Annotated in this window: 59 protein-coding genes (2 of these 59 running past the window's edge); 26 read left to right on the forward strand and 33 right to left on the reverse strand. The window is 59.7% G+C overall.

The genetic code is table 11. From position 1 onward, the window contains the following. Window positions 1–155: the beginning of a porin gene (locus tag AC2FJ6_RS16765; RefSeq protein WP_170774811.1), read on the reverse strand. The gene continues 880 nt to the left of window position 1, outside the view; only the first 155 of its 1,035 coding nucleotides appear in the window; its start codon is at window positions 153–155; its stop codon lies off the left edge, out of view. A 282-nt stretch (window positions 156–437) separates the two neighbouring features. Here AC2FJ6_RS16765 and AC2FJ6_RS16770 point away from each other — a divergent pair, with 282 nt between their 5' ends. The 4 genes from AC2FJ6_RS16770 (at window position 438) to holA (ending at window position 5,039) form a co-directional block, all read left to right on the forward strand. Continuing rightward, complete coding sequence (locus tag AC2FJ6_RS16770) at window positions 438–929, forward strand: DUF3576 domain-containing protein (RefSeq protein WP_170783667.1); 492 nt, start codon at window positions 438–440, stop codon at window positions 927–929. A gap of 72 nt (window positions 930–1,001) precedes the next feature. Continuing rightward, a complete protein-coding gene (leuS, locus tag AC2FJ6_RS16775; protein WP_496669561.1) occupies window positions 1,002–3,536 on the forward strand; it encodes a leucine--tRNA ligase in 2,535 nt (844 codons plus the stop codon). Further along, window positions 3,523–4,014: an LPS assembly lipoprotein LptE gene (locus AC2FJ6_RS16780; RefSeq protein ID WP_170774815.1), complete on the forward strand. Its 492-nt coding sequence runs from the start codon at window positions 3,523–3,525 to the stop codon at window positions 4,012–4,014. Before leuS ends, AC2FJ6_RS16780 begins: the two co-directional genes overlap by 14 nt. After that, a complete protein-coding gene (gene holA, locus AC2FJ6_RS16785; RefSeq protein WP_170774817.1) occupies window positions 4,011–5,039 on the forward strand; it encodes a DNA polymerase III subunit delta in 1,029 nt (342 codons plus the stop codon). The genes AC2FJ6_RS16780 and holA overlap by 4 nt, the downstream gene beginning before the upstream one ends. On the opposite strand, the gene AC2FJ6_RS16790 is transcribed toward holA, so the two are convergent. Further along, entirely contained in the window at window positions 5,036–6,214 is a 1,179-nt protein-coding gene (locus tag AC2FJ6_RS16790; protein ID WP_170774819.1) for a TIGR03862 family flavoprotein, read from the reverse strand. The two genes, holA and AC2FJ6_RS16790, sit on opposite strands and share 4 nt — an antisense overlap. Window positions 6,215–6,259: 45 nt before the next feature. Between AC2FJ6_RS16790 and AC2FJ6_RS16795 the strand changes: the two genes are divergently transcribed. After that, window positions 6,260–6,556, forward strand: coding sequence for an HNH endonuclease (locus tag AC2FJ6_RS16795; protein ID WP_170774821.1), 297 nt, complete (start codon window positions 6,260–6,262; stop codon window positions 6,554–6,556). Here the strand turns inward: AC2FJ6_RS16795 and AC2FJ6_RS16800 are convergent, their stop codons facing one another. The 3 genes from AC2FJ6_RS16800 to AC2FJ6_RS16810 are packed head-to-tail and all read right to left on the reverse strand — an operon-like array spanning window position 6,557 to window position 8,639. Then, entirely contained in the window at window positions 6,557–7,294 is a 738-nt protein-coding gene (locus AC2FJ6_RS16800; protein WP_170774822.1) for a VOC family protein, read from the reverse strand. Then, window positions 7,291–7,899 (reverse strand): enoyl-CoA hydratase/isomerase family protein, encoded by a 609-nt coding sequence (locus AC2FJ6_RS16805; protein WP_170774824.1) that lies wholly within the window; start codon window positions 7,897–7,899, stop codon window positions 7,291–7,293. The genes AC2FJ6_RS16800 and AC2FJ6_RS16805 overlap by 4 nt, the downstream gene beginning before the upstream one ends. Beyond that, window positions 7,896–8,639, reverse strand: a complete 744-nt coding sequence (locus tag AC2FJ6_RS16810) for an SDR family oxidoreductase (RefSeq protein WP_170774826.1) — start codon at window positions 8,637–8,639, stop codon at window positions 7,896–7,898. Before AC2FJ6_RS16810 ends, AC2FJ6_RS16805 begins: the two co-directional genes overlap by 4 nt. A gap of 140 nt (window positions 8,640–8,779) precedes the next feature. On the opposite strand from AC2FJ6_RS16810, the gene AC2FJ6_RS16815 reads away from it, so the two are divergent. The 5 genes from AC2FJ6_RS16815 (at window position 8,780) to lpxK (ending at window position 14,842) form a co-directional block, all read left to right on the forward strand. Continuing rightward, a complete protein-coding gene (locus AC2FJ6_RS16815; protein WP_170774828.1) occupies window positions 8,780–10,303 on the forward strand; it encodes a DUF2125 domain-containing protein in 1,524 nt (507 codons plus the stop codon). 188 nt (window positions 10,304–10,491) lie between these two features. After that, complete coding sequence (locus AC2FJ6_RS16820) at window positions 10,492–11,838, forward strand: TldD/PmbA family protein (protein ID WP_170774830.1); 1,347 nt, start codon at window positions 10,492–10,494, stop codon at window positions 11,836–11,838. Further along, window positions 11,825–12,625: an inositol monophosphatase family protein gene (locus AC2FJ6_RS16825; protein WP_170774832.1), complete on the forward strand. Its 801-nt coding sequence runs from the start codon at window positions 11,825–11,827 to the stop codon at window positions 12,623–12,625. The genes AC2FJ6_RS16820 and AC2FJ6_RS16825 overlap by 14 nt, the downstream gene beginning before the upstream one ends. Further along, entirely contained in the window at window positions 12,622–13,857 is a 1,236-nt protein-coding gene (locus AC2FJ6_RS16830) for a 3-deoxy-D-manno-octulosonic acid transferase (RefSeq protein WP_170774834.1), read from the forward strand. Before AC2FJ6_RS16825 ends, AC2FJ6_RS16830 begins: the two co-directional genes overlap by 4 nt. Next, window positions 13,844–14,842, forward strand: a complete 999-nt coding sequence (gene lpxK / locus AC2FJ6_RS16835) for a tetraacyldisaccharide 4'-kinase (RefSeq protein ID WP_170774836.1) — start codon at window positions 13,844–13,846, stop codon at window positions 14,840–14,842. The genes AC2FJ6_RS16830 and lpxK overlap by 14 nt, the downstream gene beginning before the upstream one ends. 38 nt (window positions 14,843–14,880) lie before the next feature. Here the strand turns inward: lpxK and AC2FJ6_RS16840 are convergent, their stop codons facing one another. Both AC2FJ6_RS16840 and AC2FJ6_RS16845 read right to left on the reverse strand, forming a co-directional pair. Next, on the reverse strand, window positions 14,881–15,537 hold the full coding sequence (locus AC2FJ6_RS16840) for a DsbA family protein (RefSeq protein ID WP_170774838.1): 657 nt from the start codon (window positions 15,535–15,537) through the stop codon (window positions 14,881–14,883). A 14-nt stretch (window positions 15,538–15,551) separates the two neighbouring features. Continuing rightward, window positions 15,552–16,058, reverse strand: coding sequence for a DUF721 domain-containing protein (locus AC2FJ6_RS16845; protein ID WP_170774840.1), 507 nt, complete (start codon window positions 16,056–16,058; stop codon window positions 15,552–15,554). 81 nt (window positions 16,059–16,139) lie between these two features. Here AC2FJ6_RS16845 and mutY point away from each other — a divergent pair, with 81 nt between their 5' ends. Both mutY and AC2FJ6_RS16855 read left to right on the forward strand, forming a co-directional pair. After that, window positions 16,140–17,195 (forward strand): A/G-specific adenine glycosylase, encoded by a 1,056-nt coding sequence (gene mutY, locus AC2FJ6_RS16850; protein WP_170774842.1) that lies wholly within the window; start codon window positions 16,140–16,142, stop codon window positions 17,193–17,195. 57 nt (window positions 17,196–17,252) lie between these two features. Beyond that, on the forward strand, window positions 17,253–18,389 hold the full coding sequence (locus AC2FJ6_RS16855) for an alkane 1-monooxygenase (RefSeq protein ID WP_170774843.1): 1,137 nt from the start codon (window positions 17,253–17,255) through the stop codon (window positions 18,387–18,389). 60 nt (window positions 18,390–18,449) lie between these two features. Here the strand turns inward: AC2FJ6_RS16855 and AC2FJ6_RS16860 are convergent, their stop codons facing one another. The 4 genes from AC2FJ6_RS16860 to AC2FJ6_RS16875 all read right to left on the reverse strand — a co-directional run bounded on the left by AC2FJ6_RS16860 (window position 18,450) and on the right by AC2FJ6_RS16875 (window position 22,376). After that, window positions 18,450–19,850 carry an adenylate/guanylate cyclase domain-containing protein gene (locus AC2FJ6_RS16860; RefSeq protein ID WP_170774845.1) on the reverse strand — a complete coding sequence of 467 codons (1,401 nt, stop codon included), beginning with the start codon at window positions 19,848–19,850 and terminating at the stop codon, window positions 18,450–18,452. A 138-nt stretch (window positions 19,851–19,988) separates the two neighbouring features. Further along, window positions 19,989–21,092: a site-specific DNA-methyltransferase gene (locus tag AC2FJ6_RS16865; RefSeq protein ID WP_170774847.1), complete on the reverse strand. Its 1,104-nt coding sequence runs from the start codon at window positions 21,090–21,092 to the stop codon at window positions 19,989–19,991. Window positions 21,093–21,199: 107 nt separating this feature from the next. Continuing rightward, window positions 21,200–21,817, reverse strand: coding sequence for a ribonuclease HII (gene rnhB, locus AC2FJ6_RS16870; RefSeq protein ID WP_170774849.1), 618 nt, complete (start codon window positions 21,815–21,817; stop codon window positions 21,200–21,202). Window positions 21,818–21,926: 109 nt separating this feature from the next. Then, complete coding sequence (locus tag AC2FJ6_RS16875; RefSeq protein ID WP_170774851.1) at window positions 21,927–22,376, reverse strand: hypothetical protein; 450 nt, start codon at window positions 22,374–22,376, stop codon at window positions 21,927–21,929. A 178-nt stretch (window positions 22,377–22,554) separates the two neighbouring features. Between AC2FJ6_RS16875 and AC2FJ6_RS16880 the strand changes: the two genes are divergently transcribed. From AC2FJ6_RS16880 to AC2FJ6_RS16890, 3 genes are all read left to right on the forward strand, one after another. Continuing rightward, window positions 22,555–22,842: a hypothetical protein gene (locus tag AC2FJ6_RS16880; protein WP_170774853.1), complete on the forward strand. Its 288-nt coding sequence runs from the start codon at window positions 22,555–22,557 to the stop codon at window positions 22,840–22,842. Beyond that, window positions 22,814–23,515 carry a winged helix-turn-helix domain-containing protein gene (locus AC2FJ6_RS16885; RefSeq protein ID WP_170774855.1) on the forward strand — a complete coding sequence of 234 codons (702 nt, stop codon included), beginning with the start codon at window positions 22,814–22,816 and terminating at the stop codon, window positions 23,513–23,515. Before AC2FJ6_RS16880 ends, AC2FJ6_RS16885 begins: the two co-directional genes overlap by 29 nt. A gap of 106 nt (window positions 23,516–23,621) precedes the next feature. After that, a complete protein-coding gene (locus AC2FJ6_RS16890; RefSeq protein ID WP_496669563.1) occupies window positions 23,622–25,208 on the forward strand; it encodes a DUF427 domain-containing protein in 1,587 nt (528 codons plus the stop codon). Here AC2FJ6_RS16890 and AC2FJ6_RS16895 read toward each other — a convergent pair. The 6 genes from AC2FJ6_RS16895 to AC2FJ6_RS16920 all read right to left on the reverse strand — a co-directional run bounded on the left by AC2FJ6_RS16895 (window position 25,205) and on the right by AC2FJ6_RS16920 (window position 28,927). Next, window positions 25,205–25,996, reverse strand: coding sequence for a DUF1217 domain-containing protein (locus tag AC2FJ6_RS16895; RefSeq protein WP_170774859.1), 792 nt, complete (start codon window positions 25,994–25,996; stop codon window positions 25,205–25,207). The genes AC2FJ6_RS16890 and AC2FJ6_RS16895 overlap by 4 nt on opposite strands. Then, window positions 25,993–26,394: a flagellar biosynthesis repressor FlbT gene (flbT, locus tag AC2FJ6_RS16900; RefSeq protein WP_170774861.1), complete on the reverse strand. Its 402-nt coding sequence runs from the start codon at window positions 26,392–26,394 to the stop codon at window positions 25,993–25,995. Before flbT ends, AC2FJ6_RS16895 begins: the two co-directional genes overlap by 4 nt. Further along, the gene (gene flaF, locus AC2FJ6_RS16905) at window positions 26,394–26,768 is read right to left on the reverse strand and encodes a flagellar biosynthesis regulator FlaF (RefSeq protein ID WP_170774863.1); all 375 of its coding nucleotides are present in this window, start codon (window positions 26,766–26,768) and stop codon (window positions 26,394–26,396) included. Before flaF ends, flbT begins: the two co-directional genes overlap by 1 nt. A gap of 77 nt (window positions 26,769–26,845) precedes the next feature. Then, on the reverse strand, window positions 26,846–28,093 hold the full coding sequence (locus tag AC2FJ6_RS16910) for a flagellin N-terminal helical domain-containing protein (protein WP_170774865.1): 1,248 nt from the start codon (window positions 28,091–28,093) through the stop codon (window positions 26,846–26,848). Window positions 28,094–28,302: 209 nt separating this feature from the next. Further along, window positions 28,303–28,662, reverse strand: a complete 360-nt coding sequence (locus tag AC2FJ6_RS16915; RefSeq protein ID WP_237218066.1) for a flagellar protein FlgN — start codon at window positions 28,660–28,662, stop codon at window positions 28,303–28,305. Next, complete coding sequence (locus tag AC2FJ6_RS16920; RefSeq protein WP_496669564.1) at window positions 28,646–28,927, reverse strand: rod-binding protein; 282 nt, start codon at window positions 28,925–28,927, stop codon at window positions 28,646–28,648. Before AC2FJ6_RS16920 ends, AC2FJ6_RS16915 begins: the two co-directional genes overlap by 17 nt. Window positions 28,928–29,038: 111 nt before the next feature. Here AC2FJ6_RS16920 and AC2FJ6_RS16925 point away from each other — a divergent pair, with 111 nt between their 5' ends. Genes AC2FJ6_RS16925 through AC2FJ6_RS16935 form a run of 3 tightly spaced genes read left to right on the forward strand, consistent with a single transcriptional unit; the run spans window position 29,039 to window position 31,817 of the window. After that, entirely contained in the window at window positions 29,039–30,229 is a 1,191-nt protein-coding gene (locus tag AC2FJ6_RS16925; RefSeq protein ID WP_496669566.1) for a flagellar hook-length control protein FliK, read from the forward strand. Between the two features lie 3 nt (window positions 30,230–30,232). Continuing rightward, complete coding sequence (locus AC2FJ6_RS16930) at window positions 30,233–30,895, forward strand: flagellar hook capping FlgD N-terminal domain-containing protein (RefSeq protein WP_170774871.1); 663 nt, start codon at window positions 30,233–30,235, stop codon at window positions 30,893–30,895. Between the two features lie 55 nt (window positions 30,896–30,950). Beyond that, entirely contained in the window at window positions 30,951–31,817 is an 867-nt protein-coding gene (locus AC2FJ6_RS16935) for a phosphotransferase (RefSeq protein WP_331252136.1), read from the forward strand. Between the two features lie 5 nt (window positions 31,818–31,822). Here the strand turns inward: AC2FJ6_RS16935 and AC2FJ6_RS16940 are convergent, their stop codons facing one another. From AC2FJ6_RS16940 to AC2FJ6_RS16960, 5 genes are all read right to left on the reverse strand, one after another. Next, window positions 31,823–33,124, reverse strand: a complete 1,302-nt coding sequence (locus AC2FJ6_RS16940) for an NAD(P)/FAD-dependent oxidoreductase (RefSeq protein ID WP_170774873.1) — start codon at window positions 33,122–33,124, stop codon at window positions 31,823–31,825. Then, window positions 33,121–33,939, reverse strand: a complete 819-nt coding sequence (locus tag AC2FJ6_RS16945) for an ABC transporter permease (protein ID WP_170774875.1) — start codon at window positions 33,937–33,939, stop codon at window positions 33,121–33,123. Before AC2FJ6_RS16945 ends, AC2FJ6_RS16940 begins: the two co-directional genes overlap by 4 nt. Further along, window positions 33,936–34,826, reverse strand: a complete 891-nt coding sequence (locus AC2FJ6_RS16950; protein WP_170774877.1) for an ABC transporter permease subunit — start codon at window positions 34,824–34,826, stop codon at window positions 33,936–33,938. Before AC2FJ6_RS16950 ends, AC2FJ6_RS16945 begins: the two co-directional genes overlap by 4 nt. Then, the gene (locus AC2FJ6_RS16955; protein WP_170774879.1) at window positions 34,826–35,953 is read right to left on the reverse strand and encodes an ABC transporter ATP-binding protein; all 1,128 of its coding nucleotides are present in this window, start codon (window positions 35,951–35,953) and stop codon (window positions 34,826–34,828) included. The genes AC2FJ6_RS16950 and AC2FJ6_RS16955 overlap by 1 nt, the downstream gene beginning before the upstream one ends. A 70-nt stretch (window positions 35,954–36,023) precedes the next feature. Next, window positions 36,024–37,109 (reverse strand): polyamine ABC transporter substrate-binding protein, encoded by a 1,086-nt coding sequence (locus tag AC2FJ6_RS16960; RefSeq protein ID WP_170774881.1) that lies wholly within the window; start codon window positions 37,107–37,109, stop codon window positions 36,024–36,026. 140 nt (window positions 37,110–37,249) lie between these two features. On the opposite strand from AC2FJ6_RS16960, the gene AC2FJ6_RS16965 reads away from it, so the two are divergent. After that, the gene (locus AC2FJ6_RS16965; RefSeq protein ID WP_170774884.1) at window positions 37,250–37,933 is read left to right on the forward strand and encodes a GntR family transcriptional regulator; all 684 of its coding nucleotides are present in this window, start codon (window positions 37,250–37,252) and stop codon (window positions 37,931–37,933) included. A gap of 75 nt (window positions 37,934–38,008) precedes the next feature. Next, complete coding sequence (locus tag AC2FJ6_RS16970; protein ID WP_170774886.1) at window positions 38,009–39,406, forward strand: aspartate aminotransferase family protein; 1,398 nt, start codon at window positions 38,009–38,011, stop codon at window positions 39,404–39,406. A gap of 72 nt (window positions 39,407–39,478) precedes the next feature. Here AC2FJ6_RS16970 and AC2FJ6_RS16975 read toward each other — a convergent pair whose 3' ends face one another. The 4 genes from AC2FJ6_RS16975 to dapE form a co-directional block, all read right to left on the reverse strand. Next, complete coding sequence (locus tag AC2FJ6_RS16975) at window positions 39,479–40,777, reverse strand: lytic murein transglycosylase (RefSeq protein WP_170774887.1); 1,299 nt, start codon at window positions 40,775–40,777, stop codon at window positions 39,479–39,481. 145 nt (window positions 40,778–40,922) lie between these two features. Next, window positions 40,923–43,181: a ribonuclease R gene (gene rnr, locus AC2FJ6_RS16980; RefSeq protein ID WP_170774889.1), complete on the reverse strand. Its 2,259-nt coding sequence runs from the start codon at window positions 43,179–43,181 to the stop codon at window positions 40,923–40,925. Window positions 43,182–43,229: 48 nt separating this feature from the next. Then, entirely contained in the window at window positions 43,230–43,805 is a 576-nt protein-coding gene (locus AC2FJ6_RS16985) for a TIGR04282 family arsenosugar biosynthesis glycosyltransferase (RefSeq protein WP_170774891.1), read from the reverse strand. Between the two features lies 1 nt (window position 43,806). Next, window positions 43,807–44,946, reverse strand: coding sequence for a succinyl-diaminopimelate desuccinylase (dapE, locus tag AC2FJ6_RS16990; protein WP_170774893.1), 1,140 nt, complete (start codon window positions 44,944–44,946; stop codon window positions 43,807–43,809). Window positions 44,947–45,153: 207 nt separating this feature from the next. On the opposite strand from dapE, the gene AC2FJ6_RS16995 reads away from it, so the two are divergent. Continuing rightward, entirely contained in the window at window positions 45,154–46,212 is a 1,059-nt protein-coding gene (locus AC2FJ6_RS16995; RefSeq protein ID WP_170774895.1) for a transporter substrate-binding domain-containing protein, read from the forward strand. Here the strand turns inward: AC2FJ6_RS16995 and AC2FJ6_RS17000 are convergent. Beyond that, complete coding sequence (locus tag AC2FJ6_RS17000) at window positions 46,209–46,553, reverse strand: DUF8846 family protein (protein ID WP_170775019.1); 345 nt, start codon at window positions 46,551–46,553, stop codon at window positions 46,209–46,211. The genes AC2FJ6_RS16995 and AC2FJ6_RS17000 overlap by 4 nt on opposite strands. 95 nt (window positions 46,554–46,648) lie before the next feature. Here AC2FJ6_RS17000 and AC2FJ6_RS17005 point away from each other — a divergent pair, with 95 nt between their 5' ends. Continuing rightward, complete coding sequence (locus AC2FJ6_RS17005; RefSeq protein WP_170774897.1) at window positions 46,649–46,984, forward strand: cupin domain-containing protein; 336 nt, start codon at window positions 46,649–46,651, stop codon at window positions 46,982–46,984. 51 nt (window positions 46,985–47,035) lie between these two features. On the opposite strand, the gene dapD is transcribed toward AC2FJ6_RS17005, so the two are convergent. From dapD to AC2FJ6_RS17020, 3 genes are all read right to left on the reverse strand, one after another. Next, on the reverse strand, window positions 47,036–47,863 hold the full coding sequence (gene dapD, locus AC2FJ6_RS17010) for a 2,3,4,5-tetrahydropyridine-2,6-dicarboxylate N-succinyltransferase (protein ID WP_170774899.1): 828 nt from the start codon (window positions 47,861–47,863) through the stop codon (window positions 47,036–47,038). Window positions 47,864–47,990: 127 nt separating this feature from the next. Continuing rightward, on the reverse strand, window positions 47,991–48,590 hold the full coding sequence (locus tag AC2FJ6_RS17015) for a GntR family transcriptional regulator (protein ID WP_170774901.1): 600 nt from the start codon (window positions 48,588–48,590) through the stop codon (window positions 47,991–47,993). Window positions 48,591–48,634: 44 nt separating this feature from the next. Further along, a complete protein-coding gene (locus AC2FJ6_RS17020; RefSeq protein WP_170774903.1) occupies window positions 48,635–49,546 on the reverse strand; it encodes a threonine/serine dehydratase in 912 nt (303 codons plus the stop codon). A gap of 79 nt (window positions 49,547–49,625) precedes the next feature. Between AC2FJ6_RS17020 and AC2FJ6_RS17025 the strand changes: the two genes are divergently transcribed. Both AC2FJ6_RS17025 and AC2FJ6_RS17030 read left to right on the forward strand, forming a co-directional pair. Next, entirely contained in the window at window positions 49,626–50,468 is an 843-nt protein-coding gene (locus AC2FJ6_RS17025; RefSeq protein ID WP_480877302.1) for an LOG family protein, read from the forward strand. A gap of 3 nt (window positions 50,469–50,471) precedes the next feature. Further along, the gene (locus AC2FJ6_RS17030; RefSeq protein ID WP_170774907.1) at window positions 50,472–51,569 is read left to right on the forward strand and encodes a cystathionine gamma-lyase; all 1,098 of its coding nucleotides are present in this window, start codon (window positions 50,472–50,474) and stop codon (window positions 51,567–51,569) included. Here the strand turns inward: AC2FJ6_RS17030 and AC2FJ6_RS17035 are convergent, their stop codons facing one another. Next, window positions 51,570–51,953 (reverse strand): hypothetical protein, encoded by a 384-nt coding sequence (locus AC2FJ6_RS17035; RefSeq protein WP_170774909.1) that lies wholly within the window; start codon window positions 51,951–51,953, stop codon window positions 51,570–51,572. It abuts the gene before it with no gap. Between the two features lie 154 nt (window positions 51,954–52,107). Between AC2FJ6_RS17035 and AC2FJ6_RS17040 the strand changes: the two genes are divergently transcribed. After that, on the forward strand, window positions 52,108–53,025 hold the full coding sequence (locus AC2FJ6_RS17040; protein WP_170774911.1) for a DnaJ C-terminal domain-containing protein: 918 nt from the start codon (window positions 52,108–52,110) through the stop codon (window positions 53,023–53,025). Next, window positions 53,022–53,363 carry a hypothetical protein gene (locus AC2FJ6_RS17045; RefSeq protein ID WP_170774914.1) on the forward strand — a complete coding sequence of 114 codons (342 nt, stop codon included), beginning with the start codon at window positions 53,022–53,024 and terminating at the stop codon, window positions 53,361–53,363. Before AC2FJ6_RS17040 ends, AC2FJ6_RS17045 begins: the two co-directional genes overlap by 4 nt. Window positions 53,364–53,369: 6 nt before the next feature. Here the strand turns inward: AC2FJ6_RS17045 and AC2FJ6_RS17050 are convergent, their stop codons facing one another. Both AC2FJ6_RS17050 and rlmN read right to left on the reverse strand, forming a co-directional pair. Next, window positions 53,370–53,996, reverse strand: coding sequence for a cytochrome P460 family protein (locus tag AC2FJ6_RS17050; protein ID WP_170774916.1), 627 nt, complete (start codon window positions 53,994–53,996; stop codon window positions 53,370–53,372). 236 nt (window positions 53,997–54,232) lie between these two features. Next, a protein-coding gene (rlmN, locus tag AC2FJ6_RS17055) for a dual-specificity RNA methyltransferase RlmN (protein ID WP_170774918.1) crosses the window boundary here: on the reverse strand, window positions 54,233–54,392 show its 3' portion. The gene runs 1,028 nt beyond the window's last position; only the last 160 of its 1,188 coding nucleotides appear in the window; its start codon lies beyond the right edge, outside the window — the gene reads right to left on this strand; it ends in the stop codon at window positions 54,233–54,235.

Consider the following 54,392-nt stretch of genomic DNA (forward strand, 5'->3'; position numbering starts at 1 on the left):
GATGCGGTGGTGGTGACGGTGATGTTGGTCACGGCACCGGAACGATCTTCCAGGTAACCAATACCGAAGCGACCGTAGCCGCTGAATTTGATTTCGGCCGACGCCATGCTTGCGGTTGCCAGCAGAGCGGTCGATGCGAAGAGAACTTTTTTCATCTTGTTTCCCTCGGTTTCAAAGTTTTTCTACTCGACACATGTCGTTGCACGTGTCTCAGCACGGGAACCGTTTCGCTCTTTTTGCCCCCTTCGCGCAAGCTTGGCATAAAGCCTCGCGCCGCATTGGCCACGGATTGGTGCAAGGATGCCACAGTCGGTTACCCGCCCTGTCACACCGCCAATCCCACTCTAAAGTGACAAGAATAGACTTGTTGCGGCACCTGTCCTTGTCTAGGAGTATCTCTGAACGAGTGAGACCCAATGATACAGGACCCTTCGACGATGCGCCCGCAGACGATTTTCGGTTTGATCCTTGTGACCGCCCTGGTCTCATCTTGCGGGTTGGGCAACTCTGAACCACCGAATCCAAACCTGCAGCTGACGTCGGATGGCACCAGCTCTTCCGAGCGCGAATTGAACGACCCGAATCGCTCGACGATCTGGGATGTGTTCGATACCGCTGATGCCGAGCAGGTCACCAATGTGAATCGCTACCTGTGGTCGGCGTCTCTGGACATTCTGAACTTCTTACCTGTCGAAGAGGTGGACCCCTTTACCGGTGTAATCGTAACGGGTTACGGCACACCTCCGGGTGGCGGTCGTCAATATCGCGCCACAGTGCATATCAGTGATCCGGCCCTCGCGGCGCGTTCGCTTTCGGTATCGCTTCAAACCAGCGGAGGCGCTCCTGTCAGCGCTGCAACCACGCGCGCGGTTGAAGATGCAATCCTGTCGCGCGCCCGCCAGTTGCGGATTGCGGACAACAAGCTCTAGCCACCCGCTGCAAATCACAATATTACCACGCCGGGCTCTGTCCCGGCGTTTTCATTCACGAAGGACCGCACGATGTCGCGCTACTCGGCCAACGAAATCGAAGCAAAATGGCAAGAGGCCTGGGACAAGGCCGGAATCTTTGTCGCTAATCACAAGGCGGACAAGCCGAAATACTACGTGCTTGAGATGTTCCCCTACCCGTCTGGCCGAATCCATATGGGACACGTACGCAACTACACGATGGGCGACGTGATCGCGCGGCACAAACTGGCGACTGGGCACAACGTGCTGCATCCAATGGGCTGGGACGCATTCGGGATGCCTGCAGAGAACGCTGCGATGGCTATCGGCGGCCATCCCAAAGACTGGACCTACGGCAACATCGCCGACATGCGAGGGCAAATGAAACCGCTTGGCCTGTCGATCGACTGGTCGCGCGAATTCGCCACTTGCGACCCGGAATATTACGGCCAGCAACAGGCGTTGTTTCTGGATATGCTTGAGGCCGGGCTCGTCTACCGCAAGAACGCCGTGGTGAACTGGGACCCGGTGGACATGACTGTTCTGGCCAATGAACAGGTGGAAAACGGGCGCGGCTGGCGCTCGGGCGCTCTGGTCGAGCGGCGCGAACTGACGCAGTGGTTCTTTAAAATCAGCGACTATTCCGAAGAATTGCTCGGCGCGCTGGACACACTGGAAAACTGGCCCGCCAAGGTGCGGTTGATGCAGGAAAACTGGATCGGCAAATCGCGCGGCCTGCAGTTCAGCTTTGAACGCACCGATAGTGCCGAGCCGATCACCGTCTACACGACTCGCCCCGATACGCTGATGGGCGCGTCTTTCGTCGGCATCTCGCCCGATCACCCGATTGCCAAGCAGCTGGAGGCTGAAAACGCCGAAGTCGCTGAATTCGTGGCCGAATGCCGCAAGGGCGGCACCACCGAAGAAGCGATCGAGACCGCCGAAAAGCTGGGCTATGACACCGGCATCACCGTCAAACACCCGCTGGACCCGAATTGGGAACTGCCAGTCTGGATCGCGAACTTCATCCTGATGGATTACGGCACCGGCGCAATCTTTGCCTGCCCAGCCCATGACCAGCGTGATTTGGACTTCTGCCGCAAATACGGTCTGCCGGTGGTCGATACGTTCTTTGCACTGGACGATGACACCCCGGTGGACAAGATCGCTTTCGTTCCGCCGAAAACCGAGAAAGTCCGCTGGGTGAATCACTTCGCCGGCCTCACTGAGGCGACGGGTGACGAGGCCATCAACACCACCGTCGATTTCGCCGAAAAGGCGGGCTGGGGCGAAGGTGTCACCAAATATCGCCTGCGCGACTGGGGTCTGAGCCGCCAGCGCTACTGGGGCTGCCCGATTCCCGTGGTGCATTGTGATTCCTGTGGTGTGGTGCCCGAAAAGAAAGAGAACCTGCCAGTTCGCCTGCCCGACGATGTGACATTCGACAAGCCCGGCAACCCGCTGGATCGTCACCCGACCTGGCGCGACTGCGAATGCCCGTCCTGCGGGGCCCCGGCCAAACGCGAGACCGACACGATGGACACGTTCGTCGATTCGTCGTGGTATTTCGCTCGTTTCACCGCGCCCCGCGCCGAAACCCCGACCGATCTGGCCGAGGCCGAATACTGGATGAACGTGGATCAGTATATCGGCGGCATCGAACATGCGATTCTGCACTTGCTCTATTCGCGCTTCTTTGCGCGGGCCATGCAGATTACCGGCCACCTGCCCAAAAAGGCCATCGAGCCGTTCAACGCGCTGTTCACTCAAGGCATGGTCACGCACGAAATCTACCAGACCCGCGACACCAATGGCCGACCGGTCTATCACCTGCCCGAGGACGTGACCGACGGCAAACTGGCCGACGGTACCGAGGTCGAGATCATCCCTTCGGCAAAGATGTCGAAATCCAAGAAAAACGTGGTGGATCCGGTCAGCATTATCTCGGCCTTTGGTGCAGATACCGCGCGCTGGTTTGTGCTGTCCGATTCGCCGCCCGAACGCGACGTGGAATGGACCGCATCCGGGGCCGAGGCCGCCTTTAAGCACCTCAGCCGCGTGCATCGTATCGCCTCCGAGATTAACGAGACGGCTGTCCCAGCCAATGGCGAAGACGAAGCCCTTCTGCGTGAGATGCATAAAGCGATCCATGATGTATCGGGTGGCGTCGAATCCTTTGGCTTTAACGCGTCGATCGCCAAGCTTTATGCATTCACCAATACGCTTGCCAAATCCAAGGCGGGCAGCGAGGCCAAGAAAGAGGCAGCAAAGACACTGGCGCAACTGATGTCGCCGATGACCCCGCACCTATCCGAAGAACTCTGGAGCCTGCTGGGCGGCGAAGGTCTGGTAGCCACCGCCGCGTGGCCCGTCGCAGATGAGGAGATGCTGGTCGACGATACCGTCACCCTGCCCATTCAGATCAATGGCAAGCGCCGCGCGGAAATCAGCGTTCCATTGGAAATGGACAAGGCCGAGGTTGAAAAAATCGCGCTCAGCACCGAAGCTGTGCAAAAGGCGCTGGATGGCAATGCGCCGAAAAAGGTGATCGTTGTACCGGGCCGGATCGTGAATGTCGTTGTTTGACCGCAGAACCCTGTTGATGCTGCCGCTGGCACTCGCTGCCTGCGGCTTTGAACCGGTCTATGCCCCCGGTGGCGCTGGCGCGGCTCTGGACGGGCGTGTCACAGTATCGGCGCCGAATTCAACCAACAGTTTTCTGCTGGTCCAGAATCTGGAACAACGGCTGGGCCGCAGTGCAAATTCGGGTAACGCCTATAATCTTGATGTCGATGTCTCGACTGTAGTTCGTTCTGCCGCGATCACCCAGACCAACGAGACCAACCGTCTGAATATCGAAGGCACCGCGACCTACGCGCTGCGGTCGAATGAGACCGGGCAGATTTTGGCCTCGGGCCGGGTGAACAATTTCGTCGGCTATTCCGCAGCCGGTTCGACCGTGTCGACTCTGGCGGACGAGCGGGATGCGATGCAGCGGCTGATGGTGATTCTGTCGGACCAGATCGTAACCGAGCTTTACACCGTCCCGGGACTTGGCACATGAAGCTCAGCCCACGCGAGGCTGAGGGGTATTTTGCGCGGCCTGACGCCGACAAGCTTGGGTTGCTGATATACGGCTCGGATGCGATGCGTGTGGCGTTGAAGCGCCAGCAGGTTCTGGCGGCCCTTCTGGGCGCAAATGCCGAAGAAGAGATGCGCTTGACGCGGATGCCCGGCAGCGATCTGCGCGGCGACCCGGCCCTGTTGCTGGATGCAGTAAAAGCCGTCGGGTTCTTCCCCGGCCCGCGCGCCGTGTTTGTCGAGGACACCACCGACGTTGCCGCCCCTGCGATCCTTGCTGCATTCGAGGATTGGGCACCCGGTGACGCCCAGATCATCGTCACCGCCGGGCAGTTGAAACCCAGCTCGAAAATCCGCAAGGCCTTTGAAGCACACCCTTCTGCCTATGCGGTCGGCATCTACGACGATCCCCCATCACGGGCCGAGGTCGAACGGGTTTTGTCCCAGGCCGGGTTGAAGAACATCCCGACCGATTCGATGTCGGCGATAACCGAACTCGCAGCCGGAATCAGCCCCGGTGACTTTGCGCAAACCATTGAAAAGCTGTCCCTATACAAGCGCCACGACAGTTCTGACCTGACCATCGAAGATATCGAAGCCTGCGCCCCCCGCTCGACCGAGGCCGCGTTGGACGATGTTCTGAACGTGGTGGCCGAGGGCCGCGCGGGCGAAATTGGTCCTCTGATCCGCCGCTTGCAATCGCAGGGCACCAATGCGGTGACTTTGTGCATTGGGGCCACCCGGCATTTTCGTACGCTCTACGCCTGCGCCTCGGACCCTGGTGGGGCGGCGCAGGGTATCGGCAAGCTGCGTCCGCCGGTCTATGGCAAACGGCGCGACCGGATTCTGCGGCAGGCACAGGGATGGGGCGCGCCAAAGCTGCAAACCGCGCTGACCGTTCTGACCGATACGGACCTGTCCTTACGTTCCGCCGGTCAAACCGCACCCGCCATGGCATTGGTGGAGCGCGCCATGATCCGCCTAGCAATGCTGGCCCGGTCGCGTTAGCGCGCCAGCCACTGCACGGCCCCACGCCCGGCCCAGCGCCCGGTGGCAAGGCACGCTGTCAAAAGATAGCCCCCCGTCGGAGCCTCCCAATCCAGCATCTCACCGGCACAGAACACGCCAGGTTTGGTCGTTAGCATCAGGTGGTTATCCATAGCGTCTCGCCGGATCCCACCTGCGGTTGAGATCGCCTCGTCCATCGGGCGCAACTGCGCGCCAAGGATGGGTAAGTGTTTGAGCGACGCCGCTTCGCGCCCTTGCGGCGCACCTGCGTGCTTGGACATCTCATGAAACAGAGCAATTTTCTGTGGCGGTAGTTTCAGAGCCTTTTTCAGCCATTGAGACAACGTTGTTTTCGCGCTTTTTGCCTCAAACCTCGCCTGCAAAGCTTTCGCACCCAGATCGGGCACCAGATCGACATTAAGATCCGCTCCCCGACGCAGCGCCGGTGTAAGCGAATACAGCCCGCCGCCTTCCAGCCCGGTGGCAGAGATCGTGGCCTCACCCCTGCTGTGCAACCCTCCGGCCATCCAGCGCACCGATTTCAGCGCCTTGCCGAAATGCGGCTGCATATGCGGGCTCCACGCCACCGACAGCGCCGAATTCGCCGGTTCGAACGGGGCCAGCGACACGCCTTTCTCTGCAAGCATCTGCGCCCATTGACCATCTGACCCTAGCCGCGCCCAACTGGCCCCGCCCAGCGCCAGCACGGTCGCGTCGGGTTTGATAACCTGCGGCACCTCAGACGTGTCAAAACGCAGCGCGTCGCCATCCCAACCCAGCCAGCGCCAGCGGGTTCGGATCTGCACACCCGCCTCGTCCAACCGCCGCAGCCAGGCCCGCAACAGCGGCGAGGCTTTCATCACAGTGGGAAACACCCGTCCTGTCGAGCCGGTGAACAGCTCTTGTCCCAGCCCACGCGCCCAATCCTGCACGGCGTCGGCATCAAATTCGGCCACCATCGGGCGCAGCCAATCCGCTGCGCCGCCATAGTTGGGCATCAGCGCTGCGAACGGTTCATCCTTGGTCAGATTCAAGCCGGATTTGCCTGCCATCAGAAACTTGCGCGCGACCGAAGGCTTGGCCTCGGCCACCAGCACGTCGTGACCCGCTGCTGCAAGCTGCTCTGCCGCCATCAGACCCGCAGGTCCGGCACCGATTACAACTGCATGTGCCATTGCTGTCCTCTTGCCTTTCGCACGCCCTGAGCCACAGTCTGCCCCATGCCCGACCGCGACCCCATCTGCCCGCTATGTGACCGCCCCATTCCTGACGGGGGCGGAAGCCTGCACCATCTGATCCCAAAACTCAAAGGGGGCAAGGGCGGGCCTACGGTTTTACTGCACGTGATCTGCCACAAAGAGGTCCACGCCACCTTGTCCGAAGCCGAACTGGCCCGCGATTTCAACACGGTCGAGGCCCTGCGTACACACCCCCGAATTGAGAGGTTTCTGAACTGGGTGCGCAAACGCCCGCCCGACTTTCGCTCAAAAGTTCCGGGCAAGCGGCGGGGGCGTTGATCAACCCGGCCAGACGCGATCCCCGAAAGCATCGTGGATAGGGGCTTGCAGCCCTTCGATCTCGATCCCGCGACAATCCGGCGAGGGTGCGAATTGCGCACCTGCCACGTTCTGAAATTCCAAGGTCGTGTAGGGACGTTTCCACAGCCATTCCCGGTTCGCCACGGCCCACGGATCGGCATCCGGGGGCGTATCGTCGGTGAAGGCATAGAAATGCAGATCGAACCCATACTGGGCAACATCCTGCATCGACAAAAGGCGCATGCCCTGCGCGCGGCAGAACCTGTCCTCGGCCCCGATATCGCCTGTGCGCAGGGTGATCTGACCGATCCGGGCCTGCGCAAAAGGATCACTGGGGTCCGCCGCGTTGTCCGAGCGGTTGCCCTCAAAATCATGTTGCAGCAGTTCGATGACAAACCCCTCGGGGTCGGTCAGGTGGCACATATAGCCGATGTCCAGAAACTGCCGAGGGGTCGAGACCTCAACCCCCTGTCGCCGCAGAAAGGCCGCTGCCAGATCGACGTCGGGAAGGGTAATGCCAATCTTCCAATAGCGCTGGCCTTGGTCGTGGCTATAGCCCCCACCCCCGGGCATCAGCAGCAGATCAGCATCTTCGCCCGCATATCCCAGACGCAGGCTCGCCCCCTGTTCTTGCGCGCGCATGCCCAGAAGCCCAGTGTAGAACGCGGACAGGCGTTCAGGGTCCGCGACCCGAAGATGGATGGCAGATAATCTCATGGGCAAAGCTCGGCAATTCCAGCCGCGATTTTCGGATCGGCGCTCAGGCTGTCTAACACCAGATCCTGTGCCGTCTGAATCAATGCGCCAGGTTCAACCACACGATCGACCAGACCGAAGGCAAAGGCTTCATCCGCTGCGATCTTTTGCCCGGCCATCAGGATCATCTTGGTCCGGGATGGCCCGATCAGCGCTGCCATACGACCCGGATCAGACGGTTGAGGCAAAAACCCCAGCTTCATGACCGGGTAGAAAAACTTGGCCGTGGGCACGGCAATACGGATGTCACAGGCCAGAACCATCCCGTTGGCCCCGCCCGCCAGCGTCCCGTTCAGGGCCGCCACGGTCAGGCATGGCAGCGCTGCAATGGCTCCGGACAGACGTTCCCACAAATCCGAGGTTGCCAGCCCTGCCCGCGCCTCATCCAGATCGGCACCAGCGCTGAACACCTTGCCCGCACCGGTCAGGATCAAGGCGCGTGCCTCGGTCGCGGCTTCGGCAATTTCACAAAGTTCGGTCAGCATTGCCCCGGTCAGCGCATTGGCCTTTCCGGGGTTGTTCAGCGTAACGGTCCAAAGCCCGTCCGCCTTACTTAACTCAATCACGTCAGACCTACCCGTTGTCGAATGTCCTCGCGGCGTAGCGATATCTCATCACCCAGAAACTCATCGGCGTCCTTGGTGCACATCCATAGCAACGCGCGCGCGGGCCAATCGGCGGGGATGTGATCGCTCCACTCCAACTGGCTGACAGCGTTGATGCCGCTGGCTTTGATCACGCGCTGCATATCCGTGGCCACAGTACCCGGAGATAGCCCCATCGCGCGGATGCCGTGAATAGATTCCTCAAGATGCAAACACTCGGTCAGCATCTTCGCCCCGGCCTTGGAGGCGCAATAGTGGCTCCACGCCTCAATCGCGTTCGAGGCCGCGCCGGACGAGATGGTGATCACCGTCCCTCCACCGGCTGCCCGCATAATCGGCAACGCGGCGCGCATCCCGTAGAAAACGCCCTTGAGGTTAATATCGATCGCCTTACCCCAAGCCTCGACATCGGCATTCGACAGATGAAAGATCGGATCAATCACACCCGCATTGCCGATCAGCACGTCCAGCCCGCCAAAGCGGTCCACGCAATCGGCCACGGCCTGTTCGACCTGCGCAAAATCGCTGACGTCACATTGCAACGCAATCGCATTCTCCCCCAGCGAAGCCGCCAGAGCATCGATCTGGTCCCTGTTGCGCGCAACAAGGGCGACATTCGCCCCGGCCGCGGCAAAAACGCGCCCTGCTTCGGCCCCGATGCCGCGACTGGCCCCAGTTATCAGTACGGTTTTTCCTTGCATGTGGACCCTGTACCTCCGTTGTTTTGAGATTGTGTAAACCTCTACCTCGCTAACGGGGAAAGGGTCCAGCCCTTGCCCCTTGACGCCCGACGCCACAGGCACGACGATGCCCGCAAAATTGATCAAGAAGGGTTCTTGTAATGTCCGTTTTCCTTCGCCGCAGCAGCGGCGCTGTTTTGGCCTATGCCGTCATTTCCCAAGGCGCGTTTGCCGATGTTACTGCACAGGATGTGTGGAACGACTGGCAAAGCTATCTGTCCCAGATGGGCTACACGGTCGAGGCGCAGCAATCAGCCAATGGCAATGTACTTAGCATCACGGACATGAACCTGAACATGGTTCTGCCCGAAGAGGACAGCAGCTTTAAAATGCAGGTCCCGCAGATGACGCTGACCGAAAACGGCGATGGAACCGTCAGCATTTCCCTGCCCGAAACTCTGCCGATGACTGTCTCGGGTGAGGGTGAGGGAGAGGCGTTCTCGGCCAAGATCCTATACACCCACAAAGGTCTGAACATGGTCGTGTCGGGCAGCCCGGATGAGATGACCTATGACTACACCGCCGACACATTGGGGATCACGCTGGACGAGATAACGGCCAATGGTGAAACTCTGCCCAGCGACGTTTTGGGTGTGGCCGTGCAGCTTGCCGATCTGGCGGGCAGTTCGCGCATGAAGATCGGTGAAAACCGCGATATAGACCAGACCTTCACCGCCAGCGCACTCAGCTATGATCTGGCCTTCGACGACCCTGAAAACGACGATACCGGCAAGATCGACGGCAAGTTGGAACAGCTTGCGTTTGAAGGCACCAACGTTATCCCGTCGAATTTCGATGTCTCGGACCCTCTGGCCTTTTACCAAAATGGTTTCGAATTCTCGGGGCTGTTTACCTATGCCTCGGGCAAGACGGCCATCGCGGGAACCTCGGACGGAGAAGGCTTTGACATGAGCAGTTCCTCTGAGGGGGGGCGGTTCGGGGCCAGCTTTGACGCGCAGCGTCTGGCCTATGATCTGGAGCAGAACAGCACCAAACTGGCAGTGACCACGGCAGACCTGCCTTTCCCGATCGAGATTGCGATGGCCAATGCCGGGTTGAAATTCGAATTCCCGGTGCAGAAATCCGAAGAAATTCAACCGTTCGGCTTTGCCTTCAACCTGACCGATTTCACCATGTCGGACGTGTTGTGGAGCATTTTTGACCCCGCAGGTGCGCTGCCGCGAGATCCAGCCACCATTGCTTTGGATACGGCGGGCACTGCAAAAATCCTGACAGATTTCTTCGACCCCGAGGCAGTCGAGTCGCTGGCCTTGTCCGAAGACGCGCCGGGTGAGTTGCATTCGCTGAAGATCAACGAGCTGCTGGTGTCTCTGGTCGGTGCAAAACTGACCGGTGAGGGCGACTTCACCTTCGACAACACCAATACGCAAGAACTGGGCGGCCTGCCCACACCTGTCGGCAGCACCACATTGCAACTGGTCGGGGCCAATAAGTTGATCGACACGCTGATCAACATGGGATTGGTTGCGGAAAGCGATGCCCTGGGCGCACGGATGATGATGGGTCTGATGGCCGTTCCTGGCGAAGAACCCGATACGCTGAATTCCAAGATCGAATTCACCGAGGATGGCCAAATTCTGGCCAATGGTCAGCGCATCAAGTGACCTGCACTGTCAGAGGGTGGTCATCACCTGCCCTCTGACGTCCTTTCCGGTTCGAACCCGGTGACGATTTTCCATTGCCCTGAAATGCGCCCTGCGTTCACGCAACTTCGTTGTGCCCAATGGCATTGGGGGCCTTGCGGGACGCCCGGTCCGGGGCTAGGTCCAATACAACCACACCCGGAGGCCTTATGACCCGCGCACTCGAAGAAATCAGCCAGAACCTGCTGGATGCGGCCCGCAAAGCGGGGGCCGAGGCTGCCGATGCCATTGTGTTGGACGGCTCCTCCGTGTCGGTCGAGGTGCGCGCCGGGGCGTTGGAACACGCCGAACGGTCCGAAGGTACCGATCTTGGGTTACGTGTGTTTCTGGGCAAGCGGCAGGCGATCGTATCCAGCTCGGACAGCCGCCCCGAGACCATGACGGCAATGGCAGAACGTGCCGTCGCCATGGCAGGCGAAGCCCCCGAAGACCCCTTTACCGGCCTTGCTGAACCCGACCAGCTTGCCAAAACTTGGGACATGCAGGCGCTGGAGCTGTTCGACCCATCCCCCGAACCCACGGCCGAAGCCCTGTTACAGGACGCATTGGCCGCCGAGGCCTCGGCGCTGGCTGTTGATGGGGTGTCTCAGGTCTCGGATGCGGCGGCGGCCTATGGGACGCACCGGGTGCATTTGGCAGCCAGCAATGGATTTTCCGGCGGTTATACTCGGTCCAGCCGGTCAACATCCTGCGTGGCGATCTCGGGCGAAGGCACCGGGATGGAGCGGGACTATGATGGTGACAGCCGCACCTTTCAGACCGATCTGCGCGCACCCGACGAGATCGGCCGCACCGCCGGGGAGCGTGCGGTTCAGCAAGTGGGCGCACGGAAACCAACCACCGGCACCTTTCCGGTTCTGTTTGACGAGCGCATCTCGTCCTCGCTGATCGGGCATTTGCTAGGGGCCAGCAACGGCGCAGCCATTGCGCGCGGCGCATCCTGGCTGTCGGATTGTCTCGGCGAACAGGTTCTGCCCAAGCATATATCCCTGATCGAAGACCCGCATCGCCCGCGCATTGCCGGATCCCGCCCGTTTGACGCCGAAGGCCTGCCAACCCGACGCCGGGCGATTGTCGAAAACGGCGTTCTGACCGGGTGGACCTTGGATCTGGCCAGTGCGCGCAAGTTGGACATGACCTCGACGGGTAACGCTGCTCGCGGGGTCTCGGGCCCCCCGTCTCCCAGCAACTGGAACCTGAGCCTGACGCAGGGTGATCAAAGCAGGGCTGACCTGCTGCGCGATATGGGAACCGGGCTTTTGGCGACGTCGATGATCGGGTCAACCATCAACCCCAATACAGGCGACTATTCCCGCGGCGCATCAGGCTTTTGGGTCGAAAATGGCGAGATCACCTATCCAGTCAATGAATGCACCATTGCGGGCAATCTGCGCGACATGTTGAAACGGATCGTTCCGGCCAATGACGCTCGCCCCTATCTGTCGCGCGTGGTGCCGTCGTTGCTGATCGAAGGGATGACACTTGCCGGCAACTGACCTGCCCCTGCTGATCGACGCCGCATTGGAGGCCGGAAAGATCGCTACCCGCTATTCGGGCACCACGGCCCAGCGCTGGGACAAACCCGGCGGCGCGGGCCCGGTGACCGAAGCCGATCTGGCGGTGAACGCGATGCTGGAGCAGAAGCTGCCTGCTGCCCGGCCCGGCTATGGCTGGCTCAGCGAAGAGACCGAGGATTCCCAAGCGCGGCTTACAAAAGACCGGGTGTTCATCATCGACCCGATCGACGGCACGCGCAGCTTTGCCGAAGGCTCGCGGACCTGGGCGCATTCGCTAGCCGTTACAGAAGGCCAAGAAGTTACGGCAGCTGTTATATACTTACCCCGCCGCGACCTGCTTTTTGCGGCAGCCAAAGGGCAGGGAGCAACGCTAAACGGCACCGCAATACGCGTGTCTGGCATCGACGATCTGAACAGCGCTGAAGTTCTGGCAGCCAGACCAAATATGGACGCCAGCCATTGGCGCAATGGCACAATTCCCGGCTTTCAGCGCAACTACCGCCCGTCGCTGGCTTATCGCATGGCTACGGTTGCGCAAGGGCGGTTCGACGGGATGCTGACGCTGCGCCCAAGCTGGGAATGGGATATCGCCGCCGGTGATCTGATCATCCGCGAAGCGGGCGGAGTGTGTTCCGACCGAATGGGCGGGCCGCTGCGCTTCAACAACCCGCATCCCCGCCTAAATGGGGTCGTCGCTGCAGGGGCCGCCTTGCACAGCCGTATAACCAACATGCTGGAGCCGGAAAGCACCGGGCCCTGGTCATGACCAAGACGCGCTCGATGAGCTTGACGGCCTATCGCGTCCTGTCTTGGGGGGTGTCCAGCGCAGGAGACACCGCCTACGCCCCACGCCCCGGGGGTGAATTGATCTGGATACATATCGGCGCACGGGATCGGCAGCGGGCAGTGGTTGATTTTTGTCAACGCCTGCAACAGGTCCGACCCGATCTGTCGATCCTGTTGACGGCCCCGCCGGATGCAGACCTGTCTCGCTGGCCGTCGGGCGACTTTCCCCTGATCAACCTGCCATCCGAACAGACCGGCGCCGCGCGCGCCTTTCTAGAGCATTGGCGCCCAGATATCGGCCTTTGGATTGGCGGCGGGCTGATGCCCAACCTAATCACGCGGGCGCAGGAAAGGGGCATCCCTCTGATCCTTGCCGAAGCCGCCTATCACTTCAACATCGCACCGGGTGGACGCTGGCTGCCAGACCTGACCCGACTGACCTTCGACAGTTTCACCTCCATCCTAACCACGAATAACGAAGCCGCCCGGCAAATCCGCCGGCTGGGTATCTCGTCCTCGAAAGTGGGCACAGCTCCGCCCCTTCTGGTCAGCCCCAACCCCCGCCCCTGGCCTGAGGATGAGTTGATCGAGATGACGCATGCCCTGTCTGGTCGCCCCGTGTGGCTGGCTTCCTGGGTGCAGGACAAGGAATTCATCTCGGTTCTCAGCGCCCATAGGCAAGCGACCCGAATGCTGCCCAGGCTGGCCCTTGTGCTGCATGTCGCGGATATCTACGAGGCAGCCCCGCTGCACCGACGGCTTGAGGCGATGGACCTGCGCTGCGTCAACTGGGATGAAGGCGGAACAATCGAGGACAACACGCAGGTGATCCTGTCCTCGGATGCCGAAGCTTTGGGTCTCTGGCAGCGCGTTTCGGCCGTGACCTTCATCGGCAGCACGCTGGAGCGGGGGTCAGGCGGGCAGGATCCGTTGATTGCGACTGCCCTGGGCTCGGCGGTTATTCACGGCCCGTTTGTACATCAACACCAACAGATATACGATCAACTTGACTGGGTGGGTGCCGCAAGAGTGGTCAGAAGTGCAACCGAACTGGGCGACGCTGTTGTGGAAAGCCTGGCCCCGGACCGCGCCGCCGATATGGCGCTGGCCGGATGGCAGGTCGTGACCGAGGGCGCACCGCAGGCGGACCGCCTGATCGAATTGGTGCAGGACACATTGGATCAGCGGGGATCAGATCATGCAGGCACCTGATTTCTGGCATACCGCACCCGACCGATTGGCAATCCCGGCACGACTGCTGTCTCCGATTGGGCGACTTTACGCGGCCGCAACCGCCCGGCGCGTTGCGGCCCAGCCGGGTCTAACACCCGGTGTGCCGGTGATCTGCATTGGCAACCTGAATGCGGGCGGCACCGGGAAGACCCCCACCGTGATCTGGATGATCGAACAGTTGCGCGATGCGTGGCATCAGACCCATGTGGTCACACGCGGCCATGGCGGATCGCTGGACGGGCCGGTGCGCGTTGATCCGGGCAAGCATACCGCAGCCGAGGTCGGGGACGAGCCGCTGTTGCTGGCCGCCTTTGCCGATGTCTGGGTGGCAAAGGACCGCGCCGCCGGGGCCAAAGCCGCCGCCGAGGCCGGAGCGACGGTGATCGTTCTGGATGACGGGTTTCAAAACCCCTCGGTCGCCAAGGATTTCTCGGTCATCGTGGTGGATGCCCAGCGCGGGTTCGGCAACGGGTTGTGCCTGCCTGCCGGACCGTTGCGCGAACCGGTCGATGTGGGCCTGAAACGTGCCGATCTCGTCCTGTCACTAGGGGATGCCGCCGCGCAGATCGAATTCACCAACAGATGGGGGCTGAAGCTGACCGTTCCCCACGCCACGGGTGTGGTCGAGGCGCTGCAAACCGGGATGGACTGGGCCGACACGCCGGTTCTGGCCTTTGCCGGGATCGGCCACCCGGAGAAGTTCTTTGCAACCCTGCGCCAGCAAGGCGCAACCCTGTTGCGGGCCGAAGCACTGGACGATCACCAGCCACTGACCCCGGCCTTGATGACCCGGTTGGAAAATGAGGCACGCCTGCTCGGTGCACAGATGGTCACGACCGAGAAAGACGCCGTCCGCCTGCCCGCAGCGTTCCGCAGCAAGGTCATCACCCTGCCCGTTCGCCTAAATGTCGCGGACGGCGACAAGGTCAAACAAATGCTCTTGCAAGTTGCCCCATCGCCCTAAAAAGCGACCAGCCGAAAAGAGCTGGCCGCCAAACAGGCTTAGCTGCCCAGTTCGTCTTCGATCAGCTTCTTGAACGCGTCATACGACTGGTTCTCGACCGCTTTGCCGTTCACGATAAACGACGGAGTGGCCTGAATGCCGTCACGCTCGGCGTTTTCCTGGTACCAGGCCACCAATGTGCGGGCACGATCGCCATCCTGAAGACAGGCTTCAAGCTGGTCATTGTCGATCCCGGCCAGACGCCCGATCTTGCGCAGTTCATCCACGATCTCAGCCGGGCCACCCGCGCGGGTCCACTCGGACTGGCCTTCATAGATCAGATCCGAGATGCCAAAGAACTTGTCAGGACCCGCACAGCGCGCCACCATCGACGCCCACAGGCCGTAGCGGTCGAAATACACCTCGCGGTAGACAAACTTGACCTTGCCGGTGTCGATGAAATCCTTCTTGAGTTGCTTGTACGGCCCTTTGTGGAAATTCGCGCAATGCGGACAGGTGTACGAGGCATATTCGATGATCTCGACCGGCGCGTCCTCGGCCCCCAGGGTCATCTCGACGATGGTCGAGGTGTCCAGCTCGGCCTCTTGCGCCTTGGCGCTGCCGATCAGCGAAAATGACGCGTTTGGTGACGACAGCAAAAAGCTGCCTGCGGCAATGGCGACGGCCGCGCAAATTCCGGTTGCAATACGGCTCATGTATCAGCCCTTTCTCAGCGTTTTTGTTTGGATAGAACGTTACGACCCAGACGTTCAAGGGCTGCACGCAGGTCGCCATCATGGACGTCTTGCGCTGCCCGGTCCGCCTCGGCCGCGATTTCCGGTTTCAGTGTGGGTTTCACCACTTTCGGTTTGTGATCGAAACTGGCCTGCCCCTCGGCAAATCCTGTCGGAGCGGTCTGGGTGATGCGCACCCGGCTGATGGCGTTATAGCCATAAACCGCGTTGACCTTGCCCCGCAGTTGTTCCTTTTGCATCTCAAGCATCGGGGCTTGCGGGCCGGTGGTCAGCACGGTTAGCGTCGCCCCCATGCCGCCTTTGCCATAGCCCACGTTCACAGGGCGCGCGATGGCAGCCATATCCTGCCCTACGATTTCGGCCCAATGGGTCAACAGGCGCGACACAGCAAAGCCCCGGCTTTCACCGGCGCGTCTGATCTGGTCGTTCAGCAATGTCGCGGTGCGTTTGAACCCGCGGGTCGAAGAACGTCTGCGCTGCATCTGGTTTCCAACTCCTGCACCACTATTGTAGAGGGCAGGACACCGGGCGCCAGCGAAACCCGACAGGGAGATGATTAAAAATTGCGTGACACAGGCGAATTTGACGTCAGCAGCGAATTGCTGGACTGGTACGACCGCCACGCCCGCAAGATGCCGTGGCGCGTCAGCCCCGTTGACCGCGCCGCCGGAGTGCGGCCTGACCCCTATCGCGTCTGGCTATCCGAGGTGATGCTGCAACAGACCACCGTGGCCGCCGTGCGAGACTATTTCATGCGGTTCACAACGCGCTGGCCCACGGTGCAGGCGCTCGCCGCCGCCCCAGATGATCAGGTCATGGGCGAATGGGCCGGGCTGGGCTACTACGCCCGCGCTCGCAACCTGCTGAAATGCGCGCGAGCGGTGGCTGAAGATCACGACGGCATCTTCCCAGACACCTATGACACGTTGCTGGCCTTGCCCGGCATCGGCCCTTATACCGCCGCCGCAATCTCGGCCATCGCCTTTGACCGCCCCGAAACCGTGCTGGATGGGAATGTCGAACGCGTCATGGCCCGGCTCTACAACATTCACGACCCGCTGCCCGGCTCGAAACCTGCGCTAAAGAACAAAGCCGCAACGCTGACACCTGACGTACGACCCGGAGACTACGCGCAAGCTGTCATGGATCTGGGGGCCACGATCTGCACGCCCAAATCACCTACCTGCGGGATTTGCCCGCTGCGCGATCCCTGCCTGTCGCGCAAGGCCGGAACGCAGGCTGACCTGCCGCGCAAAACGCCCAAAAAACCAAAGCCCACGCGCTATGGCCATGTCTATATCGCCCAGCGTAACGATGCCGCGCTGCTGCTTGAGCGTCGCCCGGACAAAGGCCTGCTGGGTGGGATGTTGGGCTGGCCCGGATCAGATTGGTCGGATGCGCCAGCCGAGACACCGCCCTTCCCGGCGGATTGGCAGGCACTGCCCGGCGAGGTGCGCCACACCTTCACCCATTTCCACCTGATTCTGCGCATCTGGACCGCCCCCCTGCCGGAAGATCTAGCCCCGAATGACCTGATCATCATGGACAAACACACGTTCCGACCCAAAGTTCTTCCAACTGTGATGCGCAAGGCGCTTGACCTCTGGCTCGGGCAGTAACAGGTTTTTCAAAAAGGCCTCTGGAGCATCCCAGAAGCGGTCATTCGGAGTTGGCGCATGATTTCATCCGACACCCTGTCCCGCTGGCAATCAGCGCTGCCCTTCTGGGTATCCTTCATGCTGATTCCCATAATTTGGATATCGGCCACCCTTGGTGGCTGGTGGGTTCTTCTTGTGCCGATTTTCACCTGGTGGGCCTTTGCCATACTGGACCTGCTGACCGGGCTGGAGCTGAACAACGCGGACCCCGACACCCCTGACAAAGGCCTGCGCTGGTACATCCTGCTGACCAATATCTGGGTCCCGGTGCAGTTCATCACGCTGTTCAGTCTGATCTGGTTTGCCACTCATACTGATCACCTGTCCTTGGCGTCCAAGATCGGGTTGTTCTTCGGCATGGGCGTCATCTCTGGCACAATCGGGATCAACTACAGCCACGAACTGATGCATCAAAAAGGCCGGTTCGAGCGTTGGCTGGGCGATATTCTTCTGGCCATGGTCCTGTATTCGCATTTCCGGTCCGAGCATCTGCTGGTGCATCACCGCTATGTCGGCACCCCTCGAGACCCAGTGACCGCCCGCTATAATGAAGGGTTTCACCGCTTTTATCCCCGCGTCCTGCGGCAGTGCCTGACCTCAGCCTTCAAGGCCGAGCGCGACAAGCTGGCGCGGAAAGACCGCCCATGGACGGACGCTTCGAACCCCTTCTGGCGCTATTGGGTGTTGCAGGGCGGTATGGTGCTGCTGGCTCTTGGGGTCGGAGGGTGGTCCGGCGTCGCCCTGTTCCTGCTTCAGGCCGGTGTCGCGATCTGGCAGCTGGAGTTGGTCAACTATGTCGAACATTACGGCCTGACCCGCAAGCATCTGGGCGATGGGAAATACGAACACGTCAAGCCGCAGCATTCCTGGAATGCATCACAAAAAGCGTCAAACTGGCTGCTGATCAATCTGCAACGGCATTCGGACCACCACTATAAACCCAATCGCCGTTTTCCCCTTTTACAACACCATTCCGAAGACACCGCTCCGCAACTGCCCTACGGTTACCCTGTGATGACCGTCGCCGCCATGATCCCACCCGTTTGGCGGCGCGTCATGAATCCGCGCGTTCGCGCCTGGAGACGCCACTACTACCCCGAGGTCAGCAACTGGAAACCCTACAACAAATCGCAAAACCCGCTGCCTCGAGCGTGACCGCAGCGCGCGCCCGCGCGCTGCCCGGCCCAACGATCTGCCTTGCATCTATGATGCAATTCAGATCGGCGGAAGCGCCCGCATCACCCAGATATCCATGGGGTGCTCAACCCCGCGCACGGTCTGGCCCGGCAGCTTTTCAAACCCCTCTGTCAGGGTCGCGGCATTGTGTCCTTCCATTGTAAGCTGGCTGCAAACCTCGTCGCTCAATATCACCTGAGCCATTTTGACTCGGGTCAAAGCCTCGAGCTTGGCCGCCACATTGACCGCGTCTCCGATCACTGCAAATTCCAACCGGTTCGCGCCGATATCGCCCAAAACCACCGGCCCATAGTGCACTCCGATACCCACGTGGATTTCCGGCTCACCCGCGCGGCGCCTGTCAGTATTCCATTGATTGATCACACGGGTCATGTCGCGCGCGCAGGCCACCGCATTGCTGGCATCCAAAGGCGTCGGCACCGGCGTGCCAAAGGTCGCCATCAACCCGTCGCCCAGATATTTGTCCAACGTGCCATGATGGCGAAACACTTCAGTTTCCATACGCGCATGAAACCCGCGCAGCACCTCGATCACTTCATAAGGATCACGACCCGCCGCGTATTTTGTAAAGCCCACGATATCAATAAACAGAACCGCAATACTCTCTTTTCGCACCTGCTTCAGCGGTTCGTCATTCTGGCTCAGCTCATCCACCACATTGGGCGAGAAATAGCGCGACAGGTTTGCCCGTTCCCGCTCAAGCCCGGCGTTTGTCATCAGCAAGCGATTCAGCCGCCTCATCGAAATGCCCAGCGTGACCGCGACCATGATAAAAACAACCACCTGCTGAATCCGTTGCGAGGGCATAAAACTGTTTGGGTCCATCAACTCAGCCACATCCGGGTACTCTGCTAATGCTTCGGCAACGCGCTCGCTGATACCGGGGATCGGCGTGGCGACCCACCATGCAATGATCCAGCCAACGGTCCACATCATCGCGGTCCAGGACCCGATCGCCACAACCGTCCGCCAAGAATAAGCCAATGTCCCGGCGGCCAGAATGATGAAGAAATACTGGAAGTTGTCGAACCGGTACTGCATCGCCAACGGGCGCACATCGTCACTGAACGGGTTCGGGACGATCATCCCCAGCGTCATGATTAGAAGGTCCACAAAGATCAGCAACAACTCGGTCCGCGACTGCCCGACCTGCCCCGCCCGTCGGATCAACCAGCCATTGGCGCAGATCAGCAACAGGATGAAATGGTACCACAACACCTCCCAATGAGGGTTCAGGAATACCAGCAGAATGCCGGTCAACCCCATAGCGATCCAACGCGCGCGTACCGCCAGCTCCAGTCCTTCACGCTTGTGTCTCTCTAGCGCGGCCTCGGTGTATTTGTTGTCCAAGTCGACCGGATCCGGGCGAGTGACGAAAAACCGGCTGAAGCGGGATTGACTGGCTGTGGTGTCCGACATGGCTGAGGCTCCCTCGATGCGCGGCGGGCTTTGCAGAAGTCATATAGAAGTGAGAATGTGTTGAAAACAAAAGACCCCGCCGAGGATCGGCGGGGCAAGGCTTAGTGCCTTGTGTCAGGCCACAGGCACCGGCGGTATTCAGTTGTGCATTTCAGCCCGGATTTGCTGACGCAGCACGTCGATCGGCACGGTCTTGCCGTCGCGTTTGAAGCACCAATAGGTCCAGCCGTTACAGGAAGGCGCGTTTTCCAAATGCGCCCCCACCTGATGGATCGAGCCTTTGACATTTTGCCCGACCAGTGTGCCATCGGCGCGCACCTTGGCCTTGTGACGCTGGTTCATGGAATAGAGCTCTTCCCCCGGACGCAGCATGCCGCGTTCGACCAACTGGCCAAAGGGCACGCGCGGCTCGGCGCGTTTGCTGGCGCTGACTTCCAGCGCCTCGCGGTCGAATTTGCGAACCTTGGCGATGCGTTTTTCGGCCACTTTGCGATAACTTTCCTCGCGGTCGATCCCGATGAACTCGCGGCCCAGCATCTTGGCGACAGCGCCGGTCGTGCCCGTACCAAAAAACGGGTCCAGCACCACATCGCCCGGATTGGTCGAACCGACCAGCACCCGATGCAGCAGCGATTCAGGCTTTTGCGTTGGATGCGCCTTATCGCCGTTTTCATCTTTCAGACGTTCATGCCCGGTGCAGATCGGCAGCACCCAGTCGCTGCGCATCTGTACGCCCTCATTCAGCGCCTTCAGCGCCTCGTAATTGAACGTGTATTTCGCACCTTCACGTTTGGACGCCCAAATCATCGTTTCATGCGCATTCGTGAACCGCTTGCCACGGAAGTTTGGCATCGGGTTCGATTTGCGCCAAACCACGTCGTTCAGAATCCAGTATCCCGCATCCTGAAGGGCCGAGCCAACCCGGAAGATGTTGTGATAAGAGCCAATAACCCAGATCGCCCCATTGGGCTTCAACAGACGATGCGCTGCTTTCAGCCATTCGCGGGTGAACTGGTCATAGGCCCCGAAGCTGGAAAACTGATCCCAGTGATCATCAACCGCATCCACCTGAGAGTTGTCCGGGCGGTGCAACTGGCCTTTCAGCTGCAAATTATACGGCGGGTCCGCAAAGATCAGGTCAATCGACGCCTCGGGCAGGCTGTTCATCACATCGATGCAGTCCCCGGAAAGAATCGTGTTTAAAGGGAGCGCTTTTGCGCCCTTTTTGGTGGTCGTAGTCATATCACTGCCTCAAGTGTCCACGGCGCTTTTGCGCTCATTTGGTTGAGACAAGGATGAGTCAAAGACGAATCGCCGTCAATTTCTTTTTTGAATCAGCAGCTTACGATTTACTCTTGATACAAGATATTGTGGACCGGTTTAAACGAACGTCTATGGTGTGGGGTCACACCAAGATTTCGCAGCGCTTCGCGATGCATTTTTGTCGGATAGCCCGCATTCGACTCCCACCCATAGCCGGGATGCTGTTGCGCCAAATCCACCATCACCTGATCGCGCCAGTTTTTCGCAAGGATCGAGGCCGCCGCAATCGACACCGACCGCGCATCGCCTTTGACAACCGCTTGCGCAGGGATGGTCAGCCCGCGCGGAATCATGTTCCCGTCGATCAGCAGAAAATCCGGCTGAGGGTTCAAAGCGGCCACCGCGCGCTCCATTGCCAGATGCGAAGCGCGCAAGATGTTGTGCTCGTCAATCTCGGCCACTGTCGCCTCGGCCACTGCGAAATCAGCCCGGTCGCGAATGGCCGCATCCAAAGCCGCGCGACGTTTGGCGGTCAGCTTCTTGGAATCATTCAGTCCCTGAGGTATGTCGACCGGGTTCAGAATCACGGCTGCGGCAACAACAGGCCCGGCCAAGGGGCCCCGGCCCACCTCATCCACCCCGGCGATCCGAAGAAACCCGTCAGCCATGGCGGTCTGTTCAATATCGTAGGTTGGTGTCGTCATCCTTTTGGAAAATCCTGTTTCGGACCTTATCGCAACAAAAAAGAGAGGGCGGCTTGCGCCACCCCCTCCTGCGCGGCGCTTCTGCGACGCCGCTCCTGCTCGAAAACGGTTACTTGTAAACGACACGATAACCTTGCTGGCGCAGGCAGGCGGGTTCATAGGCCCGCTTGACCTTCTTGCCATTCCAGAAACCGACTTTGCACTCTCGCGGCAGGCTATTGGCATATTTGTAGTGTTTCTTGAGGCACCCGGTTCCAAGCAATTGATGACGGGGTGAATAGTGATCAAAGGTGCGCAGACATTTCTGCGGCAGGTCGTATTTCGCCAGATGGTGCGGGCGGGGACGCACCGGGTGATGGGGTTGGATATGCGTTTGGTGACGGCTGGCGCGTTTCTTGTCCTTTTCCTTGTTATAGTAGTGAACGCCCGCGCCGATGATGGCGATGGCGGCCAGACCGCCCAGAATATCCTTGGCATCCGCAGCCCGCGCCTGCGAGGCTGAAACACCCGTAACAGCGACGGCAGTTGCGATGATCAGGGCGATAAATTTCCGGTGCATGATGCGTGTCCTTTTGACCGTGTTGCGACTAACCCGGCTGGGCTCGTGAATTCGTTGGGTCAACACTGGGTTCACCGCCCTCCGACAAGCAATATCGGGACATTGTTATCGAATATCAGGGCCCGCAAACCCCTTAGGATATTGAATATCAGGGCAACACATGCGCAGGATGCAGCCTATGAAACCTATCCTCTCTTCTCTGGCCTTCGCGGCCCTGATATCGCTCGGCACGGCGGCGTCTGCGGCGGATTGCTTTGCGGATTACAAAGCCAAGCAGGACAATCCATTGCGATTGCATTACGGCGTCATGCAGGTGTCGTCCTGCAACAAGGGTCAGGCGCAACAAGAGGTGTCCCAGCGGCTGCGCACCTCGGGCTGGACCCTGCTGAACGTGATGTCGGTTTTCGGACCGGAAGGGTTGGACAAGAGGAAGGCCGATGCCGGAAAATTCTATCTCCGTTACTGACGCGCGGCGATCCGGGGTACGGTTGGTCGGCGCTGGTATTGCCGCGATTGTCCTGATCTTGATCACTGCCGCCGTCTTCCTGTTCTGGTCCCTGCCCGACGCAAACGCGTTCAATGCCCGGGTCGAGCGGTTGTTCGTCGAAAGCGACCTGACCACACAGGCCGAGATCCGCCTGCTGGAAATTCTGGCGCAATCCGGCACTGCATTTGCCGACACCTTGTCCAGCTACCGTATGGTGATCTTCGTGCTGTTGGTCTTTGCCAGCGCGATGCTGGTCACTGCGTTGGTGTTTTTGGTGATGCTGGTCCTTCTGAACCGCCGCATGGCCCAGATCGAGCGTACCGGTATTCAGGTCACATCCCTGCTGATCAGCCGTGAGGAAAACACCGTCTACCTCAACAATATGGATTTCAAACTGACCCCCGCCGCGATGGAGACCCTGTCGGTTCTGGCGGAATCCCGTCTGGATGACGAAGTCCTGTCCGGTGCCCAGATCGAGGCGGTGATCTCGGGCAAGGACGCCGCCGATTGCGAAGAGGCCGCCGGGGCAACCCGGATCAAACGCCTGCGCGACGCGCTAGGCAATCAGATGGTCAGTGAGTTGCTGGTCAAGAATATCGCCAAACGGGGATATATGCTGTCGATCGAAAAAGACGTGATCCAGATGGTCTGACCCCGCCGCCGCGCACGCCGCATGTGCAAAAAACTGTGCGCGGTCCCTCTTGGCATTCCCGGTCCGAAGTCCCATCCTTATAGGACCCCGGACAGGGAGGTCGATGATGAACGTCCACACCACTCCGCATTCCACAGGCTATCGCATCTCGGTTGAACGGCTAAAAGGTCGGATCGCAATCTACCGTGGTGACGTGCTGCTGGCTGAAAGTGCCAACGCCGTGGTGATGTATGAAACCCGCTTGCCTCCGACGATCTACATCCCCCGCGCAGATGTGACTGTCGAATTGAGCGAAGAGACCGAATTGCAAACCTTCTGCCCGTTCAAGGGAACGGCAACCTATCATGACGTGGTCCTTGGGGATCAGCGCCTTGCGAACTCGGTCTGGGCGTATGAGGACGCGCTGCCCGAAAGCAAGGCCATTCAGGGCCATATCGGGTTCCTGCCCAACGCCTATGACCGGCTTGATCTGGGTGGCAATACGCTTGAACAACCCCAAGACGGCAATATCAGCGGCCCTTTGATTGACTGGCTGATGCGCGGCGCCTCGGAAATCGAAACCTCGGAAGCCTTTACCAAAGCGCTGTCCGAGAAGATGCTGGAGCACGGCATTGCCATTCAACGCCTCAGCATTTTGGTCTGGTCGCTGCATCCGCTGATCGCGAGCAAGCACTACATTTGGGAAAAGGGCGAGGATGAGATCTCGACCAATGTGCCAACCTATGAAATTCACGACCATCCGGCCTATATCAACAGCCCGTTGCGACATGTCTCGAACGGGTTGGGCGGAGTTCGCCAGCGGCTGAGTGACGACAACCCGTATAACAGTTTTCCCATTATCGAAGACCTGCGCGCCAAGGGTGCGACCGATTACGTCGCCATGCCCCTGCCATTTTCCGATGGTCGCACCAATGTTCTGACTCTGACCAGCGACCACCCGGATGGGTTCACGACCGAGAATCTAGGTCTTGTCTTTGAATGCTCGGCGGTGATTGCCCGGTTCTACGAGGTGTTCATGCAGCGCGAAAATGCGCAGGTTTTGTTGGAGACCTATGTGGGCAAGCGGTCCGGCGCGCGGGTTCTGGGTGGTGAAATTCGGCGCGGCGACGGGGATGAGATCGACGCCGCAATCATGTTCTGCGATCTGCGCAACTCGACCCGATTAGAGGAAAAACTGGGCCGCACCCGCTATATCAGCCTGTTAAATGGGTTTTTTGAAACCGTTTCGGGCATCGTGCATGACAATGGCGGCGAGGTTTTGAAATTTATCGGCGACGCTGTTTTGGCCGTGTTCCCCGCAGGTGAGAACTCGATCACGGCCCGTGCCAATGCGCAGCGCTCTGCTATCGGCATTGTTGAAAAGCTTGGTGAGTTTCGAGCCTCGGGGTCAGACGCCCATTGCGATTGCTCGATCGGCGTCGCCTATGGGCGCGTGACCTATGGCAATGTCGGATCCCGCGAACGGCTTGATTTCACCGTAATCGGACAGGCCGCCAACATCGCCGCGCGATTGGGGGAATATGGTAAGACCGTGGGTCACAGGATCGTCGTCTCATCCGACATTGTCCCCGCCTGCGCCGACGCGCTGCCCCTCGGGGAAGTCGCGCTCCATAATGTGTCTCAGCCGGTGCCATCCTTTGCGCTTAAAACAGCGGCTGATCACATATTGGACGGGCGAACACCGAAACCCTAGCCACCCAAAAGGATCAAAGCCGTCTGCGCGGGCGATATCGTATTTTGTAGTTGCGAGATCTGGCTGCGCGCCAGATACCTGTCCGTCAGTTCGGCTATGGCCCCGTCATCCGTGAACTGCGCCAGATCGTCCGAGCCCGTCAGGCGCGATAGCCTGTCTTTGAACACGCTCAACTGTTTATCGATATCCAACTGGCCCAAACTGGACGGAAGTCCAAGCGCGGTTTCCATCATATTGCGCAGCGGTGGCAAACCCATCAACTCAAACCACTTGGTATCTGCACTGCCCTCCTGCGTCGCCAGATCTGCCAGGGCGTGCTGGGCAAAGAGCGAGATACGCATGGATTCGTCAGATTGACCCACCGCGACCTCAAATCGGGACACGACATTGTCCCGCGCAATGTCCTCCATGAATGTGACCAAGCCGGTTCTACGAATTTCCCCCGGACCAAGACCGAACGCTTCGGAAAACTCACGATACCGTTTGTCAGACAGCCGGTTTGACAAGGCGTCATCCGCTGAAGTGCCGTCTGACAGCACCTTCTGGATGAAAAACCGATTGTTGATATCGTCCTCCAACCCGAAAGCGCCTAATGCCACCTGCAGCAACCGCCGATCTGAAACCAAATCCTCGGCGGTCTGCACTTTGGAGATATTGTCCAGAAAATACCGCGTCTCGCGTTCATTGACCGCTGAGGTTGCGAAACTGTCGAGTTGCGCGTCATAAGTACGCTGCAAAAACCGCCAGCCAACCAGACCGCCAGAAGGTATGACGGGCTGAAAGGTCATTGCTGATAGGCCATCAACCGCTCTTCCCGCGGCAACAACGTACGCAGGGACTTGAGGCATTTGTAGAATTGCTCAGCCAAAAGGGCTTCTGTGGCCTCAGCCAACACCTTTCGGCTATCGGCGTCAGTGAACACCTGGCTCAACTCCTCGACACGTCGCAGCAGTTGTTGGCGCGCCTGATCCGGCTCCATGTCGCCCGACAGCACCAGCTGTGCCGCATAACAAACGCGGCGGACGGGCGTGTTCACTTCATCCGGGTGAATAGCATCGCGCAAACGCAGGACATTGGCTTGCGGCGTCATAATTGAAAACCGGCTGCGACGGTCCCCGTTCTCGACGACCACGCCGTTGATCAGTACCCGTTCTTTCGGGGCAAGTTTCAGCACCAGCCCACCCATCAGGTTGCCCCCATCTGCCTGAGCCCGCGCAACACTGCCATATTGATCTCCAACAAGGGTTCAACCGTCGCCTTGTTGCCCAACACCTGACCGCTGTGCTGCTCGGTAAATTCCGCAAGGTAAAAAATCCGCGCGCGCAGATCATTGGGCAGCGCATTGTCGGAATCCGCGACGCCACTGGCCAAGACGTTCCACAACCGACGGTTTTCGTGCAACGCCTGAACAAAAGTTCCGAAATCGGATTTCTGACGAGCTGCTGCTGCCTTGAGGCGATGCGTAATCTTGGAAATCGCCTCGTATTCGGTGTCGCGCGGCGTGCGCGTCGGGGCGGCGGTTTGTACGTAGGCACGCTGTGCAAGAGTTTGCGGTATCACTTGAAATCCTTCCAATGGGCCGTCTTAGGGCGGTCAGAACCGGGGCGCGTTTCCACGCCCCGGCCAAGTTCCGAAGATTAACGGAACAGCGACAGGATCGACTGCGGCGCCTGATTGGCGATCGACAGCGACTGGGTGGCCAGCTGCTGCTGCACCTGAAGGGCTTGCAGACGGGCCGAGGTCTCTTCCATGTCAGCGTCAACCAGCGAGCCGATACCGGATTTGAACGAGTCCGCCAGGTTCGAGATGAACTCTTTCTGGGTCTCGATCCGGCCTTGCGACGAACCGAAGGCTGCTGAAGCATCAATCGCAGTGTCGATCAGCGATTCGATGGTTCCCAGCGCAGCCTGTGCGCCTGCATCCGTGGACACGTCTATCGAAGCCAAAGCACCCAGGCCACCCGCGTTCGCATTGGTGAACTGCGCCGAAACTGTCACGTCACGGTCCGCATCCGCGCCCGCTGTGGCAGTACCCGTTACAAAGGTCAGCGTGCCAGGAGATCCCGAGTCGTAGTCAATCGCGACGCCGGTAATGCCTAGGGAGTCGATCTGATTCTTCAGGCCAACTGCAACGATGGCATCCGTATAAGCCGCATCGTAAGTCCCCGAGGGGTCCAGATCAGCGTCTTGAACGGTGTAGGACGCAACCTTGTCGCCAATCGTGATTGACACTTTGTCGCCCGCCGCAAAGTTGTCGGTAGAGCTGTCGATCACGATATCTCCGGTGCCGCCGGACTTGTCCATCGTGAAACCCGCCGCATCGTTGTCAGAGGTCACATTGTCCGAACCCGCCAGAACACCCTTACTGGTATAGCCGCCGGTCGACAGGTTTTGCGACGCAACCGAAATCGACGATGCGGTCACATTCCCCGCAGAGTCGCGATCCAGAGACGCCAGGATCGAGGCTGTACCGGCCGAACCGTCAACCAGGTTCAGACCATTGAATTGTGCAGCGCTGACAACAGAAGAAATCTGATCTTTCAACGCAGTTACGTCATCGTTGATCTTGGCCCGATCCACGTTGTCTTCTTGCGCTGCGACGATCTTGCCCTTCATCTGGTTCAGAAGATCAGTCACGGTTTCCGAAGCATTCCGCGCCACTGCAACAGTCGATTCGCCCAAAGCTAGGCTGTCTTTAATCGCGTTGAATCCTTTGACGTCGGATTCCATAACTTTCGAGATCGCCCAAACCGCTGAATTGTCCTTGGCCGTGGCAACGTCTTTACCGGTCGAGATCGCGTTCTGGGTCATCGCCAGATTTTTGTTGACCGATTTCAGAGTCTGCAGCGCAACCATTGCGCCATTGTTGGTCAGAATGCTGGACATAGCTTCTTCCTTTTTACGTATGGGCCCTTTGCGCCCGTGCTAACCCCGCACCACTTGCGGGCTTTAACGTCTTTCTGATCTGTGCGATCCGCCGTCCGGCTGTTCGCGCCACTTGCTGTTTCAAGTGCCCGATCACCTTGGCCCCTGATCTCCTAACGGAGTGCTAAAGCCCCTAGGCTGGAAATTTTGGATTTGAATCAAACCGCCACCTAGGCGCGTTTTTCCAGCTTGGCGTGGCTGCGCACGGCAAAATCGCTGCGCTGCCCGTCGGCACCATAGGTGCTGAATTCGCCGTGTACCCGGCGCAGTTCGGCCATGCGGTCTGCAACGGCGCGAATTCCGTCCGCTGCACTGCCAAGCAACGCCTGATTGCGCGCGACCTTGTCTTGCAGACGAATCAGATCTTCGCTGTCCAGCACCTGCAAATCATTGACTGCATCGATAAGCTTTTCCTTCTCGGGCGCCATCTGGGTCAGCTGATCCAGATCACCCTGCACCAGCGCGTTGCGCTCAAGGTCCAGAACCTCTTCCAAAGACTTAAGAAGCCCCATGTCAGGTTTGGTCGTCATTGGTTGTCTCCATCATTGATTGAAACAGAATTTCCGACAGGCCCACGCCACCGGTTTCGGCCAGTTGGCAGGCCTGATGCTGGACAAGGAACGAGGAAAACTGATCTTCGCCCGCACCGCCTCCGAACGAACTGCGTGCCTCCCCCAACCCGGCGGAATTCAGCATTTCCGACAGGAATGCCGCCTCAAGCTCGACCGCTGCGGCCTTGATTCTATCCGCCGAGGACGCGGGCATTGCAGGGAAGGCTGGTGCTGTAATCTTCATCGCTTTCTCCGAAATTTGCATCGAACTTTCTCGATCAAAAAGGAAAGCAGTTAAAATAAACGTAACTTCCTGCGGGCAGGTTTGTGGCCAGACAACCTGAGTGGGAGCAAAATGCCCAATCCTCTTACAGCGGTGATACCCGCCCAAAATAACGCCAAAATTTCTCCCCAACCTGCCGATGGTTCGGGACAAAAGGCCGATATGTCTTTTCAATCCGTTCTGGATGATCAGGCGCCGCCCGAGCAGAGCCTATCCGAACCGACAGAAGATCTTGTTTCTCTGCTGGATACCGAAACGGTGCCCGACTCGGATGGGGAAGAAGCCAAAGATCTGCAGATAGTCGTGGAAAAAGGTTTGCCTGTTGAAACAGGTTCGCAGACGATCAAATCGCACCCACTGTCGCGACCTGATGCTGCGCCGGCGGTCGCTGGGATTCCGCACAATTTGGCGGAAACAGGTGATAGCATACGATCTGACGAAGCTCTTGCAGAACCTCCAAAGCGCAATATGGGCGATCGACGCGCCGAGGTATCGCCTGTTTTCAACGATGACTTGCCTGAGGATTCACCAAATCTTCCGACATTGCCAAAAGCGGAGAGCAGGTCAGTTCCTGCTTTTGCAATCGCTGCGGCTCCAACGCCGTTTTCCGCAAAGAAGGAAGTTCTAACTTCGCCGATTTCCCAGGAGCCACATGTTGAGTCGGCTGCAAATCCAAAACCACCTGCTGCACCGACCCAAGTACCCAACCTTATGCAGATGCAACTTCTGGTATCGGAAAATGCCGCTGCACACACCGATTCAACTCCTCTCCCCGAGGTAGAGGACGGCCTGATCGTGAAGGAAACCGGCGCGACCGCATCGGTGCGCGATACGGCGACGACAAATCTGCCAGCGACCGCACGGTCCGAGGTTGCTCGGGCCATTGCCGGACAGATGGCGGCAGCGATTACCGCACGGCCTCAATCAGGTGCGGTGGAAATCGCGCTGAACCCCGAAGAACTGGGGCGCGTCTCGATGGTTCTGAATGGGCGTGATGATGGGCTGCATCTGACCATCGCGGCGGAACGTTCCGAGACGCTGGACTTGATGCGCCGCCATCTTGCTTTGCTTGAGGCCGAGTTCAAAAGCCTCGGCTTCGGCGATCTGTCTTTCGATCTTGGCAACTCCGCCGACAAGGGACAGGACCCATCGGACTCCGGCGAAAATTCTTTTTCTGAGACGGTACAATCCGAACTCACCTCTGCCGCTCTCCAGCGCCCGGTCAACCTTGGCACGTCCGGGCGCATCGACATAAGGCTGTGACCCATGATCTCTCCTATCGCTTCAACCACGCAGAACGCCAATCCATTGGCGGCGTCCTCAGGTCAGACGGCCGCGCTGGCCTCGGATTTTGAGACCTTTTTGCTGATGCTGACCGCTCAGGCCCGTCACCAAGACCCGTTGGAGCCGCTGGATTCCTCGGAATACGCCGCACAACTGGCGCAGTTTTCGATGGTGGAACAACAGGTGCAGACAAATGACCTGCTGACGGCCCTGACCCTGTCGATGAGCAGCATGAATCTGGAGGAACTAGCCAGTTGGGTCGGCATGGATGTGCGCAGCACCTCTCCATTCCAGTTCGACGGCGCGCCGGTGACACTTTACGGCCAGGCCGCTCCGGCGGCGGACGGTGCCGTTCTGGTTATCCGCGACGCAGACGGGGCCGAGGTTGAACGGATCACCGTTCAAACCACCGATTCCGTGTTTGTCTGGGCTGGAACCAAAGAGGACGGCACGCCGCTTCCGGCTGGAACCTACTCTGCCGCATTGGAAAGCTATGACGGGGAAGAGGTTCTGTCGACGCAGCCCATGTCCTCATACGCGCAAGTGATCGAGGCGCAGGTGGGCGAGGATACGGTGTTGCTGACCCTCGAAAACGGGCAGGTCATACCGGCCGGTCTGGTCTCGGGCGTTCGAACCGGAACTTGATCTGCGCGCCGGGACAGGCCAAAGCTGTGCAACGCGCGACTCAACTCCTGACCCGGTGATCCCTCTGCCCGCTTCAAACGCACCTCCGCCCCGCCTTGTGGATGATCTGTGCCGCTCAGGTCTGGTCGAGGCCGGGGCGCGTTTTCAGACCCTTTATGGCGGGCGCACCAATCAGGTCTGGAAGGTTCTGGGCGGAGACGGAGACAAGGTGCTCAAACTGTATCGTTCAGGGCTGCGCAATCCTCTGTTTCGAAACGATGCCCGGCTTGAGGCGCTCTGCCTTACGGAGCTTGCCCCCTCAGGGTTTGCCCCGCGCTTGCGGGCGGCGGGGCAGGATAGTGATGGGCATTGGGTGTTCTATGATCACGCGCCCGGTGCGCCCTGGCAAACCGGGGCCGCGCAGGTGGCTCAATTGCTGCGCAGGCTGCACAGTATGGATATCCGGATCGACGCACCCGACGGATGCAATGGCAGCGACGACCTACGGGATCATACGCGGCGCATTCTGGGTCTGTGCAAGACACAAGTTCGCCAGCGGTTGGAACAGCTTCGCCCGCAGACCCATGTTGCCGCCACGCCGGACACGTGCCTCATCCATGGCGACCCGGTAGCCGGAAACATCCTGGTTTCGGATATGTGTCTGACGCTGATTGACTGGCAATGCCCAGCGCTGGGGGACCCCTGCGAAGATATCGCCTTGTTCCTGTCCCCAGCTATGCAGCGCCTCTATCGCGGGGCACCCTTGACGCCCGAGGAGGAGGCGGCGTTTCTGACCTCCTATGACCAGCCTCAGATCGTCGCGCGTTTCAACGCGCTGCGCCCCTGGTATGCATGGCGGATGGCGGCCTATTGCTTGTGGCGGGTCGAGAACGGGGCCGACGATTATGCCGCCGGGCTAGAACTGGAAATCGCGTCCCTCTGACCGCGCTACAAATCCGCAAGCCCCATCATCGCGTAGGCAGGCGGCATCAGGGCGCGTCGCCACCGCCCCAGGGGGAACCGACCGGGCCTGCGGGTCATCGGCTCTGGCAAGTCCGGGTTATGCCCCAAAGCCAGTTGAGCCAGAGCCCGTCCGCAAAAGCTTCCCATCGCGACACCGTTGCCGTGATAAGCAAACCCGGCGAACATGCCAGGCTGATCTGGCACCGGACCGGCATAGGGCATCAGGTTGCGGGACAGGCACACCATCCCCGACCACATATGAGTGACGTCCACCCCGCGCCACTCGGGAAACATCGCAGCAAAGTCATGGCGAACCTTTTGGCGAATGCCGGCCTCGGCACGCGACGAGGACCGAAGGCCGCCGCGCATTCCGAACAGGAACCGACGATCCGGCATCAGGCGGAAATAGTGCAACAAATTCCGGGTGTCATATGACATCTGATCCGAAGTCCAACCCTGCGCCTGCAGTTCGGCCTGCGTCAAAGGCCGCGTCACCAGAACGGTCGACTGCGCAGGCATATAACGCCCAGACATCCAGGCCGGAACATCCTCGCTGGAATATCCGTTGGTGCAGATCAGAACGTTTGCCGCCTGTATCCGGCCAGTTGGCGTCTGGACATCAAAGCCGTTCGCTGTTTTGACAATTTTTGACACCGGGCTTCTCTGAAAGAGCTGGGCGCCGCGCGCTTTGGCGGCGTCTGCCAGTCCGTACAGGTACTTCCTTGGGTTCAGACCAAACCCGACGGGGGTGGTATAGCCGCCATGGAACGCGCCACCGAACCCCAAGGCGGGCAGGTCTGCAGCTTCGTGCAAAACACCCAAAGCCTCGGCGCTTTTCCTCAGCCTCTCCATTGCCCGCGCATTGTGCGCCAGTTGGGTTTCACCTTTGGAATGGGTATCGGCGTCGATTTCATAACTGCTCAGAAGATCGGCGACCAGATGGACGGCATCTTCCTCGGCCTGCGCATAGCCCGCTGTCGCCGCCTCACCGAACAGACGGGTCATGGCCTTGGGGTTAAGCTTCGACCCGCCCAGACAACAGAACCCACCATTTCGGCCAGACGCCCCCCAGCCGGGCGTTTCGGCCTCAAGCACTGCGACGGATGCCCCGGCCTTGGTCAGATGCAACGCGGCGGACAGGCCAGTGAAACCCGCGCCAACAATGGCTACGTCAACGACCAAATCCCCAGACTGTTCCGGCCAATTGGGGGCGGCAATTGTTTCGTCCCACCAGCATCCCTGCCTTGGGCCGGGACCATAGGTATAGTCCGGAAACAGCCGTTTCATTCGGCCCGTGCCGCGGCCATTTCATCCTGCTTTTGTCGCATCATGGCGCGTTTTGTCACCAGCGACGCGGTAATGACGCCCACTGTCACGACGGCGATCATCAACGTTGACAGCGCGTTGATCTCGGGGCTGACGCCCAGCCTGACCGCCGAGAAAATCTTGATCGGCAAGGTCGTCGCCGACGGCCCCGAGGTAAAGGACGCAATCACCAGATCATCCAGCGACAGGGTAAAGGCCAGCAACCAGCCGGAAATCACGGCAGGCGCAATGATCGGCAATGTCACTAGGCGAAACGCTTGCGCGGGCGAACAACCAAGGTCCAGAGCGGCCTCTTCCAGCGACTGATCGAACGTCACCAAACGCGACGAGACAACGACCGAGACGAAACACATCGAAAAGGTCGTATGCGCCAGAACGATGGTCAGGATACCGCGATCCAGCCCGATGCCGATGAACAGCAGCAGCAGCGACAGGCCGGTGATTACCTCGGGCATCACCAGAGGGGCGTAGATCATACCGGAGAACAGCGTTCGACCGAAGAAACGCCCCCCACGCACCAGCACATAGGCGGCGGCGGTGCCCAGAATGGTCGCCAGCGTAGATGAGAACACAGCCACCCGGATTGTCACCCATGCCGCATCCAGAAACGCCTCGTTCTGGACCAGCTCACCATACCATTTGGTCGAGAAGCCAGCCCAGACGGTGACCAGCTTGCTTTCGTTGAAGGAAAAGATGATCAGGATGATCATCGGGATATAGAGGAACGCAAATCCCAGCGTCAGCGAGACCGCGTTGAACCAGCTTAGCCTGTTCATTGCTCGGCCTCCGTCTGTTTCTGCTGGTTGCGCTGGAACAGCACGATTGGGATCACAAGGATCAGCAGCAGCACTACGGCCACGGCGCTCGCCACGGGCCAGTCGCGGTTCGAGAAGAACTCCTCCCACAAAACCTTGCCGATCATCAACGTGCCTGACCCGCCCAGAAGCGAGGGGATGACGAATTCACCAATCACCGGGATCATTACAAGGAAACAGCCTGCTATGATACCGGGGCGCGACAGCGGGATTGTCACAAGCCAAAAGGCTTGAACCCGCGAACAACCAAGGTCTTCGGCGGCCTCGATCAGGGATTCGTCCATCCGTTCCAGCGCCGAATAGATCGGCAGGATCATGAACGGCAGATAGGTGTAGACGATGCCGATATAGACGGCAGTGTTGGTGTTCAGAATGGTCAGCGGGGTCGAGATCAGCCCTGTCCACAGCAGCAACTGGTTCAGATAACCTTCGTTCGACAGGATACCCATCCACGCATAAACGCGGATCAGGAACGAGGTCCAGAAGGGCAGGATCACCAGCATCATCAGCGTCGGGCGCCACTCGGCAGGCGCGCGGGCCATGCCATAGGCGATCGGATACCCCACTAGCAGGGTCAAAAACGTCGAAATCAGAGCGATTTTTACGCTGGACAGGTAGGCTTTCCAGTAAAGGTCATCCTCGGTCAGCCAGACATAGTTTTCCAGGTCAAGCTGGCTGAAGAAATCCTTGATGCCCGACCAGCCCTGCGAAAAGTCCAGCGTCGGCGTATAAGGCGGAATCGCCAGCGCGATATCCGACAGCGAGATTTTCAGGACGATGAAGAACGGCACCAAGAACAGCGCCAGCAGCCAGACATAGGGGACGGCGATCAGAAAGGCGCGGCGCATCAGTCGGCCAGCAGAACCGCAGCCGTTGCTGTCCAGGACAGCCAGACCGGGTCTTCCCACGTGAATGAACGGCGCGAGATACGGCGGGTATTGGCCGTCTGCGCCTTGATGATCGTGCCGTTGGGCAATTCGACGTGATAGGTGGACAGGTTCCCCAAATAGGCGATGTCATGGACCTTGCCCTGCACCGCATTTATCGCGTCCGCCGGGCGGTCGGCCGAGATAGTTACCTTCTCGGGGCGGATGGCCAGATGACAGGCCTGCCCCCGCGCAAACCCTTTGGCCGAGGTCGCGGTCAACGGGGCCTGCCCTTCGGCCCAATCGATCTGATAGGTGTCTTCACCATTGGCGGTGGCGCGGCCTTCAATGATGTTCACGTCGCCAATAAAGTCTGCGACATAGACCGAGTTGGGGTTCTCATAAATCCGGTCCGGCGTGGCGACTTGCATCAGCTGTCCCTGATCCATTACGGCCACGCGGCTCGCCACGGTCATAGCTTCCTCCTGATCGTGGGTCACGATGACAAAGGTGGTGCCGGTCTTTTCCTGAATATCCATCAGCTCGAACTGCGTGTCCTGCCGCAGCTTCTTGTCCAGCGCGCCCAACGGTTCGTCCAGCAGCAATAGTTTTGGCGCTTTCGCCAAAGACCGTGCTAAAGCGACCCGCTGCCGCTGCCCGCCCGAGATCTGGTGCGGTTTACGACGCGCGAATTGCGTCAGCCGGGTCAGGCGCAGCATTTCTTCGACTCTGTCCTCAAGGTCGCGTTTGGGCATGTTGTCCCGGCGCAGACCAAAGGCGATGTTTTCCCAGATGCTCAGATGCGGGAACAGTGCATAGGATTGGAACATCATGTTCACCGCCCGCTTGTTCGGTGGGATCGGGTCGATATCCTGACCGCCCAACATGATGTGGCCTTCGGTGGGCGTCTCGAACCCGGCCAACATCCGCATCATTGTGGTCTTGCCGCAGCCCGAAGGCCCCAGAAGAGCGAAAAATTCTTTCTCGAAAATATCCAGAGACAGGTTGTCGATTGCCGTAAAGTCTCCAAACCGCTTGGTGACATTCTGGAATTGGATCAAGGGTTTCGCCTGTGGGTCTTCCCACGGCGCAAAGACGTCAGAGTTCACTACAGCCCCCGTTCGGCAATCTTGGGAAAAACGGCAGGGCGGAAAACCCGCCCTGCCTTAGGAAATCGGATCAGGTACCCGATTTGATCTTGGTCCACAGACGGGTCACAACCCGCTGCGTTTTTGCCGGGTAGGGCGTGGTGATGTAGAGATTCTGCATCGTTGCGTCGTCCGGATAGATCGCCGGATCGCCGATCACGTCTTCCTCAAGAAACTCTTGCGAGGCCTTGTTGCCATTGGCGTAGTACACATAGTTCGACGCCGCAGCCATGTTGTTGGCATCCAGGATGAAGTTCAGGAACTTATGCGCACCTTCCGGGTTCGGTGCATCCGCCGGAATCGCCATCTGGTCGAACCACATCAGCGAGCCTTCGGCGAAGGGGTGATATTCAATCTCGACTCCGTTGTCGGCCTCGGCGGCACGGTCACGGGCCTGAAGAATATCACCCGACCAACCCACGGCCACGCAGATATCGCCATTGGCCAGCGCGTTAATGTATTCCGAGCTGTGGAATTTCTGGATGTAGGGGCGCACGCTGGTCAGCACTTCTTCGACCTTGCCGATCACCTTGGGATCATGGCTGTCAGGGTCTTCGCCCAAAAATTGCAGCGTCATCGGAATCATTTCCGCGGGCGCATCCAGGAAATGAACGCCGCAACCGGCCAGCTTTTCCATATTCTCAGGTTTCAGCACTAGTTCCATGCTATTCAGCGCAACATCGTCGCCCAGCAGCTCACGCACTTTGCCAACATTCACACCGATCCCGGTGGTGCCCCACATGTAGTTGATCGAATAGGCGTTGTCGGGGTCATAGCCCGCAGTGCGTTCCTGAATGACATCCCAAAGGTTGCCTGAATTGTCCAACTGCGACGTATCCAGTTGCTGGAAAGCCCCAGCCTGGATCTGGCGCTGAAGGAATGTGCCCGAGGGCACAACCACATCATAGCCCGATCCGCCAGCCAGCATTTTGGTTTCCAAAACTTCGTTGCTGTCGAACACATCGTAGATCAGCGTCAGGCCGGTTTCGGCCTCGAACTTCTCCAGCAGCTCCTCGTCGATATAGTCCGACCAATTGTAGACACGAACCTCTTCGGCGAAGGCCGCCGAAGTCCCCAATGCGATGACCGCTGTCAGTGTCAGCGTTTTGATTGACATTTTCTTCTCCCTGCAAGTGTGCGGGTATTTTCCCGTTTTTTTGGATTTGATCAAGTTTTGCGTTTTCCCCCGATCCATCGTATGGTTTCACGAGGTCAGATTCCTGGCAAGTCAACATAGTCGAAAATAGGGTAAACCACTTGGATTTGATCAAAAATAAGGCGGTTTCACAGGTCTCCGGGGATCAGAAACAGCCGGCGCATGAACAGGTCTATCAGACACTGCGCGCACAGATCATGTACGGCGATCTGGTGCCCGGACAGCCTGTCACCATACAAGGACTGACTGATTCGCTTGGAGTTGGCATGACCCCTGTACGCGAGGCGATCCGAAGGCTGATCTCGGACGGCGCACTGGTGTTTCAAGGCAACCGTCGGGTCAGTGTACCTTTGCTGAAGGACAGTGATGTCGGGCAAATGATTTTCGCAAGAATTGCAATAGAATCAGAGCTTTCCAGACGTGCGACCCTTAACATGAGCAAGGCCGAGATAGACGCGCTCGCCCGCATCGATCAACGATTGGACCGCACCATCGCGGACGGAGATGTCGGCGGCTATCTGCGCCTGAACCACCAGTTCCACCAAACTCTGTACGCTCATGCTGACGCCCCGATTCTGAACGATTTGGCCGAAAGTCTGTGGCTTCGGTTCGGCCCGTCCCTACGAGTCGTATGCGGCCGGTTCGGAACTCAAAGCCTGCCGGATCGCCATAAGGACATCGTCTCGGCACTGCGTGATCAAGACCCCCAGCGCGTTGCAAAAGCCACCGCGCAAGACATCGAACAAGGGATGGAACTGATGGCCGGAGCACTATCGACGTCCTAGAATAATGCGATTCGATTGACAGGGAAAAATTTGATCATATTGTGATCGCCAACCGCTCTTGCAGGAGATTCCCCGATGTCGACCATCACCAACCACATGCCGACCGCCGAGTTGCAGGCGCTGGACGCTGCCCACCATATGCACCCTTTCTCGACCAATGCTGACCTGAGCAAGGACGGTGTGCGCGTCATTACCCGTGCCAAAGGTATCTATTTGTCCGACAGTGAAGGGGAACAGATTCTGGATGCCATGGCCGGGCTTTGGTGCGTGAATATCGGCTATGGCCGCGATGAACTGGCGGATGCCGCCGCCCGCCAAATGCGCGAGCTTCCCTACTACAACACCTTCTTCAAGACGACCCATGTCCCCGCCATCGCCTTGGCCAACAAACTGGCCGAACTGGCGCCAGGCGATCTGAACCATGTGTTTTTCGCAGGCAGCGGGTCCGAGGCAAATGACTCCAATATCCGCCTCGTTCGCACCTATTGGGCCGAAAAAGGCCAGCCTGACAAGAATATCATCATCAGCCGCCACAACGCCTATCACGGCTCATCCGTAGGCTCAGCGTCGCTTGGCGGAATGGCTGGGATGCATGCTCAGGGCGGCATTCCGATCCCAAATGTCCATCATATCAATCAACCCAACTGGTGGGCCGAGGGCGGCGACATGGCACCAGAAGAGTTCGGCCTGGCCCGTGCGCGTGAATTGGAAGAGGCGATTCTGGAGTTGGGCGAAAACCGCGTTGCAGCCTTCATCGCCGAACCCGTGCAGGGCGCGGGTGGCGTGATTGTAGCTCCCGAAACCTATTGGCCGGAAATCCAGCGCATCTGCGACAAATACGAAATCCTGCTGATCGCCGATGAGGTGATCTGCGGCTTCGGTCGCACCGGAAGCTGGTTCGGCTCACAAACCATGGGCATCCGCCCGCACATCATGACCATCGCCAAGGGCCTCAGCTCGGGCTACGCCCCCATCGGCGGGTCCATCGTCAACGACGACATCGCCAAAGTTATCGGCGATACCGAATTCAACCACGGCTATACCTATTCCGGTCACCCTGTTGCCGCTGCCGTGGCGTTGGAAAACCTGCGCATCCTCGAAGAGGAACGCATAGTGGACCACGTCCGCGACGTCGCCGCCCCCTACCTGAAAAAAAAATGGGAAGCTCTGACCAGCCACCCGCTGGTGGGTGAAGCGAAAATTGTCGGCATGATGGGCTCAATCGCCCTAACCCCGGACAAATCCAGCCGTGCAAAATTCGCATCCGAAGCTGGAACGATCGGCTTGATCTGCCGCGAGCGCTGCTTTGCCAACAATCTGATCATGCGCCATGTCGGCGACCGCATGATTATCTCGCCACCGCTGATTGTGACACCTGCGGATATCGACGAAATGTTCCTGCGCATCCACAAATCACTGGACGAAGCGCATGCAGAAATCACCAAACAGGGATTGATGAGAGCCGCCAATTGATCCGCGCAGCTTCATCTGGCCAAAAATATCTCGAGGGAGTCGCGGCCTGCCGCGGCGGGGGCAGCGCCCCCTTTACCTCAACCGCTCAAGCAACCGCAGGGACGGGTAGCCATCCGGCACCAACCCCTGCGCGAGCTGATATTCTCGCACAGCATTGGCCGTATTTGGGCCCGTGCGTCCATCCACGCCCTGCGTATCAAACCCGGCTTCAGTCAAGCGGGTCTGAAGCTCTTTCTTCTCGGTAAAGCTTAGCACCCGGTCGCCACGTGGCCACGCGCCTTGAAACGGCGCGCCACCCGCCAAACGGTCTGACAGGTGCCCTACCCCGATCACATAGGCATCCGCGCTGTTGTACTTCTCGATCACCCGGAAATTGTCGAAGACCATCAACGCAACCCCTTGCCCGCCAGCAGGCAGCAGGATCGCGGCCTTACCATGGTTGGGAACAGCACGGCCTTGCGGTGTCACCACCCCCTGCCGCGCCCATTGCGATGGTTTCAGAGTATAATCCCGCCGCGCCTGGCTATAGTCGAACCCTTCAGGCAACCGCACTTCGACCCCCCAGGGCTGACCCTTTTTCCACCCATGGCGCGCCAGATAAGACGCGGCCGAGGCTAGTGCATCCGTTGGATCATCGGCCCAGATATCCCTGCGACCATCGCGGTCGAAATCCACCGCATGTTCCAGATACGAGGTCGGCATGAACTGCGTATGCCCCATCGCACCCGCCCAACTTCCAACCATATTGGACGGCGCTACATCCCCGGCCTCGACAATCTGCAAAGCCGCAACCAGCTGCGCCTCGAAAAACTGCGCGCGGCGGGCGTCAAAGGCCAATGTCGCCAGCGAGCGGATCGTCTGATCCCCGCCTTTGAATGATCCATACGAGGTCTCAAGCCCCCAGATCGCGGTCACAACCTCTTTTTCGACGCCATATTTCTTTTCGATCTTGTTCAGGGTTTGACTGTAGTCATCCAACCCGGCACGCCCACCAGCGATGCGTTTGCTCGACACAGCGGAATCCAGATAGTCCCAGATCGGTTTTGAGAACTCGGCCTGATTGCGGTCCCGTTTGATGACGTCCTTGTCATAGGTCAGCCCGGTCAGTGACCGGTCCAAAGTACCCGCCGAAATCCCCTGTTCCAGCGCCCGTTTGCGAAAGGCGCCCAACCATGCCTGAAAGCGTGCGTTTCCTTCGGTTGCCACCCGATACTCCTGTGCCGATGGCCGCAAGGCCGGACGCAGCGAAACCGTCACATCCGCCGAGGCCACCTGAAAAGCCCCTGACCCGTCTTCTGCGTGACCCGGCGATACCTGCAAAAGGGACGCCCATAGCGCGACGGTCACGGCGCCGCTGATGCTTTTACGCATGTCGAATGTCCTGATTACTGCTCAAGGCCAAGAATAGCGCAAAACGGGAAATTCACAAAGCGCGCAAAAGACCGATGCGCCGTGTTTTGCCCAGCGAACGCATGCTGACGGCACCGGTTCGTGACCTGAGGCCCGGCCAGGGCGCCTACTTCTGCCGGCGCTTGCGTTCGACCTTGCGCTTGATCTTTTCTTTCTTTCGCTTGTTGCTGAGCGCCTTTCGCCGCGCGCCGCGTTTCACCGGACCCCGCCCACGCGGCAGGGTCTGATCGTCGATGGACAGCAGCTCCAGCTCCAGCCCGCCCGTAACCGGCGTCGCCTCAGTCAGGCGCACGGTGACGCGTTGGCCGATGGCGATAATCAGCCCGGTGTCTGATCCCATCAGCGTCCCGGCCTCGCGGTCGAAATGAAAAAACTCACGCCCCAAGGATCGCACGGGCACCAACCCATCAGCGCCGGTTTCGTCCATTTTCACAAAGGCCCCGAACCGCGCAATACCACTGATACGGCCGGTGAACTCGTTACCCACCCGCTCGCTCAGATAGGCGGCCAGATAGCGGTCGGTTGTGTCACGCTCGGCCATCATCGAACGCCGCTCGGTGTCCGAGATATGGGTGGCGGTTTCGTCCAGCCGCGCGATTTCATCTTCGGTCAGCCCATCCTTGTCCCAGCCATGGGCCGAGATCAGCGCGCGATGCACGATCAGGTCCGCATAGCGGCGGATGGGCGAGGTGAAATGTGCATAATTCCGCAGCGCCAGACCGAAATGGCCGAAGTTTTCGGGGTTGTAATAGGCCTGTGCCATCGACCGCAGGGTCGTCAGGTTGATCAGTTCCGCATCTTCGGTTCCAGCAGCGGCGTTCAGCAGCGCGTTGAGGTGACGGGTTTGCAGCACCTGCCCTTTCGCAAGGTTCAAACCGGCAGCCTGAGCCGTTTCCCGCAGGCTCTCCAGTTTCTCGGGCGCGGGTTCTTCGTGGACGCGGAACAGCAGCGGGCGGCGTTTGGCAATCAGCGTTTCAGCAGCGGCCACGTTGGCGAGGATCATGAACTCCTCGATCAGCTTATGCGCATCCAGCCGGTCGCGAAACGCCACGCTGGTCACTTCGCCGGTGTCGCTGAGGACGATCTTGCGTTCGGGCAGGTCCAGCTCCAATGGCTGTCGCACCGCACGCGCGGATTTCAGCGCGGCATAAGCGGCATAGAGCGGTTTCAGCACCGTCTCCAACAGCGGCCCAGTGCGGTCGTTGGGAGTACCGTCGATGGCCTCCTGCACCTCGGCATAGTGCAGTGATGCGGCCGAGCGCATCAGCCCGCGCACGAAACGGTGGCCGATCTTGTTGCCCTCGGCGTCGATCTGCATCCGCACGGCGATACAGGCGCGCGGGACGCCTTCGTGCAGCGAGCACAGGTCGCCCGACAGGCGGTCCGGCAGCATCGGCACAACGCGGTCGGGGAAATAGCTGGAATTGCCGCGCTTGCGTGCCTCGCGATCCAGTGCGGTTCCAGGCTGCACATAGGCGGCGACATCGGCGATGGCGACCCAGATCACATGACCGCCGGGGTTCTTCGGATCATCGTCCGCATGCGCATAGCACGCGTCGTCGTGATCCCGCGCATCTGAGGGGTCGATGGTCAGCAGCGGCATATCCCGCAGGTCTTCGCGGCCCTTCAGACCGACGGGTTTGGCCTTGTCAGCCTCGGCGATCACCTTGTCCGGGAAGTCGTCAGGGATACCGTGCTGGTGGATTGCAATCAGCGAGACCGCCTTGGGCGCGGTGGGGTCGCCCAACCGTTCAACGATGCGGGCGCGGGGCAGGCCCATGCGGTTCTTGGGCCCGGCCTGTTCGGCCTCGACCAACTCACCATCCTTGGCGCCATGCACCGCACCATCTGGGACCAGCCATTCATTCTGGCCCGCTTTGTCGATGGGCACGATCCGCCCGCCTTCGGCCCCTTTGCGAAAGATACCGACGATCTTGCGCGGGTTGGTGCCAATGCGGCGGATCAGGCGGGCCTCGTAATTGTGGTCTTCCTCATGCACCACGGTCAGGCGGGCCAGAATCCGGTCGCCCTCGCCCAGCGCCGGGTCACTGGCGCGGGTGATCAGCATCACGATGGGTTCGACCCCTTCGCCATGCCACTCCAAAGGGCGCGCGAACAGGTCGCCATCGGCGTTCGGAGCCTTGACCTGCAACACACTGACCGGTGGCAGACGATCAGGGTCGCCATAGTTGCGCTTGCGCTTTTCCAGATGGCCCTCAGCCTCAAGCTCGCGCAGGATGCGTTTCAGGTCGATCCGCGCCGCGCCCTTGATCCCAAAGGCTTTGGCGATATCGCGTTTCGAGGTCAGGGTGGGGTTCGCCGAGATCCAGTCAAGGACCTCCTGCTTGGTGGGTATGCGACTCATATATTTGGCGTAACACGGGCGTGCGACGGCGTCATGACCAAAAACGGTTCAGGGTTTCAGATCCGCCACCGTGTCCACATCTCGCAACGGGTCCAGCAGCGACACCCGCGCGCCGGGGATCGATGCCAGCGTATCCGCCAGCGCATGTTCTGTGGACCAGCGCACATTGCTAAATAGACCGTCGGGCAGCGCACCGTATCTTTGCGCGCCCACCAGCCAATACCCGCCATCGGGCGCAGGGCCGAACACCATCTGCGCTCCGCCAAGCGCTGTGAACGCGCGGGCAATATGGCTACGCGTGATGCCCGGAATATCCGCCCCGATCAGACAGACGGGTCCTTTTGGCATCCCGCGCAACATTCGCCCCATCCGGTCACCCAGATCTCCCCGCCCTTGCGCTGCGCGCGGCAGGTCGGTGGGCCAGATGCGGCTGGTCAGCCCTTCGCGGTCGGGCGAAACCGCGAGCACGATCTGCCAGCGCGGGTCGCGCAGCCGCCGGATCAGGTTTCGGGTCTGATGGCGAAACCACCACGCTGCACCAACCATGCCGATATCCCGACCCAGCCGGGTTTTCACCCGACCCGGTCGCGGCTCTTTGACCATGATCACAAGGGTGCGCTGCATCTCAGGCGAAATAGTCCCGCAGGATGCGCGTATAAATCGCCTTGAGCTGTTCGATCTGGGCTACCTCGACGCATTCGTCCACCTGATGCATCGTGCGGCCCACCAGCCCGAATTCCACCACCGGGCAGTGATTTTTCACAAATCGCGCGTCCGAGGTGCCGCCCGTGGTCGACATCTCGGGCACCACACCGGTTTCCGCCTCAACCGCTTTGGCGACCAGTGCGGACAGGGGCCCCGGCGGGGTCAAAAAGCTCTCGCCCGAGATCTTGATGCGCAGGTCGATCTCAACCCCGAACTCATCGGCCACGGCAGCGGCCTCGGCCCGCAACCAATCGCTGAGGCTGGCCCCGGAATGCAGATCGTTGAACCGGATATTAACCGCCCCGGTACATTGTGCAGGGATCACGTTGGTTGCCGGGTTGCCCGTGTCGATCGTTACCACGGCCAGTGTTGAGGCGTCGAAATGGTCTGTACCCTGGTCCAGCTCGTGGCTGGCCAACCGGTCCATCAGCCGCGCCATTGCGGGCATCGGGTTCTTGGCGCGGTGCGGATAGGCCGCGTGGCCCTGAACCCCGGTCACGGTGAACCAGATATTCATCGAGCCACGCCGCCCGATCTTCATCATCTCGCCCATTGTGTTCGGGCAGGTCGGCTCACCAACCAGACAAACCGACATCTTTTCCCCGGCGCTGTTCATATAGTCCAGCAGGGCGGTCGTGCCGTCCAGCGCGTCGCCCTCTTCATCGCCTGTAATGGTCAGGATCACGGCCCCATCGGGGGGTGTGTCGCGCACGAAATCAACCGCGGCAGCAGCGAAGGCCGCCACGCCGGACTTCATATCCGTAGTGCCACGCCCATACATCACACCGTCTTTCACCTGCGCCCCGAAGGGCGGCGTGGTCCATGCTGCCTCATCGCCGACGGGAACAACATCGGTATGGCCGTTAAAACCAAAACTACGCGGATGCGCCTTGTCGCCCCAACGGGCGAATAGGTTGCTGACCCCACCGCGATCTACGCGGGTACAGTCAAAGCCTGCGCCGGACAGCAGATTTTCCAGCAGAACCAGCGCTCCGCCCTCCTCGGGTGTGACCGATGGGCAACGAATCAGCTCCGCCGTCAACTCTACCGGGTCTGTCATCTTTGCCCCTTTCCCATTCCTCACACGCAGGTTCGCGCACAGATTCAACGAATTGGCCCAATTGCCAACCCCTGAGTCGGCCACTTCACCTCGTTTTTTGACAGAACTCTCGGGGTGATACCCCAACAAAACATCAGGTGTGACCCAGCGACCACCTTGTCCCACCCGATAAATTCGCGTTACAGGGCCGCGAAACAGGTAATTTTGATGACTCGCATTCTTGTCACATGGATCTGCCTGACTTTCGCGGTTCTCGCACAGCAAAGCCAGGCGCAGACATTGTCGGTCACCACCGTGACCCGTCCTCCGTTCTCATATGTCGAGGATGGGGCGGATGTGGGATTCTCGATGGACCTGCTGGCTGCTTTGGCCGAGGCCCTGAACTGGGACTACGAGATCGACCGCGTGGACGGCTTCGGCGACATGCTGGTTGCGGTGCAAGACGGCGCGTCTGATCTGGCCATCGCCAATATCTCGATCACCGCCGCGCGTGAAACGCAGATGGATTTCAGCCAACCGATTTTCGAGGCCGGTTTGCAGATCATGGTTCCCTCGGACGCGGTGCGACGCCCGTCTCTGCTGCAAGCCTTGCTGTCGGTCGAGCTGTTCATCGCCATCGGGCTGGCCTTTGCCATCCTGCTGGGCGGAGGGATGCTGATGTGGGTGTTCGAGCGCCGCTCGCAGCCCTATTTCGACCGCAAGCTAGATGAGGCATGGTTTCCGTCCTTCTGGTGGGCGCTTAATCTAGTCGTGAATGGCGGGTTCGAGGAACGGATGCCGCGCACCCCCTTTGGCCGCCTGCTGGGCGTGGTGCTGGTGGTGTCGTCCCTGTTCATCGTTTCGGTGTTCACCGCGCGCATCACCTCGGTCATGACGGTGGATGCGATCAGCGGCAACGTGAATTCGGTCAATGACCTTTATGGCAAGCAGGTCGGCACGATCTCGGGCTCGACCGCTGCCAGTTTCCTGAACCGGCGCGAGATCGAGTTTGCAGGCTATGACAGTCTTGATCCCTTACTGGCCGCGTTCGAAGCCGAGGATCTGGACGCCGTCGTGTTCGATGCCCCGATCCTGTCCTACTATGCCACGCATCAGGGTCGCAGGTTCGCTTCGATGACCGGCGGTATTTTCCTGCGCGAAAACTACGGGATCGTTTTCCCGACCGGCTCGCCCTTGGTGGAAGACGTCAATCAGGCACTGCTGGCCCTGCGCGAAGACGGCACCTATGACGAGATTTACCGAAAGTGGTTCGGCGCGCGGAACTAGACCGCGTCTTCATCCCCGAAAAACGGCGTCATCTGAGCAACAATGACCGCGTTCTCGTCCAGCGCACGTTGCATCAGGGCGCGCTCATCCGGGTCGATGTCATGGCCCTGCGCTTCGCGCTCGGCCAATGTGCCATAGCCGGTCACGTCCAAAGGCGCGGTGTCGGCTTGTTTCAGGATCGCTACGGTTTCGCGCACCGCCTCGGCCTCATCCACACCGCTGGCAAAGCACATCAACGCCGCCCCGGTCGCGCCTTCGGGCAGGCCGTCGCCTTCTTTGCGGCCGATCTGCACAAGCAGGGTGTAAACTTGCTGACGGGAGGGTTTCTTTTGCTTTTCCATGTTGGGGGCCATAGCCGCGCGCCCCTGTCCGGTCAAGCGATTGCATGAAGGCAGGCATCTGGCCATAGTGACGCCATCAGCCAAGAGGGGGCCCTATGACTTATCCAGATTTCATTACCGATTTTCCCAGCCTCGACGTCCCGTTCCCCGAGGACGTGGTACAATCCGCCGTGATCCGCTCGGACGCCGGTTTGGTGGCATTTTTTACCTTTTTGCAAGACTTCGAACTGCCCATGCATTCGCACAAGGCGCAATGGGGCACGGTCATTGAAGGCGAGATCGAATTGACCATCGGGGATGAGACACGCGTCTACCGACCCGGCGACAGTTACTCGATCCCTTCAGGTTTGGAACATGGCGGCAAGATTAAAGCCGGGTCGCGGGTGATCGACGTGTTCGAGGAAGCCGACCGCTATCCGGTCAAGGGCTAACAATAAAGGCCGCAGCGCGGGGCTGCGGCCTGTATTCGACTGGCGCGGGGTTTAGTCGCGCAGCAGTTCATTGATCCCGGTTTTCGAGCGGGTCTTTTCGTCCACCCGCTTAACGATCACAGCGCAATAGAGGCTGATGTTGTTCTTGGTCGGCATGGAGCCAGCAACGACCACCGAATAGGGCGGCACTTCGCCGTAGGTGACCTCACCGGTTTCGCGGTCGACGATCTTGGTTGATTTGCCGATGAACACGCCCATGCCCAGAACCGAGCCTTCGCGGACGATGCAGCCCTCGACCACTTCCGACCGGGCTCCGATAAAGCAGTTGTCTTCGATGATGGTCGGGCCGGCCTGCATCGGCTCCAACACGCCGCCAATGCCGACGCCGCCCGACAGGTGGACGTTCTTGCCGATCTGCGCGCAGGATCCGACCGTGGCCCATGTGTCGACCATGGTGCCTTCGTCAACGTAAGCGCCAAGGTTCACGAACGAAGGCATCAGAACCGCGCCGGGCGCGATATAGGCCGATTTGCGGACCACACAGTTGGGCACGGCGCGGAAGCCTGCGGCTTTCCACTGGTTCTCACCCCAACCGGCGAACTTGCTGTCCACCTTGTCCCACCAGCCACCGGCCTGCGGACCACCGGTCTGGATTTCCATGTCCTTGATGCGGAAGCCCAGCAAGACCGCTTTCTTGGCCCACTGGTTCACGTGCCAGTCGCCACTGTCCAGCTTTTCAGCAACACGCAGCGCGCCGCTGTCCAGCGCGTTCAGCGTGTCTTCGATGGCCTCGCGTGTTTCGCCGGTGGTGGCGGGGGTGATGGTATCGCGTGCCTCCCATGCGGCTTCGATGGCGGCTTCCAGTTGCGCGTTGGACATTTCGGGGCTCCCTGACGAATCTGTTCACGTTGGTGTTGCCTATACGCAGCCGAAAACAATGACGCAATGCGACGAAGGCGGGCGCGTTTACGTCAGGACATCGACACTGCGGTGTTTTGCGCGCCGTCTAGCTTGCCCGCCGGATATGGCGCACCAGAATGGCAACCGCTCCGGCGGTGTCTTTCTTCTGCATCGCCTGCATCAGCGCGGCGTGGTCGCTGTCGACCCGCTGCTCCCATTTCGGCCGCCAATGCGCGAACAGATACCGTGCGCTTGCGATGTGCAGATCGTCGATTGTACGCAGCAAACGCGGCAACCCGCAGGGCGTCAGAATGGCGCGATGAAAGGCGCGATTTCTGGCTTCCCATTCCGGCATGGTTTCGGCCGCATCACAGGCGAGACGCGCCTCTTCTGCGCGTGCCAAAGCAACGGGCGTCAGGTTCTGCACTGCATATTGCAGCGCCAGAGGCTCCAGCGCGACGCGCATCTCGATCACTTCGCGCATCTCAACCGGGTCCAGCGCTGTTACGCGCATTCCACGACGGGGTTCGCTTTTGGCCAGCCCATGGGCCTGCAACCGCAGCAAGGCCTCGCGCACCGGCACATGACTGGTGTCAAAGGCGCGTGCGATATGATCCTGACGCAGCTTTTCCCCGGCGGTCAGTGCGCCGGTTATGATCTGCTGGCTCAAGCTGTCGTAGATGGTGTCGGCAATGGTCGCGCTCATGGATTATAGATAAAATCCGACCCCAAAGATCACAAGCCGCATTCTCAGCCCATCAGCGGGTCGGGTGAAATATTGCCCCCGCACACCAGCACGGCCACTTTTTCCCCCGGCGCGGGCTTATACGCGCCAGAGATCAACGCCGCCAAAGCCGCAGCACCTGCCGGTTCGACCAGAATCCGATGCGCTTGCCAAAGCCGCTTTTGCGCATCGGCAATGGCCGCATCGCTGACCAAGACCGAGGTCATGCCCTGCGCCAGACCAAAACAAATCGATCCGATCCGCCGCGCGCCCAGCGCATTGGCAGCAATGCCCGAGACTGAGACATCGACCGGCTCCCCGGCCTGCAACGCGGCATTCAAAGCGCATGAGGTCTCGGGCTCGACCGCCACGACCTTGCGCGCATCCTGCAACCACGCCAGCGCCCCAGCAATCAGCCCTCCGCCACCAACGGCGACCAAAACTGTGTCGGCTTGCAGACCCTGAGCCTCCCATTCGGCGAAACACGTGCCTTGCCCGGCGACGGTGCCCGGCGCGTCATAGGCGTGGATCTGCATCGCGCCGGTCTGCGCCTCATGATCTTGCGCCGCCGTAAGCGCGTTCGCATATTCGCCGGACACAACACTCAGGTCCGCTCCCGTTTGTTCGATCAATGCGATTTTGGACGGACCCGCCAGTTCAGGTACGAAAATCTTGGCCGGATAGCCCAGCGTCTGCGCCGCATAGGCCGCTGCTGCCCCGTGATTGCCACCCGATGCGGCCACGACACCGGCCTCTGGGACATCCATGCTGAGCAACGTATTAAACGCCCCACGCGCTTTGAAGCTGCCAGTGTGCTGCATGTGCTCCAGCTTCAACTCAATCGGGTAGCCCGGAACGCGGCTTTCCATCACGGGTGTAACCTGTGCGTACCCGGCGATCCGGTCTGCGGCTGCTGAAATTTCGTTCTTCCAATTCATTCTTGTTCTTCCGTGACTGGCGCTCTGATCGCGAACCCTATAGCTGTTTTGGAAACACGCAAGCAGGGATCGATCACCTATGAGAGAAGACCGCCACAGCCCGTTCCGCGACGCGCAGACCGACCGCTCGACCGCGAGCGAGGTGCCGGATACGCCGCAGACGCGGTCGCCCGCCTATCGCCTTGCCTTTGCCGATGACGAGTTTCTGTGCCGCGATGAGCTGCGCCCGGTGCGCCTGCAGCTGGAACTGCTGAAGCCGGAGATGATCATGAGCGAACGTCAGATCACCTCGACCATCGTCATGTTCGGCGGTGCGCGCATCCCAGAACCGTCGCAGAAACACAATGCGCGCACGAAAACACTGGCTGATTTGTCGGAATACTATGACGAAGCGCGCGAATTTGCCCGGCTGATGACCGAGAAGTCCAACCAGACCGGCTGCCGCGAGAACGTGATTGTCACCGGCGGTGGCCCCGGCGTGATGGAGGCTGGCAATCGCGGCGCGCAAGACGCGGGCGGCTGTTCCATTGGGCTGAACATCGTACTGCCCCACGAACAGGCCCCGAACCTGTATGTCACGCCGGAGCTCAGCTTTAACTTCCACTATTTCGCCATCCGAAAGATGCATTTCCTGATGCGCGCCCGGGCCATCACCATCTTCCCCGGCGGCTTTGGCACCATGGATGAGCTGTTTGAATCCCTGACTTTGATCCAGACCGGCCGGATGGACCGCGTGCCCTTCCTGCTGTTTGGCCGCGAGTTCTGGGAAAAGGTCATCAACTGGGAGGCACTGGCGGATGCGGGCACCATCTCAGAAGAAGATCTGGACCTGTTCCGTTTTGTAGACACCGCGCAAGAGGCGGTCGAGATCATCGAGAACTGGGAACCTGCCCCGCCCCGCGACGACATTCCGGGGCGCTGAGAGATGGCCCCCAAACCCGGAGAGATGCTGCACCTGCGCGGCAATGCCCTGAATGCAGGCGACCCTGTGGCGCTTCCTCTCACGCAAAGCAGCATGTACCATCTGCCCGGCGCGCCGGACGGTTTGGCAACCTATGGCCGCGTCGACAACCCCACATGGGTGCATCTGGAACATGTTCTGGCCCATCTGGAGGACGCGCCTTGCCTCGTGTTCCCCTCGGGCATGGGGGCGATCTCGGCCGCTTTGTTTGCCACCATCAAGGCCGGGTCGCGTATCCTGATCCCCTCTGACGGCTACTACGTCACCCGCGTGTTGGCGGATCGGTTCCTGTCGGGTCTGGGTGTGTCCGTCACCGAACGCCCCACGACCGGTTTCACTGAGGGCGGGTTTGAGGGATTCGATGTGGTCTTTGTCGAAAGCCCATCGAACCCTGGTCTGGACATGATGGACCTGCCCGCGATTACACAATCCGTCCGCGCGGCCGGAGGGATCACGATTGCTGACAACACCACCATGACCCCGCTGGGCCAGCGCCCGCTGGATCTGGGTGTGGATGTGGTTGTTGCGTCGGACACCAAGGCGATGGGTGGGCATTCCGATCTGCTGATGGGCCATGTCTCCAGCCGCAATCCGCAGATCATGGAGAGGGTTGAGGAATGGCGCAAAGTCTCGGGCGCGATCCCCGGCCCGCATGAGGCATGGCTGCTGCATCGCGGATTGGAAACGCTGGATGTGCGGTTCGACCGGATGTGCGCCTCGGCGCAGGTACTGGCCGAGCGGCTAGCGGATCACCCTGCGGTGAAAGCCATCCGCTATCCCGGCCTGCCCTCTGACCCCGCGCACGCGCTGGCCAAAGCGCAGACAACGCGGTTCGGGTTTCTGCTTTCGATCACGCTGGACAGCGAAGACAAGGCCGAAACCTTCATCAACGCCTGCCCGATGCTTCGTCCTGCCACATCCTTCGGAGGCGTCCACAGTTCAGCCGAACGCCGGGCGCGCTGGGGCGACGATGTTGACCCAGCCTTCATCCGCCTTTCGGTCGGGTGTGAACCGGTCGAGGAGTTGTGTCAGGCGATCAACGACAGCCTTAACGCGCTGTGATTACTTCTTGGGCTCGCGCAGTTCAGTGAACACGTAGATTGGCAGCACGATGCTGGCGATCAACGCCCCCAGCCAGACCAGCAAGGTTGCGGCCAGCAGGTTGGAAATCCCTCCTACAGTCAGGCCGTTTGTGATCAGATCGGTTAGCAACAAGCCGACAAAGGTCACGATCAACGCGATGCCACCCTTGATCGCAGGCGCGCGCTTTGCGCCCAGTTTCAGGAGAAGTGGCTCGGCGACCCATTGAATAAGCGTGAAAACGATCACCACCACGATGAACGAGATCGGTCGGATCGCAAATTCTGGTAGTAGGATCGCAGCCAGTAGCAACCCGATGGCATTCCCGGCCAGCAGGGCCAGAATGGACTTTAGTCTGCGCGTCATTAAAGTCTCCGTCAGCAATCAATTCAAAACATGCAGATATTAGCAGGATTAAGCGATTTAGCGAGGTGTTTCAAAAGCCTCTTCCTTTTGGGTCTTTGAAATCGCATGATAAAACCCAAGTATCAAGGTCAGACCCCCACCGACGAGAGGTGAGATGAGCGACGATCCCTATACCGTTTTAGGTGTTGCCAAGGATGCCAGCGACGCCGAGATCAAGAAAGCCTATCGGCGTATCGCCAAGGACTGTCACCCCGATCTGAAACCCGGCGACGCCGAGGCCGAGGCAAAATTCAAAGCCGCAGCGGCCGCTTATGATCTGCTGAAAGACCCCGAGAAACGGGCGCAATACGATCGGGGTGAGATTGACGCCTCGGGCCAGGAGCGTCCGCAACAACAATACTATCGTGACTATGCCGAGGCTGCCGGAAACCCCTATCGCGGGCGCGCGGCAGACCCGGACGATATGTCGGACATCTTCGCCGAATTCATGCGCGGGCGCGCCAACTATGGTCAACGCAGTCAGGGGTTCCATGCGCCGGGGCATAACCGCAGCTACAGCCTGCAGATCAGCTTTCTGGACGCTGTGTTTGGCGCCAGCCAGAAACTGACATTGCCTGACGGCGACCGGATCGAGGTTAAGATCCCGGCAGGCATTACAGACGGCCAAACCATCCGACTTCGCGGCAAGGGGGATCCCGGGTTTGGCGACGGGCCTGCAGGTGATGCTCTGGTCACCGTGACAGTCGCACCTCATCCGGTGTTTGAACGTCAGGGTGATGACATCCACATCACCCTGCCCATCACCATTGATGAGGCCATTCTGGGCGGCAAAGTCCCCGCGCCAACTATTGACGGCGGCGTCAATGTCAGCGTGCCGCCGGGTACCAGCAGCGGCAAAACCCTGCGGCTGCGGGGCAAAGGGGTGAAAAAACGCGGTTCTTCCGACCGGGGCGACCAACTGATCGAATTGACCGTCGCCATGCCGGACCAGATCGACGATGACCTAAAGGCTTTCATGGAAACGTGGCGTGACACACACCGCTATGATCCTCGCAAAGGAATGCCGTCATGACCCGCACCCTGACCGAATCCGAAGTGATCGCAACCGTGACTCGCCTGACCTCAGCCCGGTTGACCGAGTATCTGGCCGCCGAAATCGTGATCCCTGAAAGCACCGAACAAGGGCTGGTCTATCATAGCCTTGACGTGGCCCGACTAGAGCTGGCCTGCGAGTTACACGACCAGTACGAGATGGAAGCAGATGCACTATCGATGATGATCTCGCTGATCGACCAGATGCACGGGTTGCGCGCCGAACTGCGCGAGGTGCTGAACGCCGTCGAATCGCAGCCCGAACCCGTCAGGCAAAGCCTGATCGACGTGATCGGCACCGCCCGGTTCGGGCGATAGGAAAGCTCAGTTCTGCACCAGATATTCTTCGGGCACGTAGAATGTATAGTCCCTATCCGCCACGGCCTCGTGACAATCGTGGCAATAAGACACGGCGCTGGCGCGGTCGCCCATCGTGTCGCCAAAGACCGACCCGTCCGGCATCACCATGATATAGCGCCAATCTGCCGTATCCGGGCTGGCGCCTTCGGCCAGTTTCTCCATCACGAACAAGGCGCCGGGATGGGTGTTGCCCTCATCCGTGACAGTCATGCTGTCCTTGGCCAACACCGACCCCAAAGGCAACTTTTCACCCGGTTGCAGCGTGCCGTAATTGTGCGCCATCCGGTTGGCATAGCTGTTTACGAACCGCCTGCCATGTGTTTCCGAGATATAGGGCGCATCGTTGAACAAAGGCCAGTTCTGATAATTTCGCAGCTCATCCATCTGCGCGGCGGCGTACCCCCGCGCCATCCGGCGCTGTAATGAGGCATAGATACTCAGCGCCTCTTCCTTGGTTAGATCCGCCGGGTTTTCGATCGCAAGATGCGCGTTTTCACCATTCGACTGGGCCGCGACTCCGGTCGCCACCAAGCCTGCCAATCCTAACCCCAACAGAATTTTGCGGTTTTGTCGTATCAATTGCACAAACATTCATATGGCCTATCTGTTCAATTCGGTTCACAGAAACGCCGCACGTCTTGTGAGTGGCTATTAGATAGCGGCCATGGGTCTTCTCGCCATCACGGGGCACTCGACTCTCACCCCATTGTGCATGGATGTGAGCGCAGTACCCAAGTTTTGACCTGGCAAACATACCAAAAAACGCATGCAATAGACAGACGCAGACGCATTAAATCTGTTTACGGGGCGATCAAATTTTATGCTTACTATCCGTCGAGGCCCGCTTCGGCTGCAATTTGCTTGCGCGACTTGCGCGCACGCTCGGTTGCGGATTTCAACTGACCACAGGCTGCCATGATGTCCTCGCCCCGCGTTTTGCGGATGGGGGAGGCATAACCCGCCTGATAGATGATATTCGCAAACGCC

The organism is Ruegeria sp. CDSA089 (assembly GCF_059612205.1).

Coding starts and splice junctions, on each gene's coding strand:
- AC2FJ6_RS16770 (WP_170783667.1), top strand. CDS start 438: ATGCGCCCGCAGACGATTTTCGGTTTGATCCTTGTGACCGCCCTGGTC.
- leuS (WP_496669561.1), top strand. CDS start 1,002: ATGTCGCGCTACTCGGCCAACGAAATCGAAGCAAAATGGCAAGAGGCC.
- AC2FJ6_RS16780 (WP_170774815.1), top strand. CDS start 3,523: ATGTCGTTGTTTGACCGCAGAACCCTGTTGATGCTGCCGCTGGCACTC.
- holA (WP_170774817.1), top strand. CDS start 4,011: ATGAAGCTCAGCCCACGCGAGGCTGAGGGGTATTTTGCGCGGCCTGAC.
- AC2FJ6_RS16790 (WP_170774819.1), bottom strand. CDS start 6,214: ATGGCACATGCAGTTGTAATCGGTGCCGGACCTGCGGGTCTGATGGCG.
- AC2FJ6_RS16795 (WP_170774821.1), top strand. CDS start 6,260: ATGCCCGACCGCGACCCCATCTGCCCGCTATGTGACCGCCCCATTCCT.
- AC2FJ6_RS16800 (WP_170774822.1), bottom strand. CDS start 7,294: ATGAGATTATCTGCCATCCATCTTCGGGTCGCGGACCCTGAACGCCTG.
- AC2FJ6_RS16810 (WP_170774826.1), bottom strand. CDS start 8,639: ATGCAAGGAAAAACCGTACTGATAACTGGGGCCAGTCGCGGCATCGGG.
- AC2FJ6_RS16815 (WP_170774828.1), top strand. CDS start 8,780: ATGTCCGTTTTCCTTCGCCGCAGCAGCGGCGCTGTTTTGGCCTATGCC.
- AC2FJ6_RS16820 (WP_170774830.1), top strand. CDS start 10,492: ATGACCCGCGCACTCGAAGAAATCAGCCAGAACCTGCTGGATGCGGCC.
- AC2FJ6_RS16830 (WP_170774834.1), top strand. CDS start 12,622: ATGACCAAGACGCGCTCGATGAGCTTGACGGCCTATCGCGTCCTGTCT.
- lpxK (WP_170774836.1), top strand. CDS start 13,844: ATGCAGGCACCTGATTTCTGGCATACCGCACCCGACCGATTGGCAATC.
- AC2FJ6_RS16840 (WP_170774838.1), bottom strand. CDS start 15,537: ATGAGCCGTATTGCAACCGGAATTTGCGCGGCCGTCGCCATTGCCGCA.
- AC2FJ6_RS16845 (WP_170774840.1), bottom strand. CDS start 16,058: ATGCAGCGCAGACGTTCTTCGACCCGCGGGTTCAAACGCACCGCGACA.
- AC2FJ6_RS16855 (WP_170774843.1), top strand. CDS start 17,253: ATGATTTCATCCGACACCCTGTCCCGCTGGCAATCAGCGCTGCCCTTC.
- AC2FJ6_RS16860 (WP_170774845.1), bottom strand. CDS start 19,850: ATGTCGGACACCACAGCCAGTCAATCCCGCTTCAGCCGGTTTTTCGTC.
- AC2FJ6_RS16865 (WP_170774847.1), bottom strand. CDS start 21,092: ATGACTACGACCACCAAAAAGGGCGCAAAAGCGCTCCCTTTAAACACG.
- rnhB (WP_170774849.1), bottom strand. CDS start 21,817: ATGACGACACCAACCTACGATATTGAACAGACCGCCATGGCTGACGGG.
- AC2FJ6_RS16875 (WP_170774851.1), bottom strand. CDS start 22,376: ATGCACCGGAAATTTATCGCCCTGATCATCGCAACTGCCGTCGCTGTT.
- AC2FJ6_RS16880 (WP_170774853.1), top strand. CDS start 22,555: ATGAAACCTATCCTCTCTTCTCTGGCCTTCGCGGCCCTGATATCGCTC.
- AC2FJ6_RS16885 (WP_170774855.1), top strand. CDS start 22,814: ATGCCGGAAAATTCTATCTCCGTTACTGACGCGCGGCGATCCGGGGTA.
- AC2FJ6_RS16890 (WP_496669563.1), top strand. CDS start 23,622: ATGAACGTCCACACCACTCCGCATTCCACAGGCTATCGCATCTCGGTT.
- AC2FJ6_RS16895 (WP_170774859.1), bottom strand. CDS start 25,996: ATGACCTTTCAGCCCGTCATACCTTCTGGCGGTCTGGTTGGCTGGCGG.
- flbT (WP_170774861.1), bottom strand. CDS start 26,394: ATGGGTGGGCTGGTGCTGAAACTTGCCCCGAAAGAACGGGTACTGATC.
- AC2FJ6_RS16910 (WP_170774865.1), bottom strand. CDS start 28,093: ATGTCCAGCATTCTGACCAACAATGGCGCAATGGTTGCGCTGCAGACT.
- AC2FJ6_RS16915 (WP_237218066.1), bottom strand. CDS start 28,662: ATGACGACCAAACCTGACATGGGGCTTCTTAAGTCTTTGGAAGAGGTT.
- AC2FJ6_RS16920 (WP_496669564.1), bottom strand. CDS start 28,927: ATGAAGATTACAGCACCAGCCTTCCCTGCAATGCCCGCGTCCTCGGCG.
- AC2FJ6_RS16925 (WP_496669566.1), top strand. CDS start 29,039: ATGCCCAATCCTCTTACAGCGGTGATACCCGCCCAAAATAACGCCAAA.
- AC2FJ6_RS16930 (WP_170774871.1), top strand. CDS start 30,233: ATGATCTCTCCTATCGCTTCAACCACGCAGAACGCCAATCCATTGGCG.
- AC2FJ6_RS16940 (WP_170774873.1), bottom strand. CDS start 33,124: ATGAAACGGCTGTTTCCGGACTATACCTATGGTCCCGGCCCAAGGCAG.
- AC2FJ6_RS16945 (WP_170774875.1), bottom strand. CDS start 33,939: ATGAACAGGCTAAGCTGGTTCAACGCGGTCTCGCTGACGCTGGGATTT.
- AC2FJ6_RS16950 (WP_170774877.1), bottom strand. CDS start 34,826: ATGCGCCGCGCCTTTCTGATCGCCGTCCCCTATGTCTGGCTGCTGGCG.
- AC2FJ6_RS16960 (WP_170774881.1), bottom strand. CDS start 37,109: ATGTCAATCAAAACGCTGACACTGACAGCGGTCATCGCATTGGGGACT.
- AC2FJ6_RS16970 (WP_170774886.1), top strand. CDS start 38,009: ATGTCGACCATCACCAACCACATGCCGACCGCCGAGTTGCAGGCGCTG.
- AC2FJ6_RS16975 (WP_170774887.1), bottom strand. CDS start 40,777: ATGCGTAAAAGCATCAGCGGCGCCGTGACCGTCGCGCTATGGGCGTCC.
- rnr (WP_170774889.1), bottom strand. CDS start 43,181: ATGAGTCGCATACCCACCAAGCAGGAGGTCCTTGACTGGATCTCGGCG.
- AC2FJ6_RS16985 (WP_170774891.1), bottom strand. CDS start 43,805: ATGCAGCGCACCCTTGTGATCATGGTCAAAGAGCCGCGACCGGGTCGG.
- dapE (WP_170774893.1), bottom strand. CDS start 44,946: ATGACAGACCCGGTAGAGTTGACGGCGGAGCTGATTCGTTGCCCATCG.
- AC2FJ6_RS16995 (WP_170774895.1), top strand. CDS start 45,154: ATGACTCGCATTCTTGTCACATGGATCTGCCTGACTTTCGCGGTTCTC.
- AC2FJ6_RS17000 (WP_170775019.1), bottom strand. CDS start 46,553: ATGGAAAAGCAAAAGAAACCCTCCCGTCAGCAAGTTTACACCCTGCTT.
- AC2FJ6_RS17005 (WP_170774897.1), top strand. CDS start 46,649: ATGACTTATCCAGATTTCATTACCGATTTTCCCAGCCTCGACGTCCCG.
- dapD (WP_170774899.1), bottom strand. CDS start 47,863: ATGTCCAACGCGCAACTGGAAGCCGCCATCGAAGCCGCATGGGAGGCA.
- AC2FJ6_RS17015 (WP_170774901.1), bottom strand. CDS start 48,590: ATGAGCGCGACCATTGCCGACACCATCTACGACAGCTTGAGCCAGCAG.
- AC2FJ6_RS17020 (WP_170774903.1), bottom strand. CDS start 49,546: ATGAATTGGAAGAACGAAATTTCAGCAGCCGCAGACCGGATCGCCGGG.
- AC2FJ6_RS17025 (WP_480877302.1), top strand. CDS start 49,626: ATGAGAGAAGACCGCCACAGCCCGTTCCGCGACGCGCAGACCGACCGC.
- AC2FJ6_RS17030 (WP_170774907.1), top strand. CDS start 50,472: ATGGCCCCCAAACCCGGAGAGATGCTGCACCTGCGCGGCAATGCCCTG.
- AC2FJ6_RS17035 (WP_170774909.1), bottom strand. CDS start 51,953: ATGACGCGCAGACTAAAGTCCATTCTGGCCCTGCTGGCCGGGAATGCC.
- AC2FJ6_RS17040 (WP_170774911.1), top strand. CDS start 52,108: ATGAGCGACGATCCCTATACCGTTTTAGGTGTTGCCAAGGATGCCAGC.
- AC2FJ6_RS17045 (WP_170774914.1), top strand. CDS start 53,022: ATGACCCGCACCCTGACCGAATCCGAAGTGATCGCAACCGTGACTCGC.
- AC2FJ6_RS17050 (WP_170774916.1), bottom strand. CDS start 53,996: ATGTTTGTGCAATTGATACGACAAAACCGCAAAATTCTGTTGGGGTTA.